The following is a 42,267-nucleotide window of genomic DNA, read 5'->3' as shown; positions in this document are numbered from 1 at the left end:
AATCGGCCTCGACGAGGCCCATATAAATCCAACGATAAATGGTCTTGAACGAGAGTCCTTCTTCTTGGAATAATCGTCCGGCAATCTGTTCAGGGGACCACGTCTCCCGTAACTTTTCGAGGATGCGGACTCCTTTTTCGAGCGTAAACTTCGTCCGTGCACCGCACTTCTTTTTTCGCTCCACATAACGCTGGTCGGCATGGGAAGAATCATAGTAAGGATTTCGTTTCAATTCTCGTGAAATCGTAGAAGGTTGACGCCCCAGGCGTCCAGCAATCTTTCGGACAGAGAAACCTAGCTCGAGATACGTCTCTATTTTGACTCTTTCTGATGTGGTAAGATGAACATAGCTCATAACGAATCCTCCGTTGAATTTTGTGTGGTAACTCTATTCTACACGAGGCCGTTATGGGTTTTTTTGTGTTTTCAGCTAGGTGTTGCACTTAATATTACAATTCGTCAAAGCAAAAAAAAACGAAGCAAGACCTTTGAAAGATCTCACTCCGCTATTTTTAATACACTTTATCTCCATTGAAAATCGAATTTTTGACGACCACATAATCAACAGTTCGGATAGCTTGCAGTTTGTTGCCGCCTGCATAAGAAATCGAGGACTGTAAATCTTGCTCCATCTCAATCAATGTATCAGACAGAATGCCTTTATGTTCAACAAACATTTTTTTTCCTTCAACGTTCTTCTTTTCACCTTTTTGAAACTCGGATGCTGATCCAAAGTATTCTTTGACACGTAGTCCATCGACTTCATGTGTCTCCCCCGGTGACTCTTCATGCCCTGCGAATAATGAACCGATCATGACCATCGTCGCCCCAAATCGGACTGATTTTGCGATATCACCGTGGGTCCGGATTCCTCCATCTGCGATGATTGGTTTACTGGCGGCCTTTGCGCACCATCTCAGGGCTGCCAGTTGCCAGCCTCCCGTACCAAATCCCGTTTTAATTTTCGTAATACACACTTTCCCTGGACCAATCCCAACTTTTGTCGCGTCTGCTCCGGCGTGTTCCAATTCACGAACCGCTTCCGGTGTGCCGACGTTTCCAGCAATAACAAAACTGTCCGGTAACAGCAGTTTGATATGTTGGATCATCCGAATGACCGCTTCCGAATGACCATGAGCGATGTCAATCGTGATGTATTCCGGCGTCAAGCCTTCTTGTGCCAACGTCTCGACGAATGTATATTCTTCCGCTTTTACGCCAACACTGATTGATGCAATCAAATGGCGTTTTTGCATCGACTGAACAAAATCGAGTCGTGTTTCGGGCTCGAAACGGTGCATGATGTAAAAGTAACCGTTCTCTGCCAAATAAGTCGCAATTTTTTCGTCAATGATCGTCTGCATATTGGCCGGAACGACCGGTAACTTAAAACGTCGTCCACCAAACTCAACCGTCGTATCACATTCCGACCGGCTTCCTACGATTGATTTTGCAGGAATTAATTGAATATCTTCATAATCAAATACTACATCCATCACTAGCACCCCAAATAACGAATATTTTTTGTTAATTAAATAGTAACGTTCGTACTTGGATACTATATCGAACATTAGGAAGCTTGTCAAAATAAAATCACCAAAAAGCATATTTTTCTATTAAAAAACCTTTTAATGTTCGTCTTTTACAGAGTGTTCCATCTTTAATTGATCAATCCATGCTTCTTCCCATTCAAAAAAGCTACTTTCCGTTCCTGTTTCAAAAATATGTTCTGGATAAGGAAGCGCTAAGGGTGGACGATCTTTCCTGTCGAAATAACACAGTTGTTTGGATTCTCCGTCAATCGCTGTTAACGTTCCTTCCAACACTTCACAAGCAAAAATAAAGGCGATATACTCCACCTGGTTTTGATCCGGGTAGGTCAGGCGAAACGCCTCTCCTCCAAAACAGCCGATTAGGCGGATCGGACGGACAATCAATCCAGTTTCTTCATATACTTCGCGGATTACCGCTTTTGCCGGCGGCTCGCCCGGTTCGATTGCGCCCGCCGGAAGGCTCCAGAACGGACCTCCCGGATCTTGGAACAAGATTCGTCCCGATGCATCGCGGATGATTGCACCGACAGATGGCGTGAACAACAATTGATTTCCTGTTTTTTGACGCAGATTCTGGTAATAAGTCGACATGGGCATGAATCATTCTCCTTTGACAATCCTGATGTATGGCTAAAAGACTGTGCTCGAGCGTTTCTCCTCATTCGAGTTCTTCTTTTAATCGAGTTCTTCTTTTAATAGTGCAAACAATACGAAGTCTTCCCAGGCACCGTTAATGAACAAACTCTTTTTTGCGACCCCTTCCTGTCTGAATCCTACTTTTTCCAAGACGCGGATCGATCCGATATTCTCAGGCATGACTTCGGCCCGCAAACGGTGGAACTGGTATTCATCGAACAAGAGACGCACAGCTTGGCGCACGGCATTCGACATAATGCCCTGCCCGTTATACTGCTGATCAAGTTGATACCCGATCATACACGTCTCTGCCGGGAAACGTTCGACGAACGCCGCAGACACTTCTCCGACCAGTTGATTCGTTTCTGTTAAAAATATCCCGAACGCATACGAACGGTCTGCTCTTTGGTTCTCCTCCAACTGTTGAATTCGCTCAAGTTGTTTCGGTAGCGTATAGGTATCTTTTAGGGGTTTGACCGGCATCCAATATTCAAAATGCCCTTGGTTTCGAACGCTGAGATCCAGCAATGCCAGTGCGTCTTCTTTCTTATACACACGTAAATAAATCGAACTCATGGCGTCATTCTCCTTCTTTGCGACTAACGTATTCCTTAAATATCTTAATATCAAAGAGTTAAGGTGTTTGATATTTTTTTTATCGGGAAAATTACAACAACAAACAAGTAACAAAGTGTTTACAAAACAAGATGTAAACGACTACAAGGAGGAGAGCATGCGAACTGATGAAGAGTTATTCCAACAAATCGAACTAAAAAATAGATACGCTCTCGAATTGTTATATGACCGGTATGAAAAATCGTTATATTTGTTATTAACACGAATGTTGTCCGATGAACGGCGCATTCAACTTACTCTAAAACAAATTTTCCATGATGTCTGGACAAATCCTAAACGATACGCATCGATTCACGGCTATTTAATCAGTGCAGTGAAACAAGTCAGGTCTCAACGCGAACCGGTCGGATAAGCGATTGACGGAATCCTTTTACTTAGATTTATCAAAATCAGACGAGAATACGCCCACTTCTAAACGTTCAGGGCGAAGCCCTAGTGTAAGTGGGGGATGAATCGTCTTCGGTCTTCCTACGCGTCAATTGTCCGACATTCTTGGTTTGAAAACAATCAAAATCAGGAATAAACCAAGTGTCATGTTCTTTGAAAACTGAAGATATAGGGTTGTGACAGGAAGTTCGTATGTCACGTAAAATCTTCAACGTTCACCTTGCAGATGACCGAAGTAGCGAAAACCAAGCAGAGTAGGCATCCGCGCAAAAGAAACAGGCAAGATTAACTTTCAACCGTCAGGACGACGGGGTTAGCCTGATAAGGTTTCGATCGGTAGGTCGAATAACTCAGGAATCCTCCACCTCTAAGCAAAACGTAGGTGGAGATAGTTCAAGTATTCGGACCACGAGACGCCAATTCCTTTTAACGCTCCATTACTTAAAGGATTCTGATAAATTTTAGGCGAGATATTTTTTTTGTTGTTTATTACTTCCTTTTTCTTAGAGACCATGTTATATTATTAAGTAATTATTGTTGTTCGGTGGAGATACAAAGTGTTTCACTTTAACTCGATGAAATTGATCACGGTAGTAATAATCAGTGTGGCTCAGTCACACGCAGGAGGCAACACACATGGAACAAGGTAAAGTGAAATGGTTTAACGCAGAAAAAGGTTTTGGCTTCATCGAACGTGAAAGCGGCGACGACGTTTTCGTTCACTTCTCAGCTATTCAAACAGACGGTTTCAAATCACTTGACGAAGGTCAAGAAGTTTCGTTTGAAGTTGAAGAAGGCCAACGCGGACCACAAGCAACTAACGTTACTAAACTTTAATTTTCTTAAGAGGAAGCGCAGCTGCGTTTCCTCTTTTTTAATCTCCCCTATCTTTTCCAGACCGGACATGGTATATTATTAAGTAATTATTGTTGTTCGGTGGAGATATGAAGGTTACACTTTTGACTCGATGAAATTGATCACGGTAGTAATAATCAGTATGACTCAGTCATGCGCAGGAGGCAACACACATGGAACAAGGTAAAGTGAAATGGTTTAACGCAGAAAAAGGTTTTGGCTTCATCGAACGTGAAAGCGGCGACGACGTTTTCGTTCACTTCTCAGCTATTCAAACAGACGGTTTCAAATCACTTGACGAAGGTCAAGAAGTTTCGTTTGAAGTTGAAGAAGGCCAACGCGGACCGCAAGCAACTAACGTTTCTAAACTTTAATTTTCCTGAGAGGATCCGCAGCCGCGGATCCTCTTTTTTAATTCTTTTTTAATCTCCCCTATCTTTTTCAGACCGGACATGGTATATTATTAAGTAATTATTGTTGTTCGGTGGAGATATGAAGGTTACACTTTTGACTCGATGAAATTGATCACGGTAGTAATAATCAGTATGACTCAGTCATGCGCAGGAGGCAACACACATGGAACAAGGTAAAGTGAAATGGTTTAACGCAGAAAAAGGTTTTGGCTTCATCGAACGTGAAAGCGGCGACGACGTTTTCGTTCACTTCTCAGCTATTCAAACAGACGGTTTCAAATCACTTGACGAAGGTCAAGAAGTTTCGTTTGAAGTTGAAGAAGGCCAACGCGGACCGCAAGCAACTAACGTTTCTAAACTTTAATTTTCCGAGACTCTGCTGTTGCAGAGTCTTTTTTTGTTTCTGTTTCTTTTTGAGCCATTCCCCTACCAAAAGACTGAAAGGATGATTTAGATGGAACCACCAACTAAACATATACAGTTGCAAACACTCCTTACAAACCGGCATGATTACTTGATGCAAGGGAACCGGCAAGCGATGAATCAACTGTTATCGGACCATTTTTCTTTTATTGATGGACAAGGGCGTCAATTTGATGCCGAGACGTACCTCGATCATTATGTTGATTTAAATCAAATCAAATGGATCGACCAGACAAACGAATCTATGGTCGTCGAAGTATTTGAAACAACTGCACTTGTGCAAGAAATAGTAGAAGACACCTTTTCGTATGGTCATACCTCATACGTCGGTCGTTTTCGGAGTGTCTCCTTGTACCACTGGACAACAAAAGGCTGGAAATGGCATTTCAATCAACTGACACCACTCGATCCCTCCTGAAACCTTCAGCAATTACTTATCAGACAGTATGCGCGGCTTAGATCTCGGATCAGCATCTCATGAAGATGGCTGGTCCTATTTTCTTTACGCTCCATTACCCTTCCTTAACTTAAGCTAAATCAGAGAATTCATTAAAACACTTGATTATAACATCGTTTGAACATCGCCCTCCTGCATCACGCCTTCCGCTCAAAAGACATTTGATTAACTGTTTTCATTCCGTTACACTTTAGTTGTGAATATTTTCTGAAAATTGTTGTAGGAGGAATGATATGACTGTTTTTAATTTTTCTGCTGGTCCCGCCGTATTACCGGTTCCGGTGTTACTTAAAGCCCAATCTGAGCTGTTGAATTATCGAGGATCCGGTCAATCCGTCTTGGAGCTAAGTCATCGTTCCGTTCTATTTGAAACTATCCTAAACGAGACAGAATCTTTGCTCCGCGAGCTGCTGGAAGTGCCGGACGACTATCATGTTTTATTTTTACAAGGTGGCGCCACGCTCCAGTTTTCCATGTTACCGCTCAATTTGGCGACAAATCGTCATCTCATCGACTTCATTGATACGGGTAGCTGGTCCCAAAAAGCGATTCAAGATGCACAAGCGTATGCAACGACACGGATCATCGCCTCATCTGCGTCTGATGGATACCGTTCGATCCCGACTGAGCCAGTTACCTCTGACGCCGACTATCTGCATATCACGTGGAACAATACACTCGAAGGAACGACTTACACCCATGTACCACAAGTCAACGTTCCTTTAGTGGCAGACTTTTCCTCTTCCATCTTGTCTGAACCCATCGATATCAGTCAGTTCGATTTGATTTATGCAGGTGCCCAAAAAAATTTGGGATCGGCAGGGATGACGCTTGTCATCATCAAAAATGACCTTCTCCAACGAACACCGGCATTGTTAGGCTCCTATTTGCGTTATGACACACATGCTACACATCATTCTCTCTACAATACACCGCCAACGTATAGTATCTATTTAACAAAACTTGTTCTCGAATGGATTAAAGAGCAAGGGTTTGAGACGGTCGTTCAACGAAACCGCCGACAAGCCGCTACTCTCTATACGTATTTGGATCAATCGACGTTGTTCTCAAACGCTGTCGCCATAACGGATCGTAGTCGTATGAACATCCCGTTCTCGACGGGGCAAGCTGACTTGGATGAACAGTTTCTAAAGTTTGCGGAACGCAATCAGCTCGTCAATCTCAAAGGACATCGTTCCGTTGGTGGCATGCGTGCCAGTCTTTACAATGCCATGCCAACCTCCGGAGTCGACGCCCTTCTAGATGCCTTACACCGATTTGAACAGGGGGAACGCTAAATGTATCACGTACAACTTTGGAATGACGTCTCTGACAAAGGTTTAAAACGATTTACCGATCAGTACCTCGTCAAGCATGAGATCGAAGCGCCGGATGCGTTTCTTGTTCGGAGCAAAGATCTACACGGAATGAAATTTAATGAATCCTTAAAAGCGGTCGCCCGGGCTGGTGTAGGAGTCAATAACATCCCACTCGACCAATTGGCGAATCGGGGAATTCCCGTCTTCTCGACACCCGGCGCCAATGCAAATGCCGTAAAAGAGTTGGTCATCGCCAGTCTGTTCTTGACCGCCCGTAAACTGATTCCAAGCATTTTATGGACCAATAATCTGCGGGGGCCCGATATCCCAGAGCGGATTGAAGCAAACAAAAAACAGTTTGCCGGTACAGAACTGCTCGGCAAACGGATTGGGATCGTCGGTCTTGGGGCGATTGGGGCGAGCTTAGCCAATACGTTACACGAGCTTGGGATGACGGTTTCTGGATATGATCCACACATGTCTGTCGAATCGGCCTGGCGTGTGTCCAATCAAGTCCATCGTGTCACGAATCTAGAAGAGTTGCTTGCGACGAGCGACTATATCACCTTGCACCTCCCTTTGATTGATGCGACGCACCATCTGCTCGACGAACGCTTACTGTCCAAGATTAAACAAGGAGCGACGTTACTCAACTTTTCCCGGGGTGAACTGATTGACGAACACGCCTTGGCAACGGTCTTAAAGTCCGGTCGCTTAGCCAATTACGTGACCGACTTCCCGAACGCATTCATCCTGTCACTGCCGCGTGTCACCCCGCTCCCACATATCGGAGCTTCGACCGGCGAAGCAGAAGAAAACTGTGCCATCATGGCGGTCGATCAGCTTAAACTATTTTTGGAGACCGGTAACATCCGCAATTCCGTCAATTTCCCGTCGGTCGAACTTCCCTACTCTGGGAAACGCCGGATTACGATTGCCCATCAAAATATTCCGAACATGGTCGGGCAGATTGCTTCCGTCCTCGCGACGGAACAAATCAACATCGCAAACATGATCAATGGCAGTAAAGGTGGCATCGCCTATACGATCATCGACATCGATAACCATTTGGATGAAACGATCTCATTACGCCAGTTGGACTTCATTCCTGGTGTTTTAAAAACACGACTACTTTAAGGAGCGTTGATTATGCCTACTTTTGAACCATTCCATGCGTTACGTCCCGAACCTAAATACGCGGAAGCGTTCTCCTCTCTCCCTTATGACGTCTTTAATCGGGCGGAAGGACGCGCAGAAGTCCGACGTCGTCCTTTATCTTTTTTACGGATGGATAAAGCCGAAGTGACGTTACCTGACTTCATCGATGACCACGATCCGCGCGTCTATCAACAAGCGGCTCTTCACTTTAAAGAAGCCATCGAACGCCATATCCTGACATTTGATGACGTAGAAAGTTATTTTCTGTACCGGCTAAGTGACGGAACACATACTCAGACTGGATTCGTCGGATGTGTCTCTGTTGCTGACTACGATCAAGGTATCATCCGGAAACATGAGTTCACGCGTCCCGACAAAGAACGAGACCGCGTTCGTCATGTCCAGTCACTGGCTGCTCATACTGGCCCGATTTTACTTGCGCACCATCCTGATCCTGAACTGGACCGCATCGTTTCCGAGCAGGACCAACAGACACCGATTTATCAATTCACGGCAGAAGACGGCATCGAACATACGATTTTCAAGATTACAGAACGCGCCGCGATGATGACGATTGGCAGCCAGTTCGCTCGTCATGATCATCTGTATATTGCAGACGGTCATCACCGGGCAGAAGCCGCTTCTCAAGTCGCTCGGTTAAATCATCATGAAGACGCCGGTTTATTCCTTGCCGTTTCGTTTTCGAGTGATCAATTGAACATCCAGGGATACCATCGTGTCGTTGAAGATTTATATGGTCAATCCGTTGACGAGTTATTGACACGGATCAGCAGTCGTTTCACGATTATACCCGGTCGAGCGACGGAAACGAAACCACATCGGTTTGAAATGTATGTCAAACAAAACTGGTATACACTTGATTATGAAAAAGAACGTCCATCCGTCAAGGAGAATCTGGATGTCACGATTTTACAAGATGAAGTGCTGACCCCTTTCCTCGGCATCGAAGACCCACGGACCGATTCTCGGATTCAGTTTGTCGGGGGTATCCGAGGCTATGCCGGACTCGAACAGCTTGTCGATCAAGGCACGATGGCCGTTGCCTTTCATTTGCATCCGACAAGTTTAACGGAGTTGATGACCGTCGCCGATGCTCATGAAGTCATGCCGCCCAAATCAACTTGGTTTGAACCTAAATTGAGAAGTGGTTTATTGATTCATCCGTTTTTCAAATGAATACTCGTTGAAACTCAAAAAAAGCATCCGTCATGGGAAGATCCCTGAACGGATGCTTTTCGTTTGTTCATGAAGATTGTACTTGAAGTATCTTTCCAGATACAGGAGGAACGACAACCGTTTTTGCAGACGGACGGTCTTCTAACAAATCAATCGTCGGTTCGTCGAAGGTAAAGTCGACGGCTTCCGGTCCGTTATTAAACAAAATCAAATACGTTGCCTGATTGGTCCGGCGACGGATGACAAAACTGGCCGTTTCATCGTTTAACCGTTCGAATTGATACGTCCCTGCATTGGCAAGACCGGGGTGTTGTTTCCGTAGACCAATCAAACGTTTGACATACGCCAGCAGTGCCGTATCCTGCTCCGCCGGGTCCCAGACCATACACTTTCGGTTATCCGGATCTTGACCACCCGTCAGACCAATTTCATCACCGTAATAAATGACCGGACTTCCCGTGAACGTCAACAGAGACAACATCAGCAATTTCATCCGTTCGTGGTTCCCGTTCGCTCGTGTCAAGGCGCGCGGGGTGTCGTGCGAATCGACTAAATTGAACATCACCTCGTTGACATTCATCGTATTCCCGTTGTGATTTCGAACGATTGCATGACTAAATTCAGAAGCGGTACTGTCGTTTGTCGCAAAGAATGTCAGAAACGCTTCCGTCAGTCCATAATTCATGACGGCATCAAATTGATCACCAAGCAACCATTCCTGAGAATCCGTCCAACACTCCCCAACGATATAGGCTTCCGGATTGGCAGTGCGGACCTCGGTCCGGAACTCACGCCAAAACGCATGATCGACCTCACTTGCTACATCGAGTCGCCAACCGTCGACCTGAAACTCTTCGACCCAGTATCGTCCGACCTTCAATAAATAGTCTTTGACGTCCGGATGGGCTGTATTTAATTTAGGCATGTTTGGTTCGAAGGCAAACACTTCATAGTTTGGTTCTGGCGTCGTTTGAATCGGGAATTCGTCAACCATGAACCAATTGGCGTATTTTGAATTTTTCCCATATTTCATGACATCTTGAAACGCTGGATGATCGACGCTGACATGGTTAAAGACGGCGTCAAGCAGAATACGGATCTCATTGTCATGGAGCAACTGGACCATTTCTCGGAACGTCTCTTCTGTCCCGAAACTCGGATCCAATCGTAAGTAATCAAGCGTATCGTATTTATGGTTAGAAGGTGCCACGAAAATCGGACAGAAATAAATGCCTGTGACCCCAAGAGCCTTCAAGTAGTCAATATGATCAATCACCCCTTGAAAGTCACCACCAAAATGATTATCAAAGGCAGGGGCTTCCGCTCCCCAAGCAATCGTTCCAGGTCGATCATTTTCGGGATCACCGTTCGCAAACCGATCCGGGAAGATTTGATACCAAACCGTGTCCTTTACCCACTCAGGTGCGTCAAACACATCCACCGCATTGATATACGGAACGGCAAAATAATATCCGGGATGATCGAGTGGCAATTCGTCATACCAACCACGCTCCGTATAGACGGCAGACGTTTCACCCGCATTGACTTTGAATCCATAACGGACACGTTTTTTCGCCGGTTTAATGGCCACGAACCAATAATCATGGGTCGCATCCGATCCGGAGAACGTCATCTCCGTCGTCGTCGTTTTCCAGAACTTCTCTTTGTTTGGATCGAAATTCCAGTCACGGTCTTCTTCTTTTTCCGCGTCCCATTCATACGGATCCCCATGGACCAACTCGACACGATCCAAATCTCCTTTGGCGGACATCAAACGGATGTGGACGGTCTCCTGATCATACTTATACACATATGGCGACAAGGCACGGTGGAATACTGCTGCTCTGTTCATCTCTCTTCACCCTTCCAAACACTAGATTTCATCTCCTGTTACTTCCCAATTTCCGACTACCTGTAAACGTCAATCTTGAAAAAACACTACTGCCCTCACCTTTTCAGTTCAGAAATCAACAACTTATGAGGTATACTGAGAAGGCAGAGGGAACCAGCAAGTTCCTAACTAAATCGAAGTCATGTGAAAGCGAGTGGATTCTGATGGGTCGTAAATGGAATAATATTAAAGAAAAAAAGGCGTCGAAAGACAAAAACACAAGCCGGGTTTATGCTAAATTCGGTCGCGAAATTTATGTGGCTGCCAAACAAGGCGAACCGGATCCTGAATCGAATCAGGCGCTAAAGGTTGTCCTCGAGCGGGCTAAAACATACAGTGTTCCACGGGCAATCGTCGATCGGGCGATTGAAAAAGCAAAAGGTGGCGCTGAAGAGAACTTTGATGTGTTGCGTTATGAAGGATTTGGTCCAAGTGGCTCGATGGTCATCGTCGAGACGTTGACGAATAATGTCAACCGGACTGCTTCTGATGTACGTGCTGCTTTTGGAAAAAACGGCGGGAACATGGGTGTCAGTGGATCCGTTGCGTATATGTTTGACGCGACAGCCATTTTTGCCTTCGAAGGGAAAACGGCCGACGATATTCTTGAGTTGATGATGGAAGCCGATCTGGATGTCCGTGATATTTTAGAGGAAGACGAGTCGGTCATCATCTATGCGGAACCAGAACAGTTCCATGCCGTTCAAGAATGCTTAAAAGAAGCCGGTATCACAGAATTTTCAGTTGCGGAACTCGTGATGCTTGCTCAAAACGAAGTCACATTATCAGAAGAAGACGTCCAACAGTTTGAAAAAATGATTGATGCATTAGAAGATCTGGAAGATGTCCAACAGGTATACCATAACGTCGAATTATGACGTCTTACATTTAGGCAAAGTTCTTTATTCGAACTTTGCCTTTTTTGATGTCTTCATGAAAAAAAGAGCTCGTCCGCTCTTTTTTGTAAGTGTTCCAGCTGACGCCTAGCTGTATGACCAGTCACGCGCTGTCTAATTGTACGATAAACTATGGAACGCGTTTCATAACAACAAAAGAAAAGATTTTTTTAAAAGGTTTGATTCTTCTATAAAATGGGAAAAGAGATATTCGATACCGATTGGTGATTGATCGTTAGGTCACATGCGCTTTTTCACATAAGGAGGAACTTGTATGTCTTACTCATTGATAGAAACCTTTAAACGAATCGTAAGCGAAGCAAATCGCTTTACCCGAGTTGATTTTGGTGGTTACGATATTTATATGCAAACGAACGATGGACGAACGATTACAGCTAAAATCCGCTTTGACGGTGGGGGACAGGATCAAAATGAAGCCTACCTGCTGCTTGAATCAAGCACAGGTCATAGCCGCATGACGACTCTTACCCTGCATCAATTTGAGCACCTGTCTTCCTACACGGCACACAGCGAGCGTATTCAGGCGCTTGTATCGACGAGTGCCTGAACCCGTTTACAGAACAACACGCCCTCACATGAGAGCGTGTTTTTTATTGATTTTCTTCTTTTTCTAATCGTTCCAGTTCCGCATGTGTTTGTGGGAAACCATTGGCTTGCCAGTCTGCACGATGAATCGAATCCAGTTGCGTCAGACCCACTTCCGTTTCATCCGTCTTGGCATCGATACTTGGACGTTGATCGAGTTCAGCTGAATGACTGACGTCCTGGTCCTGAGCATTCGAGCAACTTTGTTTATACCGCTGAATCGCTAACACGGATACAGCAACTATTCCACCGACGATTAATCCTTGTTTAAATGTTTTTCTCATGACGACACCTCTATTTACTGGATTTTTATACTTGAATGCTTTTCCCTTAAACTCCATCAGGTAATCAACATGACTCTAAAAATATTTTTTTGAAATTTTTTTTGCTGTTTTTCTGCCGTGTTCCTACATATTTAATAATTCGCTCAAAAACCGCGTTCCTGCATTAAATCAAAAAGGTTCAGGTCATGCAGAGACGGGAAATCTACGTTATACTTTTAACAGAAGCTTCACAAAAATCGAATGTCTATGTTGAAGAGGACACGTCACAAGCCATACTCGTCGCTTGCGTACAACGTCCTTCTTTCATTTTTTCGATGGTATTACACCATAAGGAGGGAATCATGTGTCTTTGCTTCATTTGGCAATCTTGTTGCCGTTACTTGTAAGTCTCTTCATTCCGCTTCTCTATAAGAAGATTCCATCCGTACATACAGGATGGTTCGTTCTGCTCGTTCCCCTTACGTTAGTCGTCTACTTCAGTCAGTACATCAGTCAGACAATGGCTGGAAAACCTGTAGTCGCAACGATGAACTGGATTCCTTCACTCGATATCAACTTCGTCGCCTATGTCGACGGTCTTGGTCTGTTGTTCGCGTTATTGATTACCGGAATCGGTTCACTGGTCGTGCTTTATTCCGTCTATTACCTGGATCCGAAAAAAGAAGCGTTACACAATTTTTATGTCTACCTGCTTCTTTTCATGACCGCAATGCTTGGAATTGTCTTATCGGACAATCTGATCGTCATGTATCTCTTTTGGGAACTGACATCGATTTCTTCGTTTTTGTTGATTGGATATTGGTACGAACGTGAACGTTCCCGATACGGTGCCCAAAAATCGATGCTGATCACTGTCTTTGGTGGTTTATCGATGCTCGGCGGGATTTCAATTTTATCGTTACTGTCCGGTTCGTTTAGCATCCGTGAATCGCTCGCAACCGTCAGTACGTATAATGGGGATCCACTCTTTACGGTCGCCCTCGTCCTGTTTTTACTGGCGGCCTTCACGAAATCTGCTCAGTTTCCATTCCATATCTGGTTACCGGACGCGATGGAGGCACCCACTCCAGTCAGTGCCTATCTCCACTCAGCAACGATGGTCAAAGCTGGCCTCTATCTGGTTGCCCGGATGAGTCCGATCTTTGCTGAGACACCACTCTGGTTTTATCTTGTATCCGGTGTCGGAATGTTCACACTTTTCTGGGGATCATTAAATGCCGTCAAACAAGTCGACTTAAAAGCCATCCTCGCTTATTCGACGATTTCGCAACTCGGTCTCATCATGTCACTGCTTGGATTAGGAGCGGCCGCTTTACAGGTTGATATCCTTCCGGACAGTCTCTATACGATTGCAACGGTCGCTGCCGTCTTCCACCTTATCAACCATGCCACGTTCAAAGGGAGCTTGTTCATGATGGCGGGCATCGTTGATCATGAAACGGGAACACGTGATATCCGAAAGCTCGGTGGCTTGTCCCAACTGATGCCGGTGACGTTTACGATTGCAACGATCGGGACCTTATCGATGGCAGGTGTGCCTCCATTCAATGGTTTTTTAAGTAAAGAGATGTTTTTGACCGGTGTCCTTGAAGTTTCCCAATCAGGACTGTTTCATCTGGATACGTTTGGTCTGTTATTCCCGTTTTTTGCAGTCGTCGGGAGTATGTTCACGTTTGTCTACAGTATCTTGATTGTCTACCGAACGTTTCTTGGACAAAAAAAACTCGAACAACTTCCGAAAAAACCGCACGAAGCACCGATTGGCATGTTACTCGCTCCACTCGTTCTCGTTTCCCTCGTCGTTTTGATCGGACTGTTCCCGAACTTACTTTCAAATACGCTGATTCGTCCTGCAGTCGAAGCGATTTTACCGAAAGTCGTTGCTGAAGGCGGTTCGATTTCAGTTGACATCAAGCTCTGGCATGGGTTTAATCCGGAACTCTTTTTGACGCTTCTCATCATTTCGGTCGGCACGGTGCTATTTTTGACGTTGCCGAAATGGTCTACACTTTACAACCGGATGCCAACAAGCGTCTCGTTGAATCATCAGTATGATGGATTGCTGCGCCGGGGGGAACATGCCTCAACCGCCATCCATGATACCGTCATGACCGGTTACATGCGCTCCTATCTGGTCTATATCTTCGGATTCATCGTTGTCCTTGTCCTATCGAGCATGTATTTCCTCGATGCCTTTAAATTCGATGTCGATCCACTCAGCACCGTTCATGCTTATGAAGTCGTCTTGGCACTCGTTCTGGTTGGTAGCGCCTTGTCGATCACGTTTGCGCGATCTCGTTTGACATCGATCATCTTGCTTGGTGTCGTCGGCTATACGGTCGCCTTGTTCTTCGTCTTATTCCGGGCACCTGACCTCGCTTTGACACAACTTGTCATTGAGACCGTTTCCGTCGCCCTGTTCCTGCTTGTGTTTTATCATATGCCGGAAATCAGTCGAAAAGAAGAACGTATCAAATTTAAACTCGGGAACGCTGCGATTTCTGCGCTCGTCGGATTAAGTGTCACGTTGGTTGCACTCGCTTCCCTCAGTCAACGCTCATTCGCTTCGATTGCCCAGTATTACATTGATAACGTCGCTGATTTAGCAGCAGGTGGAAACATGGTCAACGTCATCTTAGTCGACTTCCGTGGGTTTGATACGTTGTTTGAGATCAGTGTCTTAGCGATTGCCGGACTCGGTATTTATGCGATGATTAATTTCCGGAAGACAGGAGGAATCGACAAATGAAAACTCCAACGAAAAAACACACGAACGACGTTATCCTAGAATCATCTACAACGTTCATCACCTTCATTATTTTCTTGTTTGCCGTTTACCTGTTTTTCGCCGGTCATTACACACCGGGGGGCGGCTTCATCGGAGGGCTTGTCACAGCTTCCGCACTCGTTTTAGTTTTGTTAGCCTTTGACATCCAGACACTTCGGCAGATCTTACCAGTCGACTACAAACAGATGACGGCGATCGGCATGTTGATTTCTGTCTTGACGGCTTCTGGTGCCTTGTTGTTTAATGTACCGTTCTTTACACACGCCCACGATTACTTCAACTTACCGTTGTTCGGAAAAACGTCCTTGCACACGGCGATGTTGTTTGATTTAGGTGTTTATCTCGTCGTCGTCGGTGTGACGATGACGATCATTCAAACGATTGGGGAGAGTGATTAACGCATGGAGATCATCATGGCGATCGCTGCAGGCATCTTAACGATGTGTGCCGTCTATCTCATTCTTTCAAAAAGTATCTTACGCATCATCATCGGAACCGGCCTTCTCAGTCATGCGGCTCATCTGCTTGTCATGACGATGGGTGGATTGAAAACGGGCGCCGCTCCCGTCATCAAGGACGGCGTCACCCAGTATACCGATCCGCTCCCACAAGCTCTTGTCTTAACGGCAATCGTCATCAATTTCGGTGTGACTGCATTTTTCCTCGTGCTCGCCTACCGGGCCTATCAAGAACTAGGGACAGACAATCTCGAGGAAATGAAAGGAACCGATACGCATGATTAATTTACCGTTATTACCGATTTTGATTCCACTGGTCACCGGTGTCATCTTGATGTTGTTCCCGGATCGATTGCGCCTACAACGGACGCTCTCTTTCGGCTCAACCCTTGTCACCATCGTTGCAGCCGCTTATCTGATTTACAGTGTCCGGCAGCAAGGGATATTGACGGTGACGCTTGGGAGCTGGCCGGCGCCTTTCGGCATCACCCTTGTCTCTGACATGTTATCTGCCCTGCTTGTCTTCACGACGAGCCTGCTTGTCTTTTTTGTTGTCTGGTATTCCATCTATTACCTGTCCGATTTACATCAACGTTTTTATTATTACATCGCCGTCCAATTTTTACTCGTCGGGGTCAATGGTGCCTTTACGACAGGTGATATCTTTAACATGTTCGTCTTTTTTGAAGTCTTCTTGATCTCGTCTTACGTCTTGATTGTACTGGGAGGAAAACCGGCTCAGTTACGCGAATCACTGAAGTATTTGTTGATCAACGTCATCTCATCCGCCTTGTTCGTCATGACCGTCGCTTTTTTATACGGTGTCATCGGCTCACTGAGCATGGCCGATATTTCACAAAAAATCACGGAAATCAATCAACCTGGTATTCTCAGTGTCATCGCGATTCTGTTCTTGATTGTCTTCGGCTTAAAGGGAGCCATCTTTCCCTTGTACTTTTGGCTTCCCGGTTCCTACCAAGTGCCTCCGACGCCCGTCCTCGCTTTATTCGGGGCACTGTTAACGAAAGTTGGAGTCTACGGAATCTTGCGGACGTACAGTCTATTTTTCTCCCATCAGCCTGAATTCACGCATCAGATTCTCGGTTGGCTGGCGCTTGCCACGATTCTGATCGGGGTGATTGGTGCCCTCGCAACACGAGACGTCAAACAGATTTTAATCTACAACATCATCGTCGCCGTCGGTGTCATTTTGTATGGCGTATCCGTCATGACGCGGCAGTCGCTTGAAGGCGCTGTCTTCTACCTGATCCATGACATGCTGATCAAGGCAGCCTTATTCTTATTAATCGGCGTCATGATCGGGATTGCTGGATCCAGTAAGTTGAAGGATATGGGCGGTATGATCAAAGACTATCCGTTACTCGGTTGGACGTATTTTATCGCCGCGTTATCTCTGGCTGGCATCCCGCCACTCAGTGGTTTCATCGGAAAGCTTCTGATCGTCCGAGGTGGTTTTGAGGCCGGAGACCTTACCGGTCCGTTCATCGTCTTGATTTCGAGCTTACTTGTTCTCTACTCCGTCATGCAAATCTTCATTCGTGGATTTTGGGGAACACCAAATGCCTACACAGGACCGAAACGCCACCTGCTCAAACAATTGATGACACCAGCGATTCTACTCGTCGCCATTACGGTCGTGTATGGTGTAGGCACTGAAGCGGTTCGTCCGTTTATTTCTCAAGCGGTCGATCCACTTGTCGATCCGTCGATTTATATCCAAGCTGTCTTGAAAGGAGATTAATCAATGCCATTCCAGTTATTACTCAATATCTTGTTGGCATTTCTCTGGATGTTTCTCGCCAACTCCTTTTCTGCTTCGTCGTTCATCATCGGCTATCTGTTAGGGTTGCTTGCGATGTTCGCCATGCGCCGAGGATTCAGTAGCCGCTTTTACCTCAAACCGTTCATCGCGCTGATCCGTTTGTTTTTCCGGTTTTTATACGAGCTGGTCGTCGCAAATCTCGAAGTTTTGTCGATCATCCTCAAACCAAAGCTTGATATCAAACCGGGTATCTTCGCGTACGAGACAGCACTCGAACACAATTGGCAAGTCACGTTGTTATCAATGCTGATTACGTTGACACCAGGGACACTCGTCGTCGATATTTCAGACGACAATAAAACACTGTATATCCATGCCCTGCACATGCCAGAAGCGGATGAAGCCGTCTCCTCCATCCGCAACAGTTTTGAAAAAGCCATTTTGGAGGTGAGCCGATAATGCTAGAGACAATTTTATTCATCGCTTTAGGCGGTGTCTTCTTATCGATGCTTGGCTTATTTTACCGGGTCATTAAAGGACCTTCTGTCGCCGACCGGGTCATTGCCCTGGATTCAATCGGCATCAGTCTGATTTCTGTCGTCGGATTGGTATCCATCATTCTCCGGACAAGTGACTATCTCGAAGTCATCTTGTTAATCGGAATCTTAGCGTTCATCGGCACCGTCGCCTTCTCTAAATTCATTGAGAAAGGAGAGATCATCGAACGTGATCGCAATCAGTGATATCTTTGTAGCTGCCTTTGCCTTGATCGGGACTTTTTTCAGTCTTGTAACTGCACTGGGTCTCATTCGGCTACCCGACTTATATACCCGTGCCCACGCCGCATCCAAAAGTGCGACGCTTGGGGTGATGAGTATCCTGATCAGTGTCATCATTTATTTTGTCGCTGAAGACGGTTTCTTCTCGTCCCGTGTTTTACTTGGTATTTTGTTTGTATTGATTACCGCCCCGATTGGTGGCCATTTAATTGCGCGTGCTGCCTATTATAGCGATGTTCCTTTATGGAAGGGATCCGTCCAAGATGATTTGGCGAAAAACCCGGAGCATGTCAACCCTAAAAAACGATCGACTCGAAAATAAACAATCAAAAAAGACATCATCTTCCGAATGGGTTCGGAAAAGATGATGTCTTTTTTGTCTCGTTCAACTTACTTCTCATGAATGAACGGACGACGGTGATGAGGAAAACAAAAGTGTCAACTCGTCCTTGTTCTCAACGAGTTCCGCTAATGTATGCTGTTCAAGTTCTTTTAAAAAGGCACGTAAAGCACGCCCGAGAATCCCTTTTAAGTGGCAGCTTGGTTCAATCACACATCGACCTTCCGCTGAAAAACAGTCGACGATTTCCATCGGTTCCATTTCACGGACGACTTGTCCGATGTTGATGTCTGTCGGGTCCTTCGCGAGTCGCAACCCACCCGTTCGTCCGCGTGTCGACTCGACATAACCTAGTTTTGTCAACTGTTGGGTCACTTTCATCAAATGATTCGATGAAATTCCGTAATGATTGGCAATCGCCGGCATCGGTGTTATTTCTTCCCGATGAAGACCTAAATAAATCAGAACACGTAATCCATAGTCCGTATATTGTGTGATTCGCATGTCTTTCCTCTCCATTCCCTGTTAGTGAAGCAATCTGAACACTTCATCCAACACTGCTGTTTCATCGTAGCATGTTCGGCATCAATCGAAAATAAATTGTATGCTCTTAAAATCTTTCATTGAAGTATACGTAACCAATGAAGCCTTGGATTTCATTCCAACAAAAAAAGTCAGTATTCCTAAAAAGGAAACTGACTTTTAAACGATTCATTTCTTTTTCATGTCATGTAATACTTCATTGAAACGATCAGCATAGTTCGTGAAAACACCCGTCACTCCATAATCGAGCATCCGTTCCATGTCAACTTTCTCGTTCACCGTGTAGGGGTGAAGCAACAGTCCACGTTCCCGAATCATTGCCGTATTTTCACGCGTTAGTCCTTTATATGAAGGACCGAGTCCGACCGCGTATGTCTGAATTTCGTCAAGTGCCTCAGGCGTGATTGATTGGACTGTTGGTGCATCCATCAGCTGAACGAGTGGAAAACCTTCATCAAGCGCTTTAATTTTTAATAGACTTGCTTGACTGAACGATTGAATCATGACTTGTCCCGGTTGAACACGATTGCTTGATAGACCATGACTTTGTAATGTTTTCAGTAGTTTTTCTTCCATTCCTGGGTAAACTTCAGGTGATTTTGTTTCGATATAGTAGTTCGCATGTTTGCCATACTTATCAAAAATTTCATCGAGTGTCGGAACGTGGAGTCCCTTATATTCAGCCTTCGCATAATCCGGATTCGCTGTATTGAACCAGCTTCCCGCATCGAGGTGTTTGATTTCAGCTAGTGTCTTATCTTTGACGGCACCTGTTCCATTTGTCGTCCGATCAACCGTCTCATCGTGCATCGCAATCAATTGACCGTCCTTCGTCATCTGTAAATCGATTTCGATGTAGTCCGCTTTTAATTTCTTATGACTGAGTTGATACGCCGTCATCGTATGTTCCGGTGCATACCCGGAAGCGCCTCGGTGGGCGATGTTAACAACACGATTCGGGTCGAGTAGATCATGTTTTGCATGTGCCAAAGCATCGATGCTCCCGAAACTAGTTGCGGCTATTGCTCCTGTAAGTACGGTAACGCCAATCTGTTTCATCATGTTGTATTTCCCCCTTAAAAGTAACTTACAGACTAAAGCCTACGCGACGACTGTGAAGCAAACATATAGTTGAGGTGAAGAAGTTTTTAGAATCCATGACAGACTTGTAATCAAACGGATCACCTGCTTATCTGAAGAGACGAAAAGAGGCGTTCTCCCTATCATAGGAAGAACGCCTCTATCTCAACTCGACTTATGCTTCAAAAATCAATGACTCTGGATCTTCTAACAAATCCTTGATGTGTTTTAGGAATGTCACGGCTTCTTTGCCATCCACGATCCGGTGATCGTAAGAGAGCGCCACATACATCATCGGACGATTTGCCATTCGTTCGGCGTCGATTGCAACAGGGCGAAGATTGATTGCATGCATCCCAAGAATCGCGACTTGCGGTCCATTAAGGATCGGCGTCGACATCAACGAACCAAACGTCCCACCGTTTGTAATCGTAAACGTACCACCCGTCAAATCCGATAGTCCCAGTTTATTGTCACGTGCTTTGACGGCTAAACTGATGATGTCCTTTTCGATTTCACCAAAGTTCTTTTTGTCCGCGTCACGGACGACCGGAACGACTAATCCGTCTGGTGCCGATACGGCAATCCCGATATCATAGAACTTCTTAAGAACGATTTCATCCCCTTGAATTTCAGCATTCAAGTACGGCATCTTTTTGAGTGCCGCGACCGCCGCTTTCGTAAAGAACGACATGAAACCAAGCTTGACTTCGTTGTCCTTGACGAATTTCTCCTGACGGCGTTTACGTAAGGACATGACAGCAGACATATCAATTTCATTGAATGTCGTGAGCATCGCAGCCGTTTGCTGGACTTCTACTAAACGATTGGCAATCGTTTTACGACGACGGGACATCTTGATCCGTTCTTCCGGTTTTCCTGATGCCGCTTGTGTCACTGGTGCTGCAGGTGCTGGTGAAGGAGTCGGTTTTGCTTGTTCGCGTGGTGCGACTTCGAACGTCGCGACATCCTGGACACGAATCCGCCCAAGCGGATCTTGTGTTGCGACTTGCGATAGATCAATTCCTTTTTCACGTGCCAACTTCCGTGCGGCAGGTGACGCGATCGGACGATCCGCAAGGGACGTTCTTTCTGTAGCCGCAACGGCTGCCGGTTGCTCTTTTTTCGGTTGTTCCGCAACGGGTACTTCACTTACCTGTTCTGTTGTTGGTTGTTTTGTTTCTGCTTGTGCAGGTGTTGCTGCTTCTCCACCTGCTGTAATGATTGCAATCGTTTCACCGACACGCACCGTGTCACCTTCAGCAGCCATGACCTCCGATAAAATCCCAGCCTCGTCGGATGGTACTTCAATGTTGACTTTATCCGTTTCTAGTTCAACGATCGCTTCTCCTTTTTCCACTTGTTCACCCGGTTGTTTTAACCATGATGCAATCGTTCCTTCTGTAATCGACTCTGCAAGCTCTGGCACTTTGATTTCCATGTTCATTCGTCCCCCTAAGACTCTTTTCGTGTTTGACCCCAAATCAGATGATGCTTAGACATTCGTTTCAGAAGTAGTTGGTGCAGTCGGCTCTTTGACAGATTGTCGCGTCAAAGCTTCCGTCAAGATTCGTGCTTGCTCGACCTTATGTCCTGTCGGGTCACCTTCCGCCGTACTTGAACGTCTGCGACGACCGATGTAGCGGACCTGTGTGATACCGTTGATCGCGACTGACTCGAGACGTGGTTCGATATACGTCCAGGCGCCCATGTTTTTTGGTTCCTCTTGAACCCAAACGAATTCCGTGACCTGCGGGAAACGTTCCAACAAGGCTTTTAACTGCTTCGCCGGGAATGGATAAATTTCTTCAATCCGGACGATGTGTAACCAGTTGAAGTCGTCATCAGATTTCGAGACCGCTTCTGCTAGGTCAATCGCCACTTTCCCACTACAGAACACGATCCGTTCGACCTGCTCCGGTGATTGACCAAGCCCCGCCTGTTCAACGATCCGTTTGAAGGAACCATCTGTCAGCTCCGATAAATCCGATGTGGCTAACGGATGACGTAATAAACTTTTTGGTGTCATCACGACGAGCGGACGGACTTCGTCTTTTCCAAGAATTGCTGCTTGGCGACGGAGTAAGTGGAAATATTGTGCAGCACTCGAGACGTTGGCCACTGTCCAGTTTTTCTCACCGGACAACGATAGGAATCGTTCTAAACGCGCACTCGAGTGTTCCGGTCCTTGACCTTCGTATCCGTGCGGCAACAACATGACGAGACCGGATGTTTGACCCCATTTTGCACGACTGGCCGAGATGAATTGATCAAAGATGACCTGACCGGAGTTCGCGAAATCCCCGTACTGGGCTTCCCACAAGACAAGTGTTTCTGGCGCAAATACGTTATAGCCATATTCAAAACCGAGAACACCTGCTTCGGATAACGGGCTATTGTAGACAGCAAAGGACGCTGTTGCAGATTTTAAGCTGTGCATCGGCGAAAAGGCTTTACCTGTCTTGACATCATTTAAGTTGATGTTCCGTTGGGCAAACGTTCCCCGCTCTGAATCCTGACCACTCAAACGAATCGGTGTCCCATCCGAGAGAATCGAAGCGAAGGCTAACGTTTCCGCATGGCCCCAATCGATTCCATTTTTCGTCGTCAAGGCATCCGTCCGGCGTTTCAAGACTTTTTCAAGTTTATGGAACACGCTGAATCCGCTTGGCCATTCGAGCAACTGTTCGTTATAAGCCATCAGTTTTTCAACTGCAACACCTGTCTCGATCGTCGGAACTCCTTTGAAGACGACGTCTGGCATGACACCACCGTACTCTTTTTCAACGTTCGGCACTTTTTCACGTGCTGCTTTCATCATGTCATTGATGTCTGCTTCTATCGTCGTGATATCTTCTTTGGTGACATCACCTTGTTCGACAAGCTGGTTGGCATATAACACACGTGCCGAGTCATGTTTATGGATCAACTCATATAAGACTGGGTTTGTGTTCATCGGCTCATCCATCTCGTTGTGTCCGAATCGACGATAACCAATGAGATCGATCAAAATATCCTTCTTGAAGGTAGCCCGGTATTCGCTCGCAAGTAAGGCGACTGCCAAACAGCTTTCCGGTTCATCTGCATTGACGTGGAATACCGGAATTTCGTATCCTTTCGCCAAATCACTCGAGTAGCGTGTCGAACGCGAATCCGCCGGTTCCGTCGTAAAGCCAATTGTATTATTCGCAATGATATGAATCGTTCCACCCGTGTTGTACCCTTTCAAGTTCGTCAGGTTCAATGTCTCAGCGACGATTCCTTGTCCTGGGAAGGCGGCATCCCCATGAATCAAGATGGCGGCTGCCTTACCTTGTTCTTGGCGTGGTGCCCCTTTTTGGGAACGATCGTCTTGTGCTGCTCGTGTAAAACCTTCGACGACAGGATCAACAAACTCGAGGTGTGATGGATTGTTCGCAAGCGTCATGCGGACGTTACTGGACTGCTGTCCCATTTTCCGATTCAACCCTAAATGATATTTGACGTCTCCTGTCCAACCATACGTAATGCCAATGGATCCTTCTGACGGGACCAGATCATGGTTTGGTGCATGTTGAAACTCTGCGAAAATCATTTCATACGGTTTGCCTAAGACATGCGCCAAGACGTTTAATCTTCCCCGGTGCGCCATGCCGATATTGATTGTTTCCGAACCATTCGCAATCAAATGACCCACGATCGTATCGAGCAACGGTACCATCGCGTCTAAGCCTTCGATTGAAAATCGTTTTTGTCCGACATATGTTTTATGCAAGTACTTTTCAAAAAGATCAGTCTCGGCTAAGCGTTTGAACAATTGTTTTTTCTGATCGACTGATAATGTAGCCGTCAGCGCCCCTTGTTCAATTTTTTGCCGTAACCATTTTTTTTCATCCAAATCATCGACATGTTGGAACTCGACTGCCGCTGCTCCCGTGTATTGTGCTTTTAAATGTTCAATTCCCTCAAAAGCATCCGCCAGATGGGCTGGTGGATCAGGACAAACGAGTGTCACCGGCATGCCACGTAAATCAGCTTCCGTCAATCCGAATTGACGAAGTTCAAATAATTCCATCTCCCGCGGATGGTCTTTTAATGGGTAGATATCAGCAGCTAAATGACCTTTTGCCCGAATTTGATCCGCTAATCGGCTGGCCGCCAAATATTTTTCGAAATCACCCGTCTCGACCGTTTGTTGAACGACTGGTTCAGCGACTGGCGCCCCATTTTTCTCGAAGTAACTCCGTGTTTCCTCGTCAACCGAAGAAGCATCTTCTAGAAAACGTTCATACAATTCGATGATGTACCCAAGATTGGGTCCATAAAATGTTTGTTGTTCCTGTTCCCGGCTTGCCATATACGGTTCCCCCCGTTTCATTCATTTCACACTTCGTGTTGAAAAATCAGCATATTTCCAACTCTCTACCTGTTAGCGCTTTCAAATCGCATGACATAAAAATTCGATAATCGTCATGTTCCTTACATTGCGTACGAACACAACTCTCAACGAAGGCCTGTATGTCAAAAGTATTTGCCTTAGTTATTATATTACTACTTCTTTTAGGTCAGTGCGTTTCGAATTCCCAATTTCTCAGTCATAAATGTATAAGTTTTTCTTATGACTGTACCCTGTGTTGTTTATGAATCAAACATCTCTAGGCGAAAACTGATGTTTTCTACAAAAAAAGAGTATGAATAACCTTCCTGAAGGTCATCCATACTCGATTTCGTGTATCATAAGACTTTACTTAAAAACGACTGTGTCCGTTCGTGTTGTGGCGAATCAAACAATAAACTCGGGATATTTTCTTCGACGATGAAACCACCGTCCATGAAAAGAACCCGGTCACCGACTTCACGGGCAAATCCCATCTCGTGCGTGACGACAATCATCGTCATCCCTTCGAGTGCCAACTGTTTCATGACAGCAAGAACATCACCGACCATCTCGGGATCGAGCGCAGACGTCGGTTCGTCGAACAACATGATTTTCGGATTCATCGCCAGGGCACGGGCAATCGCGACCCGTTGTTTTTGACCACCGGACAGTTCGCCCGGATAATTATCCGCTTTTTCCCGCAATCCGACTTTATCAAGCAGTTCGAACGCCCGCTGTTTCGCTTGATTTTTTTCCGTTTTCCGGACTTTCATCGGTGCAAGCGTCACGTTCTCGAGCACTGTTTTATGTGGAAACAAGTTGAAGTGTTGAAACACCATTCCGACTTCTTCCCGTACTTTATTGATATCGACTTTCGGATCCGTGATGTCGTGTGTATCAACGATGACTGTGCCACCTGTAATATCTTCCAGCCGGTTCAAACAGCGGAGAAACGTACTTTTCCCGGATCCCGAAGGTCCGATGACACAAACGACTTCTTTTTCTTTGATTTCAACGGAAATGTCTTTTAATACTTCATTCGAACCAAATGACTTTTTTAGTTGTTTGACTTCAATGATACTCATCGTAGCGTAAACCTCCGTTCCAAGAATTTCCCTAACAGTGAAAGGAGATAGATGACGACGAAGTACATCAGACCGACGACCGTCCAGACGATGAATGGTTCAAACGTCGTCGCCTGTTGCACTTGTCCCTGTTGCGTCAAATCCGCGATACCGATGATCGATAGTAACGACGTATCTTTTAAGCTGATGATCGATTGGTTCGTAATCGTCGGTAACATCCGGCGAAAGGCTTGCGGCAAAATGATTTGTGTCATCGTTTGAGATCCTGTCATCCCAAGTGAACGGGACGCTTCGGTTTGACCTTTATCAATCGATTGAATCCCGGCTCGGATGATTTCTGCGAAGTAGGCTCCAGCATTAATCGCGACTGTCAGGATTCCGGCATACATTCGGTCCATCGACAACCACTCGAGCGAATTGAGTCCAAAATAGATGAAAAATAACTGGACGATGAACGGTGTCCCGCGGATGACATCGATGTAGACGATGGCGATTCCGTTTAAAATCTTCAGTGGAGACAAACGCATCAATGCGACGATCAAGCCGATTAAAAATCCAACGATGACCGCGATGATAAAGATATAGAGGGTAATTTGTAACCCTTCCAAGAAAAACGGAAACGCCGTTTTTGCGACTTCCATCAGTGACTCAACTCCCTTGTCTTTCGTTCAAATCTTCTTATTTTAAATACGTATCGACGATTTTGTCGTACTCGCCGCTTTCTTTCAAGTTAGCGAGTCCTTTGTTGATTTTTTTCATCAACTCTTCGTTTTCACCTTTTAAGACGGCGATTCCGTAATTATCGCCATTCAAACGGTCTCCGACGAGTTTCAGACCGAGGTTTTGTTGTTTGTTCGCATACGAGATGACCGGATAATCTTCAATCAAGGCAGCCGCGTTTCCATTTTTGACTTCCTGGAACATCGCCGGACTGTCATTGAATTGCGTGACTGTAATGCCTAGCTTATCTGCATTGTCCGTCGCATATTTTGCACCTGTCGTTCCCTTTTTGACAGCTACTTTCTGTCCTTTCAAATCATCGACCGACTTAATTTTATTGTTGTCATCTTTGACGACTAAAATCAATCCGGCTTTAAAGTAAGGGTCTGAGAACGTCACGACTTTTTTCCGCTCCGGTGTGATGCTCATACCAGCAATCGCGACATCCAATTGATTGGCTTGAAGGGCTGGAATGATTCCGCTGAAATCCATTGCTTCAAACTTGATTTTAAAACCTTGATCCTTCGCAATGGCTTTGATGATATCAATATCGATTCCTTTATATGTGTCCCCGTCTTTATATTCAAACGGTGGATATGTGACATCGATTCCGACTTTGTACGTCTTGTCTTTCGAAACCTCGTCTTGTGATCCGATACTGCATGCACTCAATACCATTAAACAGCTGAGCAGTAAAAATAAAACCGATAAATGCTTTTTCATGTTGTTACTCCTCTCTTGAAGACAAATGCCTTCTCCCTTGTAATTTACTCAAAATCTTTTCCTTAACACATATTTTATCAGAAAAATTCAAATTTTACGAACAAACTTATTAAGGACATGAATCAAGATTTTTTCCATAAAAAATAGGAGCGCTCTTCTCGCGAAGAATACTCCTATTTTCACTTACAAATGCCGCCGAGAGGACTTGAACCTCCACGGTGTTGCCACCACTAGATTCTGAGTCTAGCGCGTCTACCAGTTCCGCCACGACGACTTCTATTTATGTTATTAGAATACTAAATAGTGTTTTTCATGTCAACGGTTTCATTCATTTTTTTATACTTGTTCCATTGGTTCGCCTAAAATCCGTCGGACAAATTTTTCAACGACCGTATCATATGTGTCCGGATCTTCAAAATAAGCCATCGCATGAGCGGCATTTGGAATGACTACCAATTCCTTTTCCGTCGGGCAGGCTTGATACAGTTCATAGACCATCGAGGTTGGAACAAACGTATCGGCTCCGCCGTGTAAAAATAAAATCGGAACCGTTGCACGCTTCACTTGCTTGAGTGCGGAAGCTTCACTGAAAAAATAGCCTGCTTTTAGTTTCGTTAAGATGCTTGTCATCGTCAAAAACGGAAAGTGCGGCAAACGATACATCCGTTTCATCTGATAGGAAAGAACCGCATTGACCGACGTATAAGCACAATCGGAAATGATGCCTTTGATTTGCCGTGGTAAAACTTCACCACTTGTCATCAGGACGGTCGCCCCGCCCATAGAGACACCGTGCAAGAAAATTGCACTCTCTTGACCAAGACGAGCAACCAGATATTCTGTCCATCGGAGACAATCTTCCCGGTCATGCCAACCAAAACCAATGTAGTTCCCGTCACTTTTTCCGTGTCCGCGGTTGTCCGGCATCATGACATGGAAACCAGCTTGATGGTACAGATACGCAAATCCGGCTAAGTCTGTTCCGACACCGCCGTATCCATGAACTAAAATCACAACACGGTTGGATGGAATGAGCGGTGGCAAATAATGACCGCGCAACGTTAATCCGTCATGGGCTTTTACTTCAATCAGCTCCAGCGGCTGTTCTTTGATCCACGTTTGACCGGGTTGCATCAAGCGGACCATCTCGTCGCTGAGATCACGATTGTTCGATAAAAAGGGTTTAGGGTTAGTCGCAATCGCCATTTCATAAAAGTAATAACTTGCTGCGAGCATTCCTGACCCGATGACGCCTAAGCCGATTTTTGTTCGTTTACGCATTACTTTCCACTCCTCATCCACTCTTATAAATCGATTTGTAGTTGTGCCGAGGATTCGCTGTCCTCTTCTTGTAAAATTTGTTGCCGCAGACGATGTTCGTGTTGCGCCTTTCGGTAAGCAAATTCTTGAACTAATTCTTGTCCTGTGAATCCTTCTTCAACGATGTCGGACAGCAAATCCGTTTCTGTCGTTACAAGTTCTTGTGGATTGCGTATAATCAGCACTTGACCGACCTGTGCCAACATCAGTTCATCTTTTAACTGTAACGCATCATAAAATGGTTCAGGTAAGGTCATCCGACGTGTTTCCGGATTGATGTGCACCCGTTTATAGGCTGCTAACGATTGAAACTTCCGACTCGCCATATCTGTCCTCCTCTTCTAGATTACTGAAAGGTCATGTCTAATCTAGAATCTTTTCCTTGAATCGTGATGGTCGCTGACGCCCCGTTGACGAGTGTCATTTGCGGCGGTTGATGTCCGATGTCAAGATCGTAAAACACCGGAATGTCCAACATCCTTTTAAACGTCTCATAGACATCTACTATCGTATAATCCTCGATGGTCCGTCCGCCTGCCGTTCTTCCAAACACGATTCCGGATGCCTGCTTGAACCAACCGGCGAGGTACATCTGCATCAGTGAACGGTGGACATCGGTGGCACTGGCTTCCGACACCTCGAAGTACCAAAGGATAGGTTCTTCATTGATCTGATTTGCCTGAAACGCTTCAACTCCTCCGTACGGTGTTCCGATGAGATGACGAATTGTCTCAAGACATCCGCCAAGCAACCGGCCGGATGCCTGCTTTTGTGTTGGATCCATTGTTTTCCACTCTGTCGTTGCATCAAGATGATACATGTAACGGTCCGGTCGTTCCGAATGATTCCACTTGGTTTGGTACAGATCAGACGTCCACTGCGTGACTGTTCCTCCGGCAGGCGTAGCCAGCACACGCCGCCAGGCCGTCGTCGTTTCATCCCACTCTTCGCTGCGCATGTCTACGAAGTTCGGTCCATGCGCCGTCGCAATGCCTGTCTTGACCGTGATGGCAAACAATACAGTACTGATATCAGAATAACCGAGCAGCCACTTTGCCGGGATTCGTCCGAAATCCAGAAACGGTAACACATCAATCGCCCGTTCCCCTCCAAAGGGTGGAATGATCGCATCAATGTCTGGATTTTGTAGCATCTCATTCAATTCGTCTGCGCGCGATTGAGCCGGAGCACTTTCCGCCTGATGTTGCGTCCAAACCGTTTGTCCGATTTTGACTGCCATTTGCCGATCCTGTAAACGTAACGTTGCTTCTTCCAGCAATGCATGTAAGTCTTCCAGCACCCCAGAAGACGGGGCTGTCACTCCAATCGTTTGTCCGGTCCAGCCTAAAAAGGGAAAGCGCATGATTGTTTCCTCCTGACGATGTTGGATTTTTTCAGTTTATCGATGCCACCAATCGACTAAGCTGTTCGACTTTCCGTGTAAACGGTTCGATCGGAACGATCCGCGCTTCTCGATGAATTTCTTTTCCTTGAAAAAAAAACAACAAAGCGGGAGCTGTAAATACGGAAAATTCTCCAACGATTCCCGGTACGATACTCAAATCGACATGCGCTGACCGAAATTCGGGATGGTTTGTTAAAATAGGTTCGATTTGTGGAAACAACGAGGCGCAGACGCCACAGCCCGGACTGGAGATATAGATAAAACTTGCCGATTGCTTAAGATAAAAATCCCTTACGGCTTCGATTGACGTTAGCTCTTGAAACGTTGCCATGTCTCCCCCTCCTTTTTTGTAAAATATCTTTCAATTATAACGTGTCGCAGCCCAGAAACAAAACATGACCTCTCATTTGACTTTTTGAGTTATAAAAAAACACCTTCAGCTCGATTGTTTAAGGATTCATCCCTTAAAAATTTGAGCGAGGTGTTTTTTCTTCCTGCTTTATGGTTTGGCAGATGCCGTGAGTTCTGCATATTCGTCTGGAGTAAAGGCACGCGATCGTGTCAAAAAACGTTTTCCTTCGACCCCTTCTAATGAAAACATGCCTCCTCTTCCGTTGACAACATCAATGATCAGTTGCGTATGTTTCCAGTATTCATATTGATCTTCATGAATATAAAACGGACAGCCACCAATCGTTCCAATCCATAAATCATGATCTCCTAAAAATAAATCCCCTTCTGCAAAACACATCGGGGAGCTCCCGTCACAACAGCCACCTGATTGATGGAACATCAGCGGTCCGTGTTTCGCCTTCAGCAATTCAATCAATTCTAAACCAGCATCCGTCGCAAGCACACGTTCGACCACGTCGCCACACCCTTTCTTCATTTTAGAAGAAACCAAGTTTGTCCGGACTGTAACTGACAAGTAGATTTTTGGTCCGTTGGTAATGGTTGAGCATCATCTTATGGTTTTCGCGGCCGATCCCAGACATCTTATACCCACCGAACGCAGCATGTGCTGGGTACTGATGGTAACAATTCGTCCAGACGCGTCCTGCCTCGATTGCCCGCCCGAACCGATAGGCTCTGTTCATGTCACGCGTCCAAACGCCGGCTCCTAGACCATACAACGTGTCATTCGCAATTTGTAAGGCTTCTTCTTCGGTCTTGAAAGTTGTGACCGATAGAACGGGACCAAAAATCTCTTCTTGGAAAATCCGCATCTTGTTGTGCCCTTTAAAGATGGTTGGTTGGATATAGTACCCTTCCGCTAAATCCCCGTCGAGGTGGTTCCGTTCTCCGCCAATCAGACATTCTGCCCCTTCAGATTTTCCGATTTCGAGATAGGAAAGAATTTTTTCCATCTGTTCGCTTGATGCTTGTGCGCCCATCATGACGTCCGCGTCAAGCGGATTCCCTAACTTGATTGCTTTGACCCGTTCGAGCACACGTTCCATGAACGGCTCATAAATCGATTCTTCAATTAAGGCACGCGATGGACACGTACAGACTTCCCCTTGATTCAAGGCAAACATCAGTAATCCTTCAATCGCTTTATCGAAGAAGGCATCATCCGCCTCCATGATGTCCGCGAAGAAGATATTCGGTGATTTTCCACCTAGCTCAAGCGTGACGGGAATGATGTTTTGGGAGGCATATTGCATGATGAGTCGTCCCGTCGTCGTTTCTCCCGTAAAAGCAATTTTCGCGATCCGTTTACTCGAGGCAAGGGGTTTTCCTGTTTCGAGTCCAAATCCATTAACGATATTCAAGACACCTGCTGGCAATAAGTCTTCAATCAATTCCATCAACAACATGATGCTAGCCGGCGTCTGTTCCGCTGGTTTTAAAACAACACAGTTCCCCGCTGCGAGTGCTGGTGCCAGTTTCCAGACTGCCATCAGAATCGGGAAGTTCCATGGAATGATTTGACCAACGACACCGAGTGGCTCATGGAAATGATAAGCGACCGTATCATTATCCAACTCACCAATCGATCCTTCCTGAGCGCGAATGACACCTGCAAAATAGCGGAAATGGTCAATTGCTAGTGGTAAGTCGGCATTTAATGTTTCCCGAACCGCTTTTCCATTTTCCAGTGTTTCCGCATACGCTAACATCTCTAAATTTTCTTCCATCCGATTCGCGATTTTATTTAAGATATTGGAACGTTCTGCAACAGATGTTTTTCCCCAAGCGTCTTTTGCTGCATGTGCTGCATCAAGTGCAAGCTCAACATCTTCTTTTCCAGAACGCGCGACTTGGCATAACACTTTGCCTGTGATTGGCGTGATGTTATCAAAGTATTCGCCTCCGACGGGTGCTGTCCACTTTCCGTTGATGAAGTTTTCATACCGATCCTTGTATTGTACCTTCGACCCTTGCGTGTTTGGAATCTCATAAATCATGCTACTATTCCTCCTTCAAAATAAAATGGCAAAGCGGCGAGAAGTAATTTCATGTATGCGCTTTCATTTTTGTCCTGTATGAAATGACCTCTCTTGTCTATCCTACCAAATTTTTGTCAAAAGTCAAAATTTTCCGATAATAACAACCACTTTTAAAACCAAAAACCGTTCATCCTCAAGCGATGAACGGTTTTTGAACTGGATCGGCTTAACGGGTCGGGTCGATGCCATCTTCTTTATCAGAAGGTGTATCCGAATTTCCGAATTCACTGACTTTGCTGAAGCCATCCGTTGTACCATCAATATCTTTCCCTGTTGCCGTGACCGATGGATCTAGAACATCTTCTTCACTCGGACGCGACATCGGATCGTTGCCTTCGCGTTCAGCTTCTTCTTTTGCGTGTTCGATGCAAAGGAGCGTCTCTGGTATGATATCCAGACGATCGAGTTCGATTTCTTTTCCACAGACCTTACAGACGCCATACGTCCCATTGTCAATTGCCTGTAATGCCAAATCCACGTCGGATAACATGTCTTCCTGCATATCTGTCATGGCCTGATCGCGTTCACGTAAAAACAACTCGTCCCCCGAATCGCCCGGGTGGTTATCATAATTTGATAACTCGCCAGTATCGTAATCCAATTCCCGGTTTTCGATATTCGTTTCTGTTTTTTCTTTTTCTTTAAGTAGACGTGTTTTAAAGGTCTCGATTTGTTTTTCTGATAACATCTTGTTCATCTCCAATTCTTTAGCTTCAACTTCTTCTCTAAAGGATTTAACCGAAATGAAACCATGTTAAACGTCAAAGACTCGTTCACGAACATTTATAGGAACGAATCGCTCCGTGTAAATCACAGATGACCGTCATGAACTCCTGACCGTCCTTAAAACAAATTTGATGACTTCGTCCATTCTTCGAGGTGGAAATATCATCAATCCACAGACGATTCGCATCGGCAGAAGATAACATCGCCACTTTATCGCGGATGGAAAACAGATCGAACGGTAGCAAATTCAGCGACTGGATCAATAGACCATGCTTGCGGAATAATGGATCCAATTGATAATGCGATAAACTATATAAACTTTTTTCCGATCCACCAATCAACAATTGAATCGAATGACAGGGTTCACGGCTATCAATCCGTTCTTTTTGTAAGATGATCTTCCCGTGCACCCCTGATCCACCAAAAATCTCTTGCATTTTTGCTTGATCGATTCGGAGTGCGCCCGGTTTGACGTGGAGAACGAGGTGAGCAAACTCTGCGAAATCAGGTTTTCCGATTTCAAGCGGTGGGATATGCCGCACTTCTTCACGTTCAATCAGTTCGATCAATCCACGTTCAATCGTCGCACAGACCGCTTCATCTGTGTACAGACGAACATCGATGACATATTGATCAACGACCGTGTTCACTTCTAACGTGTACATGAGACTCTGATTTTTTTCCTGTTCCAACGTCAAACGATTAAAAATGAGTTGGTGTAACAGTTGAACGGGTGTATGCGATAAAAATTGACTGGTATAGACTAAGTTTTTTATCGTGTTGGTACTGCTTGTCTTAGGTCGTGTACCTTTGCTCATATATACGTTCACTTTATAATTCAGCATAATTCCACCTTCTCTTAACTTGGAATCGGATGAGACATTAGTTCCGTTTCTATAGCGTACATCGCAAAGAAGTTAAAAAATATTCGATAACGAATATTCTAAATCTGTTATACACAAGTTAACAAATTTATGCTATAAATCTGGAAATCAACGTCGAGAACATAGTTTTTAAAATACGATTTTCTAAACGTTGATCAACTGAACTTTAAATCAAATCCGTAAAATTTTTATGACTTAAAATCAATTTATTTGCTTATTAGCCATTATAAAAAAACATGATTATCATGTTTTTTCAACAATGACTTACGGTTGATTGTTTAGAGCAATTAACTTATATCGTTTGTACGATAGCTTCATCATCCTAGCCTATACCTCTTCTGGACACAAAAAAACGCCCGATTCCTCAACAAGAGGATTCGAACGTTTCCATCATATTTAACCTGTTTTTTTTAGTGTCAGCAGATGGTGCTCGACCACCTCAGCAACTTCCCGTCCTTCACGGATTGCCCAGACGATTAAGGATTGTCCACGTCGAGCATCTCCTGCTGCGAATACACCGGGACGGTTTGTTGCATAGGCTGCTGTCTTAATCTTTCCATTTTCACTATCAATCGCTAAGTGGCGCAGGACATCTTGTTCGACACCACTAAAGCCGATCGCAATCAACATCGTATCAACCGGGAAGTATTTTTCGGTACCTGAAACGGCTCGGAATTCGATCCGACCATCTGGGTGATGGATTTTTTCGTTATGAATCGTCCAGACACCCGTTAATTGCCCGGCATCACTCGTCGTATACCGATCAATCGCAATCAGATATTCGCGGGGATCACGACCGAACTGCACCAGTGCTTCCTCGTATCCATAATCGAGCGTATATAAGTTTGGTGTGTCGGGCCACATGTTTTCCGGTGAACGAACTTGACCCGGCATCTCGTGTTTCCCAAACTGGACGACTGACCGGCAACCTTGACGAAGCGCCGTTGCTACACAATCGGCTCCCGTATCTCCACCACCGATGACCAACACATCTTTTCCTTTTGTATCGTGAAGTGTCGTTAACGACTGTCCCGTCAACAGATGTCGCGTCACACTCGTCAAATAATCCATCGCATATCCGACACCACGACTCGGTACATCGTGTAATCTTCTCGGTTCGGTCGCTCCGACACAAAGAATGACTGCATCGTACTCTGCCTCTAATTGATCCAGTGACAGATCAAGACCAATCGTCACACCAGTCTGAAAGCTGATTCCTTCCGTCTCTAGTAAACGGACACGTCGGGCGACGATCTCTTTCGACAGCTTCATCGCCGGAATCCCGTACGTCAGCAATCCTCCAATCTGATCCTCCCGTTCGAAAACAGTGACCTGATGACCTGCCTGGTTCAATTGATCGGCTGCGGCTAAACCAGCTGGTCCAGAACCAACGATGGCAATCCGGTGCTGACTTCTGACCGCCGGGATACGTGGTTGGACCCATCCTTTCTCAAATCCGATATCGATGATTGTCCGTTCGATATGCTTAATCGTAACGGCCGGTTCATTGATCGATAACGTACAAGACCCTTCACACGGGGCAGGACAAACACGACCCGTGAACTCAGGAAAGTTATTGGTTTGTTGAAGCCGCTCCAGTGCCTCTCGGAAGTTTCCTTGTTCGACGAGGAGGTTCCATTCCGGAATCAGGTTGTAGACGGGGCAACCGATTTTCACTTGACCGTATGTTTCCCCGACATGGCAAAAAGGTGTCCCGCAATCCATACAACGACTTGCTTGTTCTGACGCTTCCGCTTCTGTGAAACGTTCTTTATATTCGTTAAAATCACCGATTCGTTCACTGCTATCCCGTTCCTGACCGGACTGGCGAGAAACTGACATGAATTGATCCCGTCTATTCATTTTTTACCTCCTGTTCCGCGTCCGATGTGCGTCTCAAACGCAAGTAACATCGCTTCTTCCGTATTGTGTCCTTGTTGTGCATACTCTGCCATCAATGATGTCACAGCTTGATAGGTCGTCGGAATGACACGGATGAACGAGCTGAGTACATGATCCCAGTTCGCAAGGACTGCATGACCTTGTTCACTGTCCGTTCGCGCTACATGTCGTTCGATGAATGTTTTCAACCGGGTCGCTTCTTCTGGATCCGTGACAGCTCCCATCGTCACAAGTTCCAGATTGACCCGCGACCGAAACCGTCCTGGGTCTTTCGGCAAAACGTAAGCAACACCACCCGACATGCCGGCCGCAAAGTTCAGCCCGACATCCCCTAGAATGACGACACTGCCACCCGTCATATATTCAAGACCATGATTTCCGATTCCTTCGACGACTGCTGTCGCCCCACTGTTTCGAACAGCAAACCGTTCACCAGCTTGACCGTTGATATAGAGTTCTCCGCTCGTCGCTCCATACAGGGCGACGTTTCCGATGATGACTTGCTCCGAAGAAACAAAACTGGACCGAGGTTGCGGACGGACGGAAATGATTCCTCCTGATAATCCTTTACCAACATAATCATTGGCGTCACCGATGACTTGTAGCGTCATCCCCCGCGGCAAGTAGGCACCTAAGCTTTGACCAGCGGATCCGGTTAGGTTCAGCGTCAAACGGTCAGCCGGAAGCCCCATCGCACCGTAGATTCTACTCAAGCGTGCTCCCGTATTCGTTCCGATGGCACGGTCCGTATTGGTGACATCAAACGCATACGTCTGCCGTTCCGTGAAGGAGTGATCCGTCACGAGTGGTTTCAACTCCCGTCCGTCAAACGATGCAGACAGATGATGCTGTTGATCCTGTCGTTTCGCCGCTTGATAGTCCGGCATGACGAACAGGCGGGACAAATCGAGACTCGCGGCTTTCCAGTGTGTCGTCAACCGATCGGACGTTTGCAACAAATCCGTCCGACCCACTAGCTCTGACAAACTCCGGACACCGAGTTGAGCCAAATATTCACGTACTTCTTCCGCTACGAATTCCATGAAGTGCACGACATGATCCGCCGTTCCCGTAAACTTCTCACGTAATTTTGGATCTTGCGTCGCGACACCAACAGGACACGTATCCAGATGGCAGGCCCGCATCATGATACAACCGACGGCGATCAACGGGGCTGTCGCAAATCCATACTCATTCGCCCCTAACATTGCTGCAATTACGACATCGCGTCCTGTTAACAGTTTGCCGTCTGTTTCTAAGACAACACGATCACGAAGTCCGTTCAATGCAAGGGTTTGATGCGTCTCGGCTAAGCCAAGTTCCCATGGCAAGCCGGTATGTTGAATGCTCGTTTTAGGTGACGCACCTGTTCCACCATCATGTCCACTGATGACGATGACATCGGCAAGCCCCTTCGCAACACCAGCTGCAATCGTTCCGACACCACCTTTGGCGACCAGTTTGACGCTGATCCGGGCTTGATCGTTCGCCCGTTTCAAGTCGTGAATCAACTGCGCTAAGTCCTCGATCGAATAAATGTCATGATGTGGAGGTGGGGAGATCAATCCGACGCCCGGTGTCGAGGCACGGACACGTGCAATCCAGGGATACACCTTTTCACCTGGCAATTGCCCCCCTTCGCCCGGTTTCGCGCCCTGAGCCACCTTGATTTGTAATTCATCGGCATGGACGAGGTAATGACTCGTCACTCCGAACCGGCCAGATGCAATCTGCTTGATACGGCTCATCCGGGAATCGCCATTCGCATCTTGTTCGTATCGTTCTTCTTCTTCCCCGCCTTCACCACTATTACTTTTCCCACCCAATCGGTTCATCGCAATCGCTAATGTCTCATGTGCCTCTTTCGATAACGATCCGTACGACATCGCTCCCGTCTTGAAGTGCTGGACGATGATACTCACGGGTTCGACTTCATCAATCGGAATCGGCGTCGTCTCTTTGAACGTCATCAAATGACGTAAAAATGTCGCCGGTTCCTCTTGAATCTGAGCAGAATAGCGTTTAAACAAATCATATCGTCCCGTTCGACAAGCATGCTGTAACAAATGAATCGTCGCCGGATTAAAGGCGTGATGTTCCCCGTCATGCCGATAACGGAACACGCTTCCCGATTCAAGATATGTCCGCTGAATGCCTTCTTCATTCTGACGGACCGCTTCTTGTTCAATCAAATCAAGCGATAAACCATCTAACTGGGAGACGGTTCCCGTGAAATATCGATTGATGACCTGTTCTGAAATTCCGATGGCTTCGAAGATTTGTGCCCCACGGTAACTGAAGACGGTCGAAATCCCCATCTTGGACATGACTTTGACGACCCCTTCCGTCACAGCCGCCTGGTACCGTACTTCATAATCCGTCATTGTCTCACCTAACGCATCCTGTAATGTCGCATACACCAAATATGGGTGGACAGCATCGGCGCCATAACCAATCAAGGCCGCAAAATGATGGACTTCCCGGATTTCGCCCCCTTCGATGATCAAACTGACTTTTGTTCGTAACCCTTGACGAATCAAATGATGATGAACCGCACTCGTCACAAGAAGAATCGGCATCGGGACTGCTCCCGGACGAACATTCCGATCGGAGAGGATCAATAATTCACACCCACTCTGAACAGCATGGACGGCCTGATCGAGTATGTTCTCGAGTGCCTCTTCAAGCTGACCATCAAATAAGGTCGAAAGTGTTTTTTGGACCAGTGTTGTTTGTTTTAATGCAGCCGCTTCGGTCGGTAGTAAAATCGGTGAAGCCAGACGGATTCGTCGGCAGTTTCGACGATTCGGTGTCAACAGTTCTCCTTGCTGACCAAGCCAGGTCATCGTCGATGTGACAATCTGTTCCCGCAAGGCGTCAATCGGTGGATTCGTTACTTGCGCAAATAACTGTTTAAAATAGCGGAACAACGATTGTGGCCGTTCACTCAAGACTGCTAACGGGATGTCCGTCCCCATCGCTCCGAGCGGGTCTTTTTTCTCAACCACAAGTGGAATCAAATACTGATCAATATCTTCACGGGTATAACCAAATAAGCGCTGTAAAGTGCCTACATCGTCGACCTCTTCTGAAGAGACGGTCGCCGATAACGAAATTCGCTCTTCTGCCAACCATTCCGCGTACGGATGGCGCATCGCGAGCTCCCGTTTGACTTCTTCATCTGAAATCAATTGTCCGGAAGCAAAATCAAGTAATAACAATTCTCCAGGAATGAGCCGTCGTTTAAATAAAATGTCACTTTCCGCGACCGGTAGCACACCGGACTCAGAAGATAACATGAAATGGCCATCACGCATCATCATGTAACGTGCCGGTCGCAATCCGTTTCGATCAAGCGTCGCTCCGATTTGCTTTCCGTTCGTAAAGACAATGGCTGACGGACCATCCCACGGTTCCATCATGCTACTGTGGTATTCATAATAGGCCCGTTTTGCCGGACGAACCTCTGCATGTTCAAACGGCTCCGGTACGAGCATCAACGCCGTCTCTGCTAACGTCAGACCAGACAAATATAAAAATTCAAAAGCATTGTCAAGCATCGATGAATCGCTACCTGACTCATCGAGAATCGGCAAGACGTCTTCCGCCCGGCGACCATATGTCGTTTTTGCCAAACTATTTTCACGGCTCCGCATGGCTCGGATATTCCCTTGTAACGTATTGATTTCCCCGTTGTGAATCAAATAACGATTCGGATGGGCACGTTTCCAGCTCGGAAACGTATTTGTGCTAAAGCGCGAGTGAACAATCGCAAAACCGGACTGATACCGTTCGTCTCGAAGATCATCAAAGTACAATCCGAGTTGATCGGTTGTTACCAACCCTTTATAGACAATCGTTTCGCTCGAGCTACTCAACACATATTGTTCGATTCCTAACTGATCTGCTTCTCGTTCAAACAAACGGCGAATCAAGAATAACGTCCGTTCAAAAGCCAATCCTTCGACCTTTTTGGCTTTGATAAAACATTGGCGAATGACCGGTTCCGTTTGACGGGCTTTTTCACCGATGACTGTACTCGAAACAGGGACTGTTCTCCATTCAATCAGTCGCTGCCCCTCGGATAAAATAATCGATTCCAGCGCACGCTCGAGTCGTTGACGCAATCGATCTTCTCGTGGAAGAAACATCATCATCACACCGTAATCCCCACTCTGGGGTAAGCTGACATTTCGTAATGTCTGTCGGAATAATCGATCCGGAAGCTGCGTCAGGATTCCTGCTCCGTCTCCTGTTTTGGCATCACTGCCTTGTCCACCCCGGTGTTCCATCTGACACAACATCTTCAGGGCATTTTGAACGATTTCATGACTCGCTTGTCCAGTCCGATGGGCGTAAACACCGATTCCACATGCATCGTGTTCCTGTTTCGGATCATAGAGTCCCTGACGTTCCGGCATTTGATGAAATGACATAGTACCACGCTCCTAACCGTTCATAATTTTCTGTATATTCAGTTAAAATATACTTTACACGTTTTTATGTTTATTCGCTACCATGTATATTTTTCAATCCATGAAATGGAAAGGTGTTGATGGACGGTCTATCAATCATGATAACGCTTACATATAGATGAATAATTTTTCTGAATTCTTTTTTTATAGAAACTTTTTTGAAACCGTATTTATTTTTGCGCGAACTGATTCTTCCATGGTATTTTTAAAGAGAAAGTAAATTACCCAGGTTTGTAGGAAAAGGAGAATGTAATACGATGAAAAACTCTGTAAAGTGGACGGGGCTCTTGATTGCAGGAACTACCCTGTTCCTTAGTGCGTGTGGTCAAGAAGAAAAACAAATGACCGCATACGATAAAATTCAGAAAGACGGGACGTTAACGGTCGCAACGGCTGGAACACTTTATCCAACCTCTTTTCATGAAGAAAAAAATAACAAACTGACAGGATTTGATGTCGAGGTTGTCAAGGAAGTCGCGAAACGTCTTGATTTAAAAGTGAAATTCAAGGAAATGTCATTTGATGGGATGTTAACGAGCATCAATACAGGGCAAGTCGACCTTGCAGCAAACGATATTACGATTACGGAAGAACGAAAAGGGAAGTTCGCCTTCTCTAAACCGTATAAATACACGTACGGAACGGCGATCGTTCGTAAAAGTGACTTGTCAGGTATTAAATCACTCGAAGATTTAAAAGGAAAAAAAGCGGCTGGAGAAGCGACGACTACGTATATGCAAGTCGCCAAACAATATGGGGCAAAAGAAGTCACGTATGATAATGCAACGAACGATCAATATTTACGGGACGTCTCGAACGGTCGGACGGACGTCATCTTAAACGATTATTATCTACAAAGCTTAGCCATCGACTTCTTTAAAGACTTTGATATTACGATCCACCCTGACATCGCCTATAATCCAAGTCAAGTTGGTCTCATCATGGATTTAGACAATAAAGAATTACAATCGAACATCAATGCACAGATTGATGAGATGAAAAAAGATGGGACACTGGCCAAACTGTCGAAAACGTTTTACGCCAATAAAGACGTCTCGAAAATGCCTGATATCAAGACGACACTCGTCGACGTGAAATGAGCGCCTTGTCCGATATTGATTGGCGATCCGTCTTCAACCCTGATCTTGCAATCGAGGCATTCCCATACATCTTGGGGGGATTAGGGCATACGCTCTGGATCTCACTTCTCAGCATGCTGATCGGACTCGGTCTCGGATTGTTGCTTGCGTTAGCGCGCCTCTCTCGATCTCGTCTCTTGCGCATAACGGCGACTCTCTACATTTCTTTCATGCGAGGCGTGCCGATTTTGGTCATACTCTTTATGCTTTATTTTAGTTTGCCCGTCATCAATATCCAGTTGGATGCAATCACTGCTGCGATTGCTGGATTTAGTTTGAACAGTGCCGCTTATATGGCCGAAATCATCCGCTCGTCCATCTTATCGATCGACCGGGGACAACAGGAAGCTGCTGAATCGTTAGGTCTGTCCCGCTACCGGATTTTTGCAGGCATCATCTTGCCTCAGGCAGTTCGTTTAGCGATTCCTCCGTTATCGAACGTCCTTCTTGATTTAGTCAAAGCCTCTTCGCTTGCTGCGATGATTACCGTTCCTGAGATTTTTCAGCGGGCTAAAATCGTTGGCGGTCGTGAGTTTGATTATATGACGGTTTATTTCGTGATTGCCTTTATCTATTGGGGAATTTGTGCCATCATC

Annotated in this window: 42 protein-coding genes and 1 tRNA gene (1 of these 43 only partly in view); 19 read left to right on the top strand and 24 right to left on the bottom strand. The window is 45.8% G+C overall.

What is annotated here, in order from left to right:
• The 4 genes from BLD48_RS04320 to BLD48_RS04305 form a co-directional block, all read right to left on the bottom strand.
• The coding region (locus BLD48_RS04320) for a helix-turn-helix domain-containing protein (protein ID WP_143082910.1) at window positions 1-355 on the bottom strand (355 nt) is incomplete at its 3' end.
• Between the two features lie 157 nt (window positions 356-512).
• Window positions 513-1,496 (bottom strand): GMP reductase, encoded by a 984-nt coding sequence (guaC, locus tag BLD48_RS04315; RefSeq protein WP_071499084.1) that lies wholly within the window; start codon window positions 1,494-1,496, stop codon window positions 513-515.
• 132 nt (window positions 1,497-1,628) lie between these two features.
• Window positions 1,629-2,150: an NUDIX hydrolase gene (locus tag BLD48_RS04310; protein WP_071499083.1), complete on the bottom strand. Its 522-nt coding sequence runs from the start codon at window positions 2,148-2,150 to the stop codon at window positions 1,629-1,631.
• Between the two features lie 78 nt (window positions 2,151-2,228).
• Window positions 2,229-2,765 carry a GNAT family N-acetyltransferase gene (locus tag BLD48_RS04305; RefSeq protein ID WP_071499082.1) on the bottom strand — a complete coding sequence of 179 codons (537 nt, stop codon included), beginning with the start codon at window positions 2,763-2,765 and terminating at the stop codon, window positions 2,229-2,231.
• A gap of 157 nt (window positions 2,766-2,922) precedes the next feature.
• On the opposite strand from BLD48_RS04305, the gene BLD48_RS04300 reads away from it, so the two are divergent.
• The 8 genes from BLD48_RS04300 to BLD48_RS04265 all read left to right on the top strand — a co-directional run bounded on the left by BLD48_RS04300 (window position 2,923) and on the right by BLD48_RS04265 (window position 9,034).
• The gene (locus BLD48_RS04300; RefSeq protein ID WP_026832804.1) at window positions 2,923-3,177 is read left to right on the top strand and encodes a hypothetical protein; all 255 of its coding nucleotides are present in this window, start codon (window positions 2,923-2,925) and stop codon (window positions 3,175-3,177) included.
• A 671-nt stretch (window positions 3,178-3,848) separates the two neighbouring features.
• A complete protein-coding gene (locus BLD48_RS04295; protein ID WP_012370557.1) occupies window positions 3,849-4,049 on the top strand; it encodes a cold-shock protein in 201 nt (66 codons plus the stop codon).
• 191 nt (window positions 4,050-4,240) lie between these two features.
• On the top strand, window positions 4,241-4,441 hold the full coding sequence (locus BLD48_RS04290) for a cold-shock protein (protein WP_014970516.1): 201 nt from the start codon (window positions 4,241-4,243) through the stop codon (window positions 4,439-4,441).
• Between the two features lie 202 nt (window positions 4,442-4,643).
• Window positions 4,644-4,844: a cold-shock protein gene (locus BLD48_RS04285; protein WP_014970516.1), complete on the top strand. Its 201-nt coding sequence runs from the start codon at window positions 4,644-4,646 to the stop codon at window positions 4,842-4,844.
• 90 nt (window positions 4,845-4,934) lie between these two features.
• Entirely contained in the window at window positions 4,935-5,321 is a 387-nt protein-coding gene (locus tag BLD48_RS04280; RefSeq protein WP_071499081.1) for a nuclear transport factor 2 family protein, read from the top strand.
• 272 nt (window positions 5,322-5,593) lie between these two features.
• Entirely contained in the window at window positions 5,594-6,658 is a 1,065-nt protein-coding gene (gene serC, locus BLD48_RS04275) for a 3-phosphoserine/phosphohydroxythreonine transaminase (protein ID WP_071499080.1), read from the top strand.
• Window positions 6,659-7,816: a phosphoglycerate dehydrogenase gene (locus BLD48_RS04270; protein WP_071499079.1), complete on the top strand. Its 1,158-nt coding sequence runs from the start codon at window positions 6,659-6,661 to the stop codon at window positions 7,814-7,816. It abuts the gene before it with no gap.
• A 12-nt stretch (window positions 7,817-7,828) separates the two neighbouring features.
• Window positions 7,829-9,034, top strand: a complete 1,206-nt coding sequence (locus BLD48_RS04265; protein ID WP_071499078.1) for a DUF1015 domain-containing protein — start codon at window positions 7,829-7,831, stop codon at window positions 9,032-9,034.
• 67 nt (window positions 9,035-9,101) lie between these two features.
• On the opposite strand, the gene BLD48_RS04260 is transcribed toward BLD48_RS04265, so the two are convergent.
• Complete coding sequence (locus BLD48_RS04260; RefSeq protein ID WP_071499077.1) at window positions 9,102-10,886, bottom strand: glycoside hydrolase family 13 protein; 1,785 nt, start codon at window positions 10,884-10,886, stop codon at window positions 9,102-9,104.
• Window positions 10,887-11,089: 203 nt separating this feature from the next.
• Here BLD48_RS04260 and BLD48_RS04255 point away from each other — a divergent pair, with 203 nt between their 5' ends.
• A complete protein-coding gene (locus BLD48_RS04255) occupies window positions 11,090-11,803 on the top strand; it encodes a YebC/PmpR family DNA-binding transcriptional regulator (RefSeq protein WP_026830758.1) in 714 nt (237 codons plus the stop codon).
• Window positions 11,804-12,095: 292 nt separating this feature from the next.
• Window positions 12,096-12,389: a hypothetical protein gene (locus BLD48_RS04250; RefSeq protein WP_071499076.1), complete on the top strand. Its 294-nt coding sequence runs from the start codon at window positions 12,096-12,098 to the stop codon at window positions 12,387-12,389.
• A gap of 43 nt (window positions 12,390-12,432) precedes the next feature.
• Here BLD48_RS04250 and BLD48_RS04245 read toward each other — a convergent pair whose 3' ends face one another.
• Window positions 12,433-12,711, bottom strand: a complete 279-nt coding sequence (locus tag BLD48_RS04245; RefSeq protein ID WP_071499075.1) for a hypothetical protein — start codon at window positions 12,709-12,711, stop codon at window positions 12,433-12,435.
• 343 nt (window positions 12,712-13,054) lie between these two features.
• On the opposite strand from BLD48_RS04245, the gene BLD48_RS04240 reads away from it, so the two are divergent.
• Genes BLD48_RS04240 through mnhG form a run of 7 tightly spaced genes read left to right on the top strand, consistent with a single transcriptional unit; the run spans window position 13,055 to window position 18,841 of the window.
• A complete protein-coding gene (locus tag BLD48_RS04240) occupies window positions 13,055-15,460 on the top strand; it encodes a Na+/H+ antiporter subunit A (RefSeq protein WP_071499074.1) in 2,406 nt (801 codons plus the stop codon).
• Window positions 15,457-15,897 carry a Na(+)/H(+) antiporter subunit B gene (locus tag BLD48_RS04235; protein WP_071499073.1) on the top strand — a complete coding sequence of 147 codons (441 nt, stop codon included), beginning with the start codon at window positions 15,457-15,459 and terminating at the stop codon, window positions 15,895-15,897. Before BLD48_RS04240 ends, BLD48_RS04235 begins: the two co-directional genes overlap by 4 nt.
• A 3-nt stretch (window positions 15,898-15,900) precedes the next feature.
• On the top strand, window positions 15,901-16,242 hold the full coding sequence (locus BLD48_RS04230; protein WP_071499072.1) for a Na(+)/H(+) antiporter subunit C: 342 nt from the start codon (window positions 15,901-15,903) through the stop codon (window positions 16,240-16,242).
• Window positions 16,235-17,719 carry a Na+/H+ antiporter subunit D gene (locus BLD48_RS04225; RefSeq protein WP_071499071.1) on the top strand — a complete coding sequence of 495 codons (1,485 nt, stop codon included), beginning with the start codon at window positions 16,235-16,237 and terminating at the stop codon, window positions 17,717-17,719. The genes BLD48_RS04230 and BLD48_RS04225 overlap by 8 nt, the downstream gene beginning before the upstream one ends.
• Window positions 17,720-17,722: 3 nt before the next feature.
• Window positions 17,723-18,199: a Na+/H+ antiporter subunit E gene (locus BLD48_RS04220; protein ID WP_071499070.1), complete on the top strand. Its 477-nt coding sequence runs from the start codon at window positions 17,723-17,725 to the stop codon at window positions 18,197-18,199.
• Window positions 18,199-18,483 carry a Na(+)/H(+) antiporter subunit F1 gene (locus BLD48_RS04215; protein ID WP_014970528.1) on the top strand — a complete coding sequence of 95 codons (285 nt, stop codon included), beginning with the start codon at window positions 18,199-18,201 and terminating at the stop codon, window positions 18,481-18,483. Before BLD48_RS04220 ends, BLD48_RS04215 begins: the two co-directional genes overlap by 1 nt.
• Complete coding sequence (gene mnhG / locus BLD48_RS04210) at window positions 18,467-18,841, top strand: monovalent cation/H(+) antiporter subunit G (RefSeq protein WP_071499069.1); 375 nt, start codon at window positions 18,467-18,469, stop codon at window positions 18,839-18,841. The genes BLD48_RS04215 and mnhG overlap by 17 nt, the downstream gene beginning before the upstream one ends.
• 75 nt (window positions 18,842-18,916) lie before the next feature.
• Here mnhG and BLD48_RS04205 read toward each other — a convergent pair whose 3' ends face one another.
• The 18 genes from BLD48_RS04205 to gltB form a co-directional block, all read right to left on the bottom strand.
• On the bottom strand, window positions 18,917-19,363 hold the full coding sequence (locus BLD48_RS04205) for an Rrf2 family transcriptional regulator (RefSeq protein ID WP_071499068.1): 447 nt from the start codon (window positions 19,361-19,363) through the stop codon (window positions 18,917-18,919).
• 207 nt (window positions 19,364-19,570) lie between these two features.
• The gene (locus BLD48_RS04200; RefSeq protein WP_071499067.1) at window positions 19,571-20,464 is read right to left on the bottom strand and encodes a glycerophosphodiester phosphodiesterase; all 894 of its coding nucleotides are present in this window, start codon (window positions 20,462-20,464) and stop codon (window positions 19,571-19,573) included.
• A 193-nt stretch (window positions 20,465-20,657) separates the two neighbouring features.
• A complete protein-coding gene (gene odhB, locus BLD48_RS04195; protein WP_071499066.1) occupies window positions 20,658-21,923 on the bottom strand; it encodes a 2-oxoglutarate dehydrogenase complex dihydrolipoyllysine-residue succinyltransferase in 1,266 nt (421 codons plus the stop codon).
• A 54-nt stretch (window positions 21,924-21,977) separates the two neighbouring features.
• A complete protein-coding gene (locus tag BLD48_RS04190; RefSeq protein WP_071499065.1) occupies window positions 21,978-24,839 on the bottom strand; it encodes a 2-oxoglutarate dehydrogenase E1 component in 2,862 nt (953 codons plus the stop codon).
• Between the two features lie 356 nt (window positions 24,840-25,195).
• A complete protein-coding gene (locus BLD48_RS04185; protein WP_071499064.1) occupies window positions 25,196-25,924 on the bottom strand; it encodes an amino acid ABC transporter ATP-binding protein in 729 nt (242 codons plus the stop codon).
• Window positions 25,921-26,565, bottom strand: a complete 645-nt coding sequence (locus BLD48_RS04180) for an amino acid ABC transporter permease (RefSeq protein WP_071499063.1) — start codon at window positions 26,563-26,565, stop codon at window positions 25,921-25,923. Before BLD48_RS04180 ends, BLD48_RS04185 begins: the two co-directional genes overlap by 4 nt.
• Before the next feature lie 37 nt (window positions 26,566-26,602).
• Complete coding sequence (locus tag BLD48_RS04175) at window positions 26,603-27,322, bottom strand: transporter substrate-binding domain-containing protein (RefSeq protein WP_483297292.1); 720 nt, start codon at window positions 27,320-27,322, stop codon at window positions 26,603-26,605.
• 235 nt (window positions 27,323-27,557) lie between these two features.
• Window positions 27,558-27,641: transfer RNA gene (locus BLD48_RS04170), tRNA-Leu, on the bottom strand.
• A 62-nt stretch (window positions 27,642-27,703) separates the two neighbouring features.
• Window positions 27,704-28,648, bottom strand: a complete 945-nt coding sequence (locus tag BLD48_RS04165; RefSeq protein WP_071499061.1) for an alpha/beta hydrolase — start codon at window positions 28,646-28,648, stop codon at window positions 27,704-27,706.
• Window positions 28,649-28,671: 23 nt separating this feature from the next.
• A complete protein-coding gene (locus BLD48_RS04160; protein ID WP_071499060.1) occupies window positions 28,672-29,013 on the bottom strand; it encodes a hypothetical protein in 342 nt (113 codons plus the stop codon).
• A 20-nt stretch (window positions 29,014-29,033) separates the two neighbouring features.
• Window positions 29,034-30,050, bottom strand: coding sequence for a S66 family peptidase (locus tag BLD48_RS04155; RefSeq protein WP_083412236.1), 1,017 nt, complete (start codon window positions 30,048-30,050; stop codon window positions 29,034-29,036).
• 31 nt (window positions 30,051-30,081) lie between these two features.
• Window positions 30,082-30,423 carry a thioredoxin family protein gene (locus tag BLD48_RS04150; RefSeq protein WP_071499058.1) on the bottom strand — a complete coding sequence of 114 codons (342 nt, stop codon included), beginning with the start codon at window positions 30,421-30,423 and terminating at the stop codon, window positions 30,082-30,084.
• Window positions 30,424-30,591: 168 nt separating this feature from the next.
• On the bottom strand, window positions 30,592-30,960 hold the full coding sequence (locus BLD48_RS04145; protein ID WP_071499057.1) for a DUF779 domain-containing protein: 369 nt from the start codon (window positions 30,958-30,960) through the stop codon (window positions 30,592-30,594).
• Window positions 30,961-30,982: 22 nt separating this feature from the next.
• Window positions 30,983-32,503, bottom strand: a complete 1,521-nt coding sequence (gene adh / locus BLD48_RS04140) for an aldehyde dehydrogenase (RefSeq protein WP_071499056.1) — start codon at window positions 32,501-32,503, stop codon at window positions 30,983-30,985.
• Window positions 32,504-32,711: 208 nt separating this feature from the next.
• Window positions 32,712-33,233, bottom strand: coding sequence for a TraR/DksA C4-type zinc finger protein (locus BLD48_RS04135; RefSeq protein ID WP_071499055.1), 522 nt, complete (start codon window positions 33,231-33,233; stop codon window positions 32,712-32,714).
• A gap of 85 nt (window positions 33,234-33,318) precedes the next feature.
• Window positions 33,319-34,089: a hypothetical protein gene (locus BLD48_RS04130; protein WP_236629936.1), complete on the bottom strand. Its 771-nt coding sequence runs from the start codon at window positions 34,087-34,089 to the stop codon at window positions 33,319-33,321.
• A gap of 462 nt (window positions 34,090-34,551) precedes the next feature.
• Window positions 34,552-36,018 (bottom strand): glutamate synthase subunit beta, encoded by a 1,467-nt coding sequence (locus BLD48_RS04125; RefSeq protein ID WP_071499053.1) that lies wholly within the window; start codon window positions 36,016-36,018, stop codon window positions 34,552-34,554.
• Window positions 36,015-40,493 (bottom strand): glutamate synthase large subunit, encoded by a 4,479-nt coding sequence (gltB, locus tag BLD48_RS04120; protein WP_071499052.1) that lies wholly within the window; start codon window positions 40,491-40,493, stop codon window positions 36,015-36,017. Before gltB ends, BLD48_RS04125 begins: the two co-directional genes overlap by 4 nt.
• Window positions 40,494-40,789: 296 nt before the next feature.
• Here gltB and BLD48_RS04115 point away from each other — a divergent pair, with 296 nt between their 5' ends.
• Entirely contained in the window at window positions 40,790-41,632 is an 843-nt protein-coding gene (locus BLD48_RS04115; RefSeq protein WP_071499051.1) for a transporter substrate-binding domain-containing protein, read from the top strand.
• Window positions 41,629-42,267, top strand: partial view of an amino acid ABC transporter permease gene (locus BLD48_RS04110; RefSeq protein ID WP_071499050.1) — the 5' portion only. 48 nt of this gene lie beyond the right edge of the window; the window shows 639 of its 687 coding nt (coding positions 1-639); its start codon is at window positions 41,629-41,631; its stop codon lies off the right edge, out of view. Before BLD48_RS04115 ends, BLD48_RS04110 begins: the two co-directional genes overlap by 4 nt.

The sequence above is a fragment of the Exiguobacterium sp. KRL4 genome (assembly GCF_001870785.1).
Lineage (GTDB): Bacteria > Bacillota > Bacilli > Exiguobacteriales > Exiguobacteriaceae > Exiguobacterium_A.
This window is presented reverse-complemented; position numbering and strand designations above follow the sequence as displayed.

Coding starts and splice junctions, on each gene's coding strand:
- guaC (WP_071499084.1), bottom strand. CDS start 1,496: ATGGATGTAGTATTTGATTATGAAGATATTCAATTAATTCCTGCAAAA.
- BLD48_RS04310 (WP_071499083.1), bottom strand. CDS start 2,150: ATGCCCATGTCGACTTATTACCAGAATCTGCGTCAAAAAACAGGAAAT.
- BLD48_RS04305 (WP_071499082.1), bottom strand. CDS start 2,765: ATGAGTTCGATTTATTTACGTGTGTATAAGAAAGAAGACGCACTGGCA.
- BLD48_RS04300 (WP_026832804.1), top strand. CDS start 2,923: ATGCGAACTGATGAAGAGTTATTCCAACAAATCGAACTAAAAAATAGA.
- BLD48_RS04295 (WP_012370557.1), top strand. CDS start 3,849: ATGGAACAAGGTAAAGTGAAATGGTTTAACGCAGAAAAAGGTTTTGGC.
- BLD48_RS04290 (WP_014970516.1), top strand. CDS start 4,241: ATGGAACAAGGTAAAGTGAAATGGTTTAACGCAGAAAAAGGTTTTGGC.
- BLD48_RS04285 (WP_014970516.1), top strand. CDS start 4,644: ATGGAACAAGGTAAAGTGAAATGGTTTAACGCAGAAAAAGGTTTTGGC.
- BLD48_RS04280 (WP_071499081.1), top strand. CDS start 4,935: ATGGAACCACCAACTAAACATATACAGTTGCAAACACTCCTTACAAAC.
- serC (WP_071499080.1), top strand. CDS start 5,594: ATGACTGTTTTTAATTTTTCTGCTGGTCCCGCCGTATTACCGGTTCCG.
- BLD48_RS04270 (WP_071499079.1), top strand. CDS start 6,659: ATGTATCACGTACAACTTTGGAATGACGTCTCTGACAAAGGTTTAAAA.
- BLD48_RS04265 (WP_071499078.1), top strand. CDS start 7,829: ATGCCTACTTTTGAACCATTCCATGCGTTACGTCCCGAACCTAAATAC.
- BLD48_RS04260 (WP_071499077.1), bottom strand. CDS start 10,886: ATGAACAGAGCAGCAGTATTCCACCGTGCCTTGTCGCCATATGTGTAT.
- BLD48_RS04255 (WP_026830758.1), top strand. CDS start 11,090: ATGGGTCGTAAATGGAATAATATTAAAGAAAAAAAGGCGTCGAAAGAC.
- BLD48_RS04250 (WP_071499076.1), top strand. CDS start 12,096: ATGTCTTACTCATTGATAGAAACCTTTAAACGAATCGTAAGCGAAGCA.
- BLD48_RS04245 (WP_071499075.1), bottom strand. CDS start 12,711: ATGAGAAAAACATTTAAACAAGGATTAATCGTCGGTGGAATAGTTGCT.
- BLD48_RS04235 (WP_071499073.1), top strand. CDS start 15,457: ATGAAAACTCCAACGAAAAAACACACGAACGACGTTATCCTAGAATCA.
- BLD48_RS04230 (WP_071499072.1), top strand. CDS start 15,901: ATGGAGATCATCATGGCGATCGCTGCAGGCATCTTAACGATGTGTGCC.
- BLD48_RS04225 (WP_071499071.1), top strand. CDS start 16,235: ATGATTAATTTACCGTTATTACCGATTTTGATTCCACTGGTCACCGGT.
- BLD48_RS04220 (WP_071499070.1), top strand. CDS start 17,723: ATGCCATTCCAGTTATTACTCAATATCTTGTTGGCATTTCTCTGGATG.
- BLD48_RS04215 (WP_014970528.1), top strand. CDS start 18,199: ATGCTAGAGACAATTTTATTCATCGCTTTAGGCGGTGTCTTCTTATCG.
- BLD48_RS04205 (WP_071499068.1), bottom strand. CDS start 19,363: ATGCGAATCACACAATATACGGACTATGGATTACGTGTTCTGATTTAT.
- BLD48_RS04200 (WP_071499067.1), bottom strand. CDS start 20,464: ATGATGAAACAGATTGGCGTTACCGTACTTACAGGAGCAATAGCCGCA.
- odhB (WP_071499066.1), bottom strand. CDS start 21,923: ATGGAAATCAAAGTGCCAGAGCTTGCAGAGTCGATTACAGAAGGAACG.
- BLD48_RS04190 (WP_071499065.1), bottom strand. CDS start 24,839: ATGAAACGGGGGGAACCGTATATGGCAAGCCGGGAACAGGAACAACAA.
- BLD48_RS04185 (WP_071499064.1), bottom strand. CDS start 25,924: ATGAGTATCATTGAAGTCAAACAACTAAAAAAGTCATTTGGTTCGAAT.
- BLD48_RS04180 (WP_071499063.1), bottom strand. CDS start 26,565: ATGGAAGTCGCAAAAACGGCGTTTCCGTTTTTCTTGGAAGGGTTACAA.
- BLD48_RS04175 (WP_483297292.1), bottom strand. CDS start 27,322: ATGGTATTGAGTGCATGCAGTATCGGATCACAAGACGAGGTTTCGAAA.
- BLD48_RS04165 (WP_071499061.1), bottom strand. CDS start 28,648: ATGCGTAAACGAACAAAAATCGGCTTAGGCGTCATCGGGTCAGGAATG.
- BLD48_RS04160 (WP_071499060.1), bottom strand. CDS start 29,013: ATGGCGAGTCGGAAGTTTCAATCGTTAGCAGCCTATAAACGGGTGCAC.
- BLD48_RS04155 (WP_083412236.1), bottom strand. CDS start 30,050: ATGCGCTTTCCCTTTTTAGGCTGGACCGGACAAACGATTGGAGTGACA.
- BLD48_RS04150 (WP_071499058.1), bottom strand. CDS start 30,423: ATGGCAACGTTTCAAGAGCTAACGTCAATCGAAGCCGTAAGGGATTTT.
- adh (WP_071499056.1), bottom strand. CDS start 32,503: ATGATTTATGAGATTCCAAACACGCAAGGGTCGAAGGTACAATACAAG.
- BLD48_RS04135 (WP_071499055.1), bottom strand. CDS start 33,233: ATGTTATCAGAAAAACAAATCGAGACCTTTAAAACACGTCTACTTAAA.
- BLD48_RS04130 (WP_236629936.1), bottom strand. CDS start 34,089: ATGAGCAAAGGTACACGACCTAAGACAAGCAGTACCAACACGATAAAA.
- BLD48_RS04125 (WP_071499053.1), bottom strand. CDS start 36,018: ATGAATAGACGGGATCAATTCATGTCAGTTTCTCGCCAGTCCGGTCAG.
- gltB (WP_071499052.1), bottom strand. CDS start 40,493: ATGTCATTTCATCAAATGCCGGAACGTCAGGGACTCTATGATCCGAAA.
- BLD48_RS04115 (WP_071499051.1), top strand. CDS start 40,790: ATGAAAAACTCTGTAAAGTGGACGGGGCTCTTGATTGCAGGAACTACC.